The 57,671-nt window shown below is 36.6% G+C and carries 48 protein-coding genes and 2 pseudogenes (1 of these 50 running past the window's edge); 28 read left to right on the top strand and 22 right to left on the bottom strand.

What is annotated here, in order from left to right; translation table 11 throughout:
* Positions 1–251 carry the 3' portion of a DUF1801 domain-containing protein gene (locus KO524_RS15590; protein ID WP_219294515.1) on the top strand. 130 nt of this gene lie to the left of the window's left edge, so 251 of the gene's 381 nt are visible here — the last part of the coding sequence; the start codon falls outside the window, past its left edge; it ends in the stop codon at positions 249–251.
* Positions 252–424: 173 nt separating this feature from the next.
* Here KO524_RS15590 and KO524_RS12510 read toward each other — a convergent pair whose 3' ends face one another.
* Both KO524_RS12510 and KO524_RS12505 read right to left on the bottom strand, forming a co-directional pair.
* Entirely contained in the window at positions 425–625 is a 201-nt protein-coding gene (locus KO524_RS12510; protein ID WP_219294514.1) for a hypothetical protein, read from the bottom strand.
* 323 nt (positions 626–948) lie between these two features.
* Entirely contained in the window at positions 949–2,475 is a 1,527-nt protein-coding gene (locus tag KO524_RS12505) for a hypothetical protein (protein ID WP_219294513.1), read from the bottom strand.
* A 174-nt stretch (positions 2,476–2,649) separates the two neighbouring features.
* Here KO524_RS12505 and KO524_RS12500 point away from each other — a divergent pair, with 174 nt between their 5' ends.
* From KO524_RS12500 to KO524_RS12490, 3 genes are all read left to right on the top strand, one after another.
* The gene (locus KO524_RS12500; protein ID WP_219294512.1) at positions 2,650–3,036 is read left to right on the top strand and encodes a helix-turn-helix domain-containing protein; all 387 of its coding nucleotides are present in this window, start codon (positions 2,650–2,652) and stop codon (positions 3,034–3,036) included.
* 51 nt (positions 3,037–3,087) lie between these two features.
* Entirely contained in the window at positions 3,088–3,666 is a 579-nt protein-coding gene (locus KO524_RS12495) for a hypothetical protein (protein WP_219294511.1), read from the top strand.
* A gap of 169 nt (positions 3,667–3,835) precedes the next feature.
* Positions 3,836–4,939, top strand: a complete 1,104-nt coding sequence (locus KO524_RS12490) for a Fic family protein (protein ID WP_219294510.1) — start codon at positions 3,836–3,838, stop codon at positions 4,937–4,939.
* 37 nt (positions 4,940–4,976) lie between these two features.
* On the opposite strand, the gene KO524_RS12485 is transcribed toward KO524_RS12490, so the two are convergent.
* The 3 genes from KO524_RS12485 to KO524_RS12475 all read right to left on the bottom strand — a co-directional run bounded on the left by KO524_RS12485 (position 4,977) and on the right by KO524_RS12475 (position 8,655).
* On the bottom strand, positions 4,977–6,236 hold the full coding sequence (locus KO524_RS12485; RefSeq protein WP_219294509.1) for an MFS transporter: 1,260 nt from the start codon (positions 6,234–6,236) through the stop codon (positions 4,977–4,979).
* Positions 6,237–6,470: 234 nt separating this feature from the next.
* Complete coding sequence (locus KO524_RS12480) at positions 6,471–8,207, bottom strand: thiamine pyrophosphate-dependent enzyme (protein WP_219294508.1); 1,737 nt, start codon at positions 8,205–8,207, stop codon at positions 6,471–6,473.
* A gap of 49 nt (positions 8,208–8,256) precedes the next feature.
* The gene (locus tag KO524_RS12475; RefSeq protein WP_219294507.1) at positions 8,257–8,655 is read right to left on the bottom strand and encodes an OsmC family protein; all 399 of its coding nucleotides are present in this window, start codon (positions 8,653–8,655) and stop codon (positions 8,257–8,259) included.
* A 473-nt stretch (positions 8,656–9,128) separates the two neighbouring features.
* On the opposite strand from KO524_RS12475, the gene KO524_RS12470 reads away from it, so the two are divergent.
* The 3 genes from KO524_RS12470 (at position 9,129) to KO524_RS12460 (ending at position 11,305) form a co-directional block, all read left to right on the top strand.
* Complete coding sequence (locus KO524_RS12470; RefSeq protein WP_219294506.1) at positions 9,129–9,731, top strand: GrpB family protein; 603 nt, start codon at positions 9,129–9,131, stop codon at positions 9,729–9,731.
* 148 nt (positions 9,732–9,879) lie between these two features.
* Positions 9,880–10,722: a GNAT family N-acetyltransferase gene (locus tag KO524_RS12465; RefSeq protein ID WP_219294505.1), complete on the top strand. Its 843-nt coding sequence runs from the start codon at positions 9,880–9,882 to the stop codon at positions 10,720–10,722.
* Positions 10,723–10,900: 178 nt separating this feature from the next.
* Positions 10,901–11,305 carry a CatB-related O-acetyltransferase gene (locus KO524_RS12460; RefSeq protein ID WP_255555256.1) on the top strand — a complete coding sequence of 135 codons (405 nt, stop codon included), beginning with the start codon at positions 10,901–10,903 and terminating at the stop codon, positions 11,303–11,305.
* 14 nt (positions 11,306–11,319) lie between these two features.
* Here the strand turns inward: KO524_RS12460 and KO524_RS12455 are convergent, their stop codons facing one another.
* The 4 genes from KO524_RS12455 to KO524_RS12440 form a co-directional block, all read right to left on the bottom strand.
* Entirely contained in the window at positions 11,320–11,871 is a 552-nt protein-coding gene (locus KO524_RS12455; RefSeq protein WP_255555255.1) for a chromate transporter, read from the bottom strand.
* A gap of 4 nt (positions 11,872–11,875) precedes the next feature.
* Complete coding sequence (locus KO524_RS12450; protein ID WP_219294504.1) at positions 11,876–12,409, bottom strand: chromate transporter; 534 nt, start codon at positions 12,407–12,409, stop codon at positions 11,876–11,878.
* A 248-nt stretch (positions 12,410–12,657) separates the two neighbouring features.
* Positions 12,658–13,341, bottom strand: coding sequence for a DUF421 domain-containing protein (locus KO524_RS12445; protein WP_219294503.1), 684 nt, complete (start codon positions 13,339–13,341; stop codon positions 12,658–12,660).
* A 417-nt stretch (positions 13,342–13,758) separates the two neighbouring features.
* Complete coding sequence (locus tag KO524_RS12440; RefSeq protein ID WP_219294502.1) at positions 13,759–15,525, bottom strand: AraC family transcriptional regulator; 1,767 nt, start codon at positions 15,523–15,525, stop codon at positions 13,759–13,761.
* 198 nt (positions 15,526–15,723) lie between these two features.
* Here KO524_RS12440 and KO524_RS12435 point away from each other — a divergent pair, with 198 nt between their 5' ends.
* Both KO524_RS12435 and KO524_RS12430 read left to right on the top strand, forming a co-directional pair.
* On the top strand, positions 15,724–16,344 hold the full coding sequence (locus tag KO524_RS12435) for a hypothetical protein (RefSeq protein WP_219294501.1): 621 nt from the start codon (positions 15,724–15,726) through the stop codon (positions 16,342–16,344).
* Between the two features lie 404 nt (positions 16,345–16,748).
* A complete protein-coding gene (locus KO524_RS12430; protein ID WP_219294500.1) occupies positions 16,749–21,752 on the top strand; it encodes a PKD domain-containing protein in 5,004 nt (1,667 codons plus the stop codon).
* A gap of 307 nt (positions 21,753–22,059) precedes the next feature.
* On the opposite strand, the gene KO524_RS12425 is transcribed toward KO524_RS12430, so the two are convergent.
* Together KO524_RS12425 and KO524_RS12420 are read right to left on the bottom strand one after the other, a co-directional pair.
* Positions 22,060–22,632 carry a thioredoxin family protein gene (locus KO524_RS12425; RefSeq protein WP_219294499.1) on the bottom strand — a complete coding sequence of 191 codons (573 nt, stop codon included), beginning with the start codon at positions 22,630–22,632 and terminating at the stop codon, positions 22,060–22,062.
* 202 nt (positions 22,633–22,834) lie between these two features.
* On the bottom strand, positions 22,835–24,376 hold the full coding sequence (locus KO524_RS12420) for a hypothetical protein (protein ID WP_219294498.1): 1,542 nt from the start codon (positions 24,374–24,376) through the stop codon (positions 22,835–22,837).
* Between the two features lie 575 nt (positions 24,377–24,951).
* Between KO524_RS12420 and rlmF the strand changes: the two genes are divergently transcribed.
* Together rlmF and KO524_RS12410 are read left to right on the top strand one after the other, a co-directional pair.
* Positions 24,952–25,860 carry a 23S rRNA (adenine(1618)-N(6))-methyltransferase RlmF gene (gene rlmF / locus KO524_RS12415; RefSeq protein WP_219294497.1) on the top strand — a complete coding sequence of 303 codons (909 nt, stop codon included), beginning with the start codon at positions 24,952–24,954 and terminating at the stop codon, positions 25,858–25,860.
* A 56-nt stretch (positions 25,861–25,916) separates the two neighbouring features.
* Complete coding sequence (locus KO524_RS12410; protein WP_219294496.1) at positions 25,917–26,372, top strand: GNAT family N-acetyltransferase; 456 nt, start codon at positions 25,917–25,919, stop codon at positions 26,370–26,372.
* A gap of 45 nt (positions 26,373–26,417) precedes the next feature.
* Here KO524_RS12410 and KO524_RS12405 read toward each other — a convergent pair whose 3' ends face one another.
* The 6 genes and pseudogenes from KO524_RS12405 to KO524_RS12385 form a co-directional block, all read right to left on the bottom strand.
* Complete coding sequence (locus KO524_RS12405; RefSeq protein WP_219294495.1) at positions 26,418–27,122, bottom strand: DUF1003 domain-containing protein; 705 nt, start codon at positions 27,120–27,122, stop codon at positions 26,418–26,420.
* 171 nt (positions 27,123–27,293) lie between these two features.
* Positions 27,294–27,950, bottom strand: a complete 657-nt coding sequence (locus tag KO524_RS12400; protein WP_219294494.1) for a hypothetical protein — start codon at positions 27,948–27,950, stop codon at positions 27,294–27,296.
* 264 nt (positions 27,951–28,214) lie between these two features.
* Entirely contained in the window at positions 28,215–28,649 is a 435-nt protein-coding gene (locus KO524_RS12395) for an META domain-containing protein (RefSeq protein WP_219294493.1), read from the bottom strand.
* Between the two features lie 231 nt (positions 28,650–28,880).
* Entirely contained in the window at positions 28,881–29,756 is an 876-nt protein-coding gene (locus KO524_RS12390) for a pirin family protein (protein ID WP_255555259.1), read from the bottom strand.
* Between the two features lie 45 nt (positions 29,757–29,801).
* Positions 29,802–30,050: pseudogene (locus KO524_RS15470) on the bottom strand (GNAT family N-acetyltransferase); the annotation flags it as partial.
* A gap of 199 nt (positions 30,051–30,249) precedes the next feature.
* Positions 30,250–30,846: a Crp/Fnr family transcriptional regulator gene (locus tag KO524_RS12385; protein WP_219294491.1), complete on the bottom strand. Its 597-nt coding sequence runs from the start codon at positions 30,844–30,846 to the stop codon at positions 30,250–30,252.
* A gap of 404 nt (positions 30,847–31,250) precedes the next feature.
* Between KO524_RS12385 and KO524_RS12380 the strand changes: the two genes are divergently transcribed.
* The 12 genes from KO524_RS12380 to KO524_RS12325 all read left to right on the top strand — a co-directional run bounded on the left by KO524_RS12380 (position 31,251) and on the right by KO524_RS12325 (position 40,631).
* Positions 31,251–31,676 carry a DUF1801 domain-containing protein gene (locus tag KO524_RS12380; protein ID WP_219294490.1) on the top strand — a complete coding sequence of 142 codons (426 nt, stop codon included), beginning with the start codon at positions 31,251–31,253 and terminating at the stop codon, positions 31,674–31,676.
* Positions 31,677–31,745: 69 nt separating this feature from the next.
* Entirely contained in the window at positions 31,746–32,201 is a 456-nt protein-coding gene (locus KO524_RS12375) for a DUF1569 domain-containing protein (RefSeq protein WP_255555254.1), read from the top strand.
* Between the two features lie 18 nt (positions 32,202–32,219).
* Complete coding sequence (locus tag KO524_RS12370; RefSeq protein ID WP_219294489.1) at positions 32,220–32,711, top strand: DUF4199 domain-containing protein; 492 nt, start codon at positions 32,220–32,222, stop codon at positions 32,709–32,711.
* Between the two features lie 32 nt (positions 32,712–32,743).
* Positions 32,744–33,601: an SRPBCC domain-containing protein gene (locus tag KO524_RS12365; RefSeq protein WP_219294488.1), complete on the top strand. Its 858-nt coding sequence runs from the start codon at positions 32,744–32,746 to the stop codon at positions 33,599–33,601.
* A 26-nt stretch (positions 33,602–33,627) separates the two neighbouring features.
* Complete coding sequence (locus KO524_RS12360; RefSeq protein ID WP_219294487.1) at positions 33,628–34,059, top strand: VOC family protein; 432 nt, start codon at positions 33,628–33,630, stop codon at positions 34,057–34,059.
* Positions 34,060–34,324: 265 nt separating this feature from the next.
* The gene (locus KO524_RS12355; RefSeq protein ID WP_219294486.1) at positions 34,325–35,833 is read left to right on the top strand and encodes a hypothetical protein; all 1,509 of its coding nucleotides are present in this window, start codon (positions 34,325–34,327) and stop codon (positions 35,831–35,833) included.
* 69 nt (positions 35,834–35,902) lie between these two features.
* On the top strand, positions 35,903–37,699 hold the full coding sequence (locus KO524_RS12350; RefSeq protein ID WP_219294485.1) for a cytochrome-c peroxidase: 1,797 nt from the start codon (positions 35,903–35,905) through the stop codon (positions 37,697–37,699).
* Positions 37,700–37,913: 214 nt separating this feature from the next.
* Positions 37,914–38,270, top strand: coding sequence for a hypothetical protein (locus KO524_RS12345; RefSeq protein ID WP_219294484.1), 357 nt, complete (start codon positions 37,914–37,916; stop codon positions 38,268–38,270).
* Between the two features lie 149 nt (positions 38,271–38,419).
* A complete protein-coding gene (locus KO524_RS12340; protein WP_219294483.1) occupies positions 38,420–38,785 on the top strand; it encodes a heavy-metal-associated domain-containing protein in 366 nt (121 codons plus the stop codon).
* A gap of 23 nt (positions 38,786–38,808) precedes the next feature.
* Positions 38,809–39,291: a TlpA disulfide reductase family protein gene (locus KO524_RS12335; protein WP_219294482.1), complete on the top strand. Its 483-nt coding sequence runs from the start codon at positions 38,809–38,811 to the stop codon at positions 39,289–39,291.
* Positions 39,292–39,293: 2 nt separating this feature from the next.
* Positions 39,294–39,821 (top strand): heavy-metal-associated domain-containing protein, encoded by a 528-nt coding sequence (locus KO524_RS12330; RefSeq protein WP_219294481.1) that lies wholly within the window; start codon positions 39,294–39,296, stop codon positions 39,819–39,821.
* Between the two features lie 3 nt (positions 39,822–39,824).
* Entirely contained in the window at positions 39,825–40,631 is an 807-nt protein-coding gene (locus KO524_RS12325) for a hypothetical protein (protein WP_219294480.1), read from the top strand.
* Between the two features lie 195 nt (positions 40,632–40,826).
* Here the strand turns inward: KO524_RS12325 and KO524_RS12320 are convergent, their stop codons facing one another.
* Complete coding sequence (locus tag KO524_RS12320) at positions 40,827–42,545, bottom strand: tetratricopeptide repeat protein (protein ID WP_219294479.1); 1,719 nt, start codon at positions 42,543–42,545, stop codon at positions 40,827–40,829.
* 411 nt (positions 42,546–42,956) lie between these two features.
* On the opposite strand from KO524_RS12320, the gene KO524_RS12315 reads away from it, so the two are divergent.
* Positions 42,957–48,773, top strand: a complete 5,817-nt coding sequence (locus KO524_RS12315) for an MBG domain-containing protein (protein ID WP_219294478.1) — start codon at positions 42,957–42,959, stop codon at positions 48,771–48,773.
* Position 48,774: 1 nt separating this feature from the next.
* Complete coding sequence (locus tag KO524_RS12310) at positions 48,775–49,614, top strand: outer membrane beta-barrel protein (protein ID WP_219294477.1); 840 nt, start codon at positions 48,775–48,777, stop codon at positions 49,612–49,614.
* Positions 49,615–49,768: 154 nt separating this feature from the next.
* Here KO524_RS12310 and KO524_RS12305 read toward each other — a convergent pair whose 3' ends face one another.
* On the bottom strand, positions 49,769–50,014 hold the full coding sequence (locus KO524_RS12305) for a zf-TFIIB domain-containing protein (RefSeq protein ID WP_219294476.1): 246 nt from the start codon (positions 50,012–50,014) through the stop codon (positions 49,769–49,771).
* Between the two features lie 873 nt (positions 50,015–50,887).
* Here KO524_RS12305 and KO524_RS12300 point away from each other — a divergent pair.
* Both KO524_RS12300 and KO524_RS12295 read left to right on the top strand, forming a co-directional pair.
* On the top strand, positions 50,888–51,064 hold the full coding sequence (locus KO524_RS12300) for a histone H1 (RefSeq protein WP_219294475.1): 177 nt from the start codon (positions 50,888–50,890) through the stop codon (positions 51,062–51,064).
* A gap of 494 nt (positions 51,065–51,558) precedes the next feature.
* Positions 51,559–53,703, top strand: coding sequence for a catalase (locus tag KO524_RS12295; protein ID WP_219294474.1), 2,145 nt, complete (start codon positions 51,559–51,561; stop codon positions 53,701–53,703).
* 97 nt (positions 53,704–53,800) lie between these two features.
* Here KO524_RS12295 and cobC read toward each other — a convergent pair whose 3' ends face one another.
* From cobC to cobT, 3 genes are read right to left on the bottom strand one after another with little or no spacing between them, the layout of a single operon-like run.
* Positions 53,801–54,367 carry an alpha-ribazole phosphatase gene (cobC, locus tag KO524_RS12290; protein ID WP_219294473.1) on the bottom strand — a complete coding sequence of 189 codons (567 nt, stop codon included), beginning with the start codon at positions 54,365–54,367 and terminating at the stop codon, positions 53,801–53,803.
* Positions 54,352–55,140, bottom strand: a complete 789-nt coding sequence (locus KO524_RS12285) for an adenosylcobinamide-GDP ribazoletransferase (protein WP_219294472.1) — start codon at positions 55,138–55,140, stop codon at positions 54,352–54,354. Before KO524_RS12285 ends, cobC begins: the two co-directional genes overlap by 16 nt.
* On the bottom strand, positions 55,137–56,144 hold the full coding sequence (gene cobT, locus KO524_RS12280) for a nicotinate-nucleotide--dimethylbenzimidazole phosphoribosyltransferase (protein WP_219294471.1): 1,008 nt from the start codon (positions 56,142–56,144) through the stop codon (positions 55,137–55,139). Before cobT ends, KO524_RS12285 begins: the two co-directional genes overlap by 4 nt.
* 849 nt (positions 56,145–56,993) lie before the next feature.
* Here cobT and KO524_RS12275 point away from each other — a divergent pair.
* A pseudogene (locus KO524_RS12275) lies at positions 56,994–57,671 on the top strand (hypothetical protein); the annotation flags it as partial.

Raw genomic sequence — 57,671 nt, 5'->3', positions numbered from 1 at the left:
TTCTATACCATAAAAAAACGATTTGTTGTTTGTGGGTTGATAAGGAAACAAGGAAACCCTGTATTTTTTTTATTTCAGGACAGCAATTAAGTCACCCTCAATTAGAAAGAGGTGCTACTATACGATTCAGAACATTGATAATTGATCCCTATAACAATATCCCGACGGATCTCATTAACACTATAGTTAGCGAAGCAGTAAATTTAGTGAGAGTACGTTCGCGAAAATCGAGAAAACGCAAAAATCAGTAAGCCGTAACAGCTACATTCTAGCAAGCATCTAGGTTTGTAGTTTTATCCTTAAAAACTTGAAGTTTATACTAATAACAGTTATACTTTCCGTTTAGTCGCTAAATTCTAAGTAAACCATAGTATTTTTATTTTTAAGTTCACAAGCCAATTCACTCAATCATTTGGAATAAAACTTAATTTTTGCGCATTTTATTCCATACAAACACACTGCTAAAATAAAGTGCTGAAAGGATTGAAAAGGCAATTATCGCCATTCCAATAAACTCTGTAAAGCGCATCAGCATACTCGATTCTCTTAGATCGGCATCCATTAAAAAACCAATAGTGGTTAGTACAAAAGCCACACTAAGTAAATTCAAAAAACGTTTTTTCATCGGTATAAAGTGATAGTAATGTTGTTGTGTTTATTATAAAATTTCGCCTTGTTTTGCCTGTTTAAAAAAATGTTCAGGCCTAATTCTAAACAATCCTAAGGCATAACGCAAAATCTCATTGCTTATTTTGACAGGTCTTTATTTTTTAATGAGGTTGCATACGAAATGTGCTAATACTAAAATCCCGCACTATAAACCAGGACTAACTTTAGAAGGTTTAGTCGCAGATTGGGTGATGTTTTACAGTTTTTTCTTTAGTTTTCACTAAAAACCACTGCATAGCAAAAGTGGAATTTAGCTGCGGTCAAATTTTGTATATATGATTATTGCTGAATTAAAGAAAACAGTTCCGACATTTTTTTTGTGGTGGAAACGTCCAGAATCAATTGGGTTTTCGGTGTTTGGTAAGTTCCTTCTAAATTGTCGAGTAAGTTTAAAGGAAAAGATTTCAGTTGGGTATCCACAGCATAAAACTCGGGCGATATGTATAAACACAAATTCCATAGCGTATGTAAATGGGAGGTAGTGGGTTTGTAATACGATTTAGCGTATAGGTAGAGCTGTAGCGATCTGGACAAATAATGATGTAAAATTTTGGTCGAAAAACTCTGTTGAGCAACCGGACTTTGCAGTTGTTTTCTCAATTTCTTTTTATAAAACGCATGGAGTTGTTTTATTTCTTGCCATAAATCGTCGTAAAACGGTTCGTAGTTGGAATACCAATGCAAAGGTGGATGCCAATCCGATTGATAGATGCGATTTTTACAGCGGAGTACATTTTTTAAAAAACCTTGGTACTCGTAGGCGTATCGCTGTATCCATATTCGGCTGTGTTGAATTATAGTAAAAGACGAACTGCTGTTCGAATTGGAAAACAATCCTTGAAAATAGTGTTGTTTTTCAGGAGTGTCAACGGTAGTAATCGCCAATAAATAGTAGTGTGTTGTGGGATTTTGATTTGTAATTTGTAGGTTTTGGCCAAACAGATAAACCTCTTCTACTTCGGGCAATTGGCATAATTGATTGAGATGGCGAGTAGCGTTTTTACAGTTCCAAATAGGATGTTGTGGAATTTTGGATTTTGGTAACTTTTGTTGGTGTGCTTTAGCCCAAACCGCATGCATTTGCGCATGTACCAATCGTTTAAAACGCTTTTGAATGCAAAGCAAGGCATTGTGCCAATCCATGTTAAAACCACCGTCGTTTTCATTTAAAACATCTTTTATTAAATAATATTCAGCAGCATTTTCTTTGACAAACAGACGCTTTACTTCAGGAATGTGTTTTTCCAAACGCAACAGCCGTTTCGATAGGGTTTGTTTGGAATGGGTTATTCCAAAAACCAGCAATTCCAGATAATCGCAATCGTTTTGAAACGATTTGATATAAAAGCCCCAGCTTCCTATAGCTTGTTGTGCAACAAATTCGTTGCCGTAAGTAGCCAGTAACTTTTGTTTTTGCGTATAACTGTCTTTAAAACGGTCAAAATCCATTTCGTTGCACCAAGACGAAAATACTACCTTATCCGAGCAGTAAATCCAATGAGCCTCTGTTAGATATAACTTTGAAAAATAGTTTCCGTTATCGCGTTGAAAATCAAGGTCTTTGGTGTCAAGAACTATCATATCAAGTTGATTTTGGTGTTCAAGTGTCTTTAAACTTTTGTCGGTAAAAAACCGCTTTAGCTGCTTTTTATTGGTGGTGTACAGCCACAGTACTTTGGCACTGCGGTGTAGGCTAAAACCATACCAGATGTTTGTGAGTAAACCGAGTTTTATCAAGTGCTCCAGATTATCAAGTAGTTGGGTTGTGAAATTTTGTTGGGAAATGATGTTGATAGCATTTTTCATGAGTTTTTATTTTTATTATTTCCAAATTTTTAAAAAACTAGAGTGGTACCAAACCTATAATCAAGGTTTTGTATCATTTTAATAAGGTATTTTACCATTTTTAATAAAAATTTCAATTTGATTTGAAATCATTTTTTTTATATTTGTTACAGTAGCATTTTAAACAGTGACATTATGGAAAAACCTACTAAAAAACACATCGGTAAAAATATCAGCCGAATCCGCGAAATGAAAGGTATGAAACAAACTACTTTAGCCGAATTATTGGGCATCAGCCAACAACAAGTATCTATGTTAGAAAACAGCGAAGAAGTAGAAGATTCCAAATTAGTAGCCGTTGCCGAAGTATTAGAAGTACCGGTACAAGCCTTAAAAGAATATTCAGACGAAAAGGTTTTAAATATTATTACAAGTACTTTTAATGATAGTGCTACACTTAATAATATGGGAAACTATCACCCGACATTCAACCCTCTAGACAAAGTCGTGGAACTCTACGAACGTTTACTTGCTGCCGAAAAAGAAAAAATGGCGATGCTGGAGAAGATGATGGGGAAGTAAGCTTTGTTTTTTAAACAAATTAGAGCATTTGCTTTTAGTATGTAAGCGAAGATGAATACACCAACTCACATAAAATTTGACAAAAACCAATTAGATAAAATCGGTAATACGGCTGTATATTTATGTAATCGGATAAAAAACCTTTCCAAAGCGAGACTGTTGGGGCTGTTTTATATTTTGGATGAGCGTTCTATTTGCAAAAGCGGTATTCCCTTTTTAGATTTAACTTATACAGTAGGGCAATCAGGGCTTAATTCGACAGCCTTGTTCGTAGACTTAGCCTCGAATTCTTTTTTTTATTTAGGAGATTATATCGAAGAAAAGCACAGTGAGGAAATGGATTACATCATGCCACTTCAAGAGTTTTATGACGACGAGTTTACCGAAAACGATATCGCTTTACTGGATCAGATGATTGTGGAACTCGGAGATAAAAGCCAGCAAGAATTAGAGGAACACTTCGCCAATAAAATTGCGCTGTGGTATCATACCGCTAAAGATAATAGAGTTTTCGTAAATTTAAAATTGCAACCAAATAGCCCTACAGGTTTCGTGATTGACATGAGTTTATTAATCGCTGATGCCCCGCGAAAACTGCTTATATACAATGGTCTAAGATATTACAACTAAAGGTAGATAATAGATTGCATTTGATTCGCGTTTCTCAGCTTTGTATCTTTAAGAGGAAAGCAATATGCCAATTAGAAACTAAATTGAGTAAAAAAAATGAGCCGATTAAATCACTTAATCGGCTCATTTTTTATGTATATTTGATTTGTTTAAGAAATTTAACCGGCTTATGCAATACAATTGGCAACATAAAGAATGGGCGAAATTTGATTATAATGCAGCTGTTATAGATCAGATAATCTTGGAGTTTGCCTTAGAAATTGGCGAAATTAAAGGGATGATTGAAAACTTATCAGAAGATATTCGTCAGGAAACCATACTTCAATTTATGATTGATGAGGCCCTTAAAACTTCTGAAATTGAGGGGGAATATTACAGCCGTCAAGATATCATATCGTCGATTAAGAACCGAATCGATGTCACATCGGCTTTAAGTATCAAAGATAAAAATGCCCGAGGAATTGGGGAATTGATGGTATTGGTACACAACGATTATCAAGCAGTGCTGTCCGAACAGCTTATCAAAGATTGGCACCAGACCTTGTTTGGCAATTCGAAGCGCATTCAGTCGGGACACTATAGGCAAGGAGAGGAACCTATGGTCATTGTTAGTGGTCGTTATGGCAAGGAACAAATCCATTTCGAGGCACCTCCTTCCAATAGATTGGCTGAAGAGATGAGACAATTTGTAGAGTGGTACCAGCAATTTGATGTAACTGTATTGGATATAAAAGGTATTTTAATTAAAACAGCCATTACACATTTGTATTTTGAATCCATACATCCTTTTGAAGACGGTAACGGTAGAATAGGTAGAGCCTTAGCTGAAAAATGTTTGGGAGAATCTTTTCAACGTCCTTTGATTATGAGTTTGTCGAGTATGATTGAAAAAGATAAAAAAAAATATTATAACGCCTTAAAAACAGCTCAAAAGTCATTGGAGATTACGGATTGGATATGGTATTTTTCACAAACCATTTTAGAGTCTCAAAAGTTAACGAAGAAAATAATAGCCTTTACGATTAAAAAAGCACATTTTTTGGATCAAAAGAAGTTGCAGCTAAACGAACGGCAATATAAAGTAGTACTAAAGATATTTGATCAAGGTATAGCGGGTTTTGATGGCGGTATGACAGCCAGAAAGTATATATCCATTACTAAGATTTCAAAAGCTACTGCAACCAGAGATTTAATAGATTTAGTAGAAAAACAAATTTTCACTGCTATTGGAGCCGGACGATCCGTACGTTATGAATTGAATTTTAGCTCTTGATTTTTACCTTACAATCGGTTATTTCACCAATAGCAAATCACCGATTATTAACCACTGCTTTCTGTGTACTTTTCATCCCCGTTTCCTTCAACAAAAAACTAATTCCTATAGCTATGGCTATACCGACAATCCAAAAGAATCCGGCTTGTTGAAAGTGCAGAATTTTATCGCTTGTATCTTCTAAACTTCGTCCAAAAAGTCGACTAAACACGGGACTCACCAAGGTGGTCACTCCAAAAGTAATAAAGTTGATAGCACCGGTTGCGCTGCCTTTGACGAAATCGGGATTGGCTTCTTTGATAATGGAATACGGAATCATGGCAGCACCGGAACCGATACCCATCATAAACATACTGACTTTGGCGGGTATCAGATCGGGGAAGTACAGTAGCAATATTAAACTCGCAATCATGATAAGCGCACCGAGGCGCAGTATCGGTTTTCTACGTCCGATTTTATCGGTAAAATAACCCAATATTGGACAACCGAACACCCATCCCAACGCGACCATGGCACTGGCAACGGTGGCGGTATGAAAATCGAAGGCGAGGTCTTTTTGAAAAAAGGCCACAGCCCAAGTCATGGCAAATATGGTGGTTGGTGCAAAGAGCAGTCCCGATATGATACCGCAGTACCACGATTGCGGATTGCTAAATACAATTTTATAAGGTTCGAGCAAGCTCGGTCTTTTTTCGTTATTAGCGATTTCTTTGGCGTCATTGGTGGGAATCACAAACCACAATCCCACCGCAACGAGAATGGTAAACAGTCCGGACCACAACCAAAACGTATGGATTTCCATGCCGTTTTCCATCCAAGGCCCTACGATAAACTGTCCTGCTGAACCGCCGAGCATTCCAAAACACTGCGTAAAACCGATGGCTGTAGCCAGGGATTTGGCAGAAAAACCCTTACTAGCGAGATACACACAACCGGGAAAGGCAAAAGCACAGCCCGCACCTTGTAGTAATCGACCTGCAGTACCTGCAAACTGACTCGATATCAAAAACAGCAAACACCCAAGCCCCAAGATAAAAGCTCCCGCAAACAGCGAGTATTTTGCTCCAAAGCGGTCTAAGGCCATACCGGCTATTAAACTGCAAATCGAATAAGTATAATAATACGTTCCGATAATGTTAACCAAACCGATCGAACTGACGTGAAAATTGGATGAGAGCTCCGGTATCATCACCGCGGGTGCTGAACGGATTACATAATCCAAAAAATAAAACAATAATCCGAAAACCCACGCAATCACGTAGTATTTGGTATGCGACTTAGTAAGAGTATGATCCATCAGTGGAGGGATTAAGTTAAAATTGATTCAAAGTAAATGACAAAAGCGGATTCGGTTAAATCTTATAATAGCGTATTAGACAGAGTGATTAAAATTTCTAAATAAGTTATATACAATGCGATTAAAACTCATCAAAACTATTAGACAAAGTGAGAAATATTTCTAAAGAAGTATTAGACAAAGTGTTTAAAACTCATAAAAAACATTAGACAAAGTGACTAAAAGATAAAAAGATTAAAAACCTTCTTTGAGGTGTTTGTAGTTGGTTTTTATCGTATCCAGAACCTCGTCCATTTTACCGCCGAGCATCAGTCGTGTCATGGATTTGGCCATACCGGTTACCTGTGCCCATTCCATTTTTGGAGGCATGGCTAAGGCGTTCGGATTGGTAAATACATTGAGTAAGATGGGGCCGTCGTGCAAAAAGGCTTTTTTAACGGCATCGAGTACGTCTTCGGGTTTGTGTACATTGATACCGGGGAATCCCATTGCTAGGGCTACCATACCAAAATCGGGATTGACCATATCGGTTTCATTATCGGGTAGTCCATTGACTTCCATTTCGAGTTTAACCATGCCCAGTGCGCGGTTGTTGAATACGATAATTTTGATGGGTAGGTTATATTGTTTTATCGTAGCTAGATCGCCGAGTAACATCGAAAGTCCACCGTCTCCACACATGGCGATGATTTGTTGTTCTGGGTGGGCGAGTGCTGCTCCAATTGCCATGGGCATGGCATTAGCCATAGAACCGTGGTTAAAGGATCCGAGCATTTTTCGCTGTCCGGTACCGGTAATGAATCGCGCACCCCATACGCAGGTCATTCCTGTATCTACGGTGAAAATCGCGTCTTGATCGGCGAGTCTATCGATTATATGCGCGAGGTATTCGGGTTGAATAGCATCTTCAGATCCGTTGTCGTTGATATAAATGTTTTTGTGTTCTTTGACTTTATCGTAAAATTCCAATTGGGCTTTGAGAAAGCTGTCGTCGGTTTTTTCTGCCAACAGCGGTAAGAGGGCGTCTATGGTATGAGCTACATCCCCACAAAGTCCCAAATGCAATTGGGCACGTCTGCCGAGGCGTTCGGTGCTGGTATCGATTTGAACGATTTTGTTGTTGGTAGGCATAAATTTATCATACGGAAAATCCGTACCTAAAAGAATCACCAAATCCGACTCGTGCATGCTGTGGTAGGCCGAAGGTTGTCCGAGTAGTCCCGTCATCCCAATTTCGTAGGGATTGTTGGGTTGTATACTCATTTTACCGCGAAACGAATAACCGACAGGAGCTTTGAGGTGTTGTGCGAGTCGCACCACCTGATCGTGCGCTTTTTCCGATCCGATACCGCAAAACAAAGTGATTTTAGAACTGCTTTCAATGGCGTTAACCAATTGTTGTAACTCGAAGTCTGATGGTCGAATCACGGGATTACAGTTAAAATACTGCGTAGATGTCGTGCTTTCAACAGCTTTCAACTGCGACACATCACCGGGTAAGCCAATCACAGCTACGCCCTTTTTACCCAAGGCGTGTTGGATCGCGGTTTGTATAATACGGGGTGCCTGCTCGGCGGTCATGATCATTTGATTGTAGTAACTGCAATCGTCAAACAATTTGATGGTATTGGTTTCTTGAAAATAGTCCATACCCATTTCATCGGTATTGATGGTAGAGGCAATGGCGAGCATCGGCACGTGGGAGCGATGTGCGTCATATAAACCGTTGATCAAATGCACATGTCCGGGACCGCAACTACCGGCGCAAACGGCAAAACCATCGAGTTCTGCTTCGGCTGCCGCGGCATAGGCCCCCACTTCTTCGTGTCGCACGTGTATCCACTTGATTTTTCCACTTCGGCGGATGGCATCGTTAAAGTGGTTTAAACTATCACCAGTCACGGCATACACCCGTTTTACTCCGGCTTCTATCAACATATCAACTAATTGTTCTGCGACTATTTTACTCATAATGGGGGCTGTTTTAGAAAATTCGTAATGAAGTGGAAGTTTTTGTTTTTTATGATTGATCCACGATCAGGGTGTGGAATTCGATCTGATGAGTTAGGATTTTGTGCACTGGACAGGAGTTGGCTACAAAGAGCAAACGCTTTTTTTGAGCCTCGTCTAAATTGCCGATTAACTCGATTTTACGGGTAAAAAGCGTTGACTCGTCGGCTTCTGACAATTCCACGTTCATGCGTACTTCTTGCAGATCCCAACCTTTGCGATCGGCATACATCCGTATCGTTGCCGAGGTACAAGCACTTAAAGCGGCAGTTAATAATTCCTTGGGTGAAAAACCGCTGTCTTTTCCGCCTTTATCTAGAGGTTCATCGGCGTGGATGATGTTGCCCGTTGGGGTTTTGATTTCAATCTGGTACAAATCCTTTTTAATACTTGAGTTTACTTGAGCCATTTTAAATCCTTTTTGAGTTAATACAAAACGAGGGTGTTGGAGTACAATGGGGAGGATATATTGTTTTCTATAACTAACGAGGCACAGCTCGGTTGATGCTGTTTTTAAAAACGATTAAAACTATTTTATAGACCTATTTCAGGTTAACTATTATATTCCGTTATTATCAAGGGTATTACCCTTATAAATTTAATAAAAAAAGAGATAGTTTTTACTTTTTTAAGAGAAATATATTTATTGAATCGATTTTTTTTCGATAAATCGTATCAGCCTAGTCAGGCTCACGAGTTAGATGATTTTGGTTATAATAAAGTTTATACCGATTTGCTGAAATAGGGAACTTTTGAAAATTTGATTCCGGTTTTCTACGGCACTTTTCAATCTTTTTTAGTATTTTCGAAAAGCCAATTACTTTTGTTCTTACCGTGCATTTTTAGCCGTTTAAATGGCTTGTTGTGCTTAAATAAACACCGATGATTTTACCATTTGAAAAATATACTGTTGATTGGAAAAAGCAGTTTGAAACCATTGAGATCGAACTGCTTGATGCCTTATCTGAATTAGCTGTATCGGTAGAACATATCGGTAGTACTGCTGTAGTAGGTTTGTCGGCTAAGCCGGTAATTGATGTATTGGTGGGGGTAGCTGTTGAATCGGATTTAGACAAAGTGGCGGGTTTACTATCGGCAGGAAATTACGTATACTATGAAAAGTATAACGTGCTAATGCCGTATCGGCGGTTTTTTCTATTGCTGAATCAAAGTCCGGAACAATTGGGAATACCGAAGCGTTTCACCCAGTCCGATGAAATTCCCGAAACGGTACACGACCATCAGTACCGTAGAGCGCATATACATGTGATTCCGATAAACTCCGAACATTGGCTGCGACACATTGCCTTTCGCGATTATTTAAGTGCCCATCAGCAGGTGAAAGCCCAATATCAAACTTTAAAAGAGCATTTAGTTGAAAGAGAATGGAAGGACGGTAATGATTACAATACGTACAAAGATGCCTTTTTAAAGGAGCACGAACAAAAGGCAGTGACTTGGTATCGAAAGTTGCACAATCTATAATAATCAGTAATTAAAACAAAATGCTCTTGGTTCATAATCGTGTAAGCAGTGCTTGCAAGGGAATGCGAAGAGCTGATAATTAAGCAGTGGCTGTTGTTACTGCTAGCACTACATTAAAATAATAATTTGGAGAACATTAAGTAAAAACATGGAACTAATCACTTTAGAAAATACAGATTTACAAAGCATTCTTAATATCTTAAACGAAGTATTTGCCGATTATGTTATACCCTTACAGTTAACAGTCGCGCAATTGGAGCAAAAAATAGCTGCGGAAAACATTCAATTGAATTTGTCTATTGGCGTGGTTTCGGCAGGTAAATTAGTGGGGCTTATGTTGCATGCTATTAACCATATGGATGGTAAGGTTTGCGTCTATAATGCGGGAACAGGTGTCGTTCCGGAGTTTAGAGGCAAAGGTATTGTAGCGAATATGTATCGTTTTTTATTGCCAAAACTACAGGAACTCGGTGTAAAAGCCATGTTGTTGGAGGTGATATTAGGTAATGATTCGGCGATTCGGGCTTATGAAAAAATGGGTTATCGTGTCAATCGTACTTTAGACTCTTTTAAAGGTGTTGTTGCGGTTGTAGCAGAAAATAAAAACCTTGAAGTTCGCGATTTGGTTAACTTGGATTGGGATTGTTTAAAAACGTTTTGGACTGCTTCCCCAGCGTGGCAAGCCAGTGAGCAGGCTTTGGATAACAGCCGAGAGCGTTTGAGCGTTTTAGGAGCTTATGAAGGCGGAGCATTGGTGGGTTATGTGGCTTTTTATGCGAGTATAGCTCGAATCCAGCAGCTAGCTGTGGCACCGAATCAGCGTCGTAAAGGTGTGGCTACAAAATTGATTGAAGCAATGAAAACGGCAGTAGGTGGTCCAGAAATAGCAATCAACAATGTGGATCACGAGGCAATAGATGTAATTGCTTTTTTACAAAGTATGGGATTGAGTTATCGCTTGTCGCAATTCGAAATGATTAAGAACTTATAAAAGCTTTTGGTATGATTAACCCATATACGTAGTTTGTAAGGCGAACAAATTTATATTTGGAGGAATCCCATACAAAATATTACGGAGTGTTACTTGCAGACAATGTTCCACATTTCTTAAGTAAATTGGTCACTTTTTTTCAACAGAGTGAGCAGTTGAAAGATTATAGTGAATCCAGTTGGTTGACTTATTATTTTATAAAGTTGATGATTGGTTTAGCTTATATCCTTTTGTGGAGGTCATAACTGATGCCTATATTGGCAAAGAGGATACGGTTATTGGCGATGGCGCCTGGATTGGTATGCGAGCGATGATTATGCCCGGGATTACAATTGGCGAGGGAGCTATTATTGCTTCGGGAGCTGTAGTAACTAAGAATGTGGCGCCTTATACTATTGTAGCTGGCAATCCGGCTCAGTTGGTTAAAACTCGATTCGCGCAGCAAATAATAGACGACTTATTGGCATTACAGCTATACGAATGGCCTACTGATAAATTCACCAAACTCCAAGCATTTATATGTGCTGCCGATATTGATATTTTAGTAGAGCAAGCATTAAAATACGATCTCGAGCACGAATAAAAAGGGTGTTGAAATCAATAAATAAGCAGTCCGATTACAGCGGCCAATCCGAGTATTAAAATCGGGTGTAAGCGGTATTTGATTGCCAGAAGAAGCGTTCCAGCGAAAATAAGCGGACTTATTAGGTCGGTAAAATTCTCTTCATTCATCAGGGAGATGGCAGCTATTGCAATTAGAGCCACACTTAATGGGCGTATACCTTGTAGCGCTGCGGCGAAGTAAAAATTGGTCTTAAAGCGAACAAAATAGTAAGAGATGAAAAGAATCATGATAAACGACGGCAAACAAAGCGATAATGTAGCGATTATAGAACCGAGTACGCAAAAGTAGGGATTGTATCCCAGGTTTTCGAGTGCTTTATATCCGGTATAAGTGGCGCTATTGATACCGATAGGGCCGGGGGTGGTTTGAGATATCGCTACCAGATCGACAAATTCTTTGTTGGTCATCCATTGGTTTTGAACCACCACTTCATCTTGTATAAGCGATAACATCGCATAACCACCGCCAAAACCAAAGCTACCAATTTTTAGAAAAGTCCAAAACAATTTTACAAATACCATCATATACTTAGTACGTTCGTGCTTTAATGATGTTATAGGTAATGCCTCCAGTAGCGCCTAGGATAATAACCCATATCGGCGAGAAACCAAATTGCCACATCAGCAATAGGGCTGCTAAAGGAATCCCTATTGTAAATCTGTTTAATTTATTGGCTTTAAAGGCTGCATAACAAGGGGCAACAATCAAAGCGACCGCTGCGGGGCGAATGGCTTTAAAGGCTTTGGCTACCCAGATGTTATCTGCGAAACGATTGAAAAATACAGCAATCAGTACAATGATTAAAAAAGGGGCTATAACTGTACCCAAAGCAGCGACTATCCCCCCTTTGATGCCCGACATCTTATAACCCACCATAGCGGCTAAATTGGTAGCGAACACCCCGGGAAGCGATTCGGTTATCGGCAAAATCTCGTAAAACTCATCGGTAGTTAACCAACCTTTCGCGATGATTTCGCGTTCAATTAATGGAATCACGGCATAACCGCCGCCTATAGTGAAAAGTCCGATTTTGGTGAAAGTGAAAAAGAATTTTAAAAGCATTTTTTTGCCGTTTTACCGCCTTGAAGGTATATATCTTGGTGATAATTAAAGAACTTGAAAGATACGTTTAATTCAATTTTTATCCAAGGGAGTGGGTTGTTTACTTATGGTAAAAAGCAGTTTTTTTTAGTTTTTTAAAGCAATTTACAGTAGGAATATATACCAATTTGATAAATCAGAAGAAATATAACGAGTTCTGTTAAAAATCTAATTTAGAGTAGTCTTTTAAAAGGAATTCAATGGGTTCGCTAAGCTTGATGACTGCGGTTACTGGCAGCGATCCATTGAGATTTTTGACATCTCGGGCAAGTAGGAGAGGTCTGCTTTTGAAAAGCGATGGTCTCTCCACAAAACAGGCAAGAATATCGGGTTCCTATTTCAAAATGGGTTACAATTTTCTCGATATAATGAGGGAGGATGGGAAGTCCATATTGCAATTCAGCCTTGTCGAAGAAATACACACTTACTTCACCTGATGTTTCCAATATGGCATATTCTACTTGTCCTAAGTGAAAAACACCTCGAAGACGTAATTCCATAAAAAACTCATCTTTACTCAGGGTTTCCTTTTTAAAATCATTAATTGCAAAAGTTCCTTTTTTGATGATGTATACGGGACGACCTTCAAAGAAATTTTCTAAAAGCGGATATTTAAAAATCAACAGCGTAAAAATTTTATAACAGATTACGATAACCGAGAACGCGATAAGGGCATTGACAATACCAATTTCCATATACAACATCGGATCGCCTGCTGCGGATCCCAATCCGAGAATCACGACCAATTCAAAGACAGATAATTGCTTGACACCTCTCTTTCCGAGTATTCGCAGAAAAATGAGAATAATAAAAAACATAACTACGGTACGCAGAGCAACAAGCATTAAAATGTTGTTTTCTAATTCTCCGAATAAAAAATTACTGGCTTCCATATGTAGACCTTAGGGGTGAATTAAATATACGTTTTTTTTCTAGTGGATAACACTGCACAGTTCGACCATTTATAAAAAATATTTTGAGTACAATTTTAATGGTTTATTTAAAAAAGGAGTACTCCAACTGCTCCAATATGCTTTTGGTGTACTCCTTTGTTGAGGTAGCCTATCGATCTATTTGCTTATAAGCTGTGAAGAGCTATTAAATACTAAAGCTTCCAATACTCGTTAAATAACGCCAATTGATTGGACATCGATCGGCTCCAATAGTTGGCGTTGTGAGCAATAATACCCATCGATATGTTTAAAAAATTCGTCCATTATATGAAATCGCTTTAAGTACTATATTGTAAATAAAATACAAATTAATTTGCGCCCAGTCTAGTCCGTAATTGAAGTTGTAATACGTACTAATCAGGTTTGTTTATTGAGCTGTTGTTGTATATAATGATGTGGCGACATTCCAGTAATTTTGCTGAACGCATTGGAAAAACTACGACTGTTAGAAAAACCCAAAGAATCAGATATAAACTGAACCTTAAATTTGCACCATTGCGGATCTTCACCCAATAGCGTTAGAAAATAATTGATACGCAGTGTATTTAAGTATTCTACAAATGACTTGCCTTTGTACATATTGATGCATTGCGATAAATAACTGCGATTGGTATTCCACTGTTGTGCTAAGTCATTCAAATTCAAATCCTTTTTTAGAAAATGTTTCTTTTTCTCAAAAGAATCTAAATGATTTAATATGTTTTTAATGACTTTGTCGTTAATATCAAACGGCGGATTTTTTAAATTGCTATTTCCACGAGTTAGCCAAGGTTGTTTATTCCATGCAGGAGATGCCTTAATGTTTTCAGTAATGAGGTAGTTTTTTTTAAATTCGCTGTCGCTGTTGCGTTTTTTATCTTGTGCGTTTAATTGAAATTCCCTTCTTTTTGCTTCCTTTTTTCGTTTGTTATAAAACCATATAAATATTGGGAAAGCAACGAGCATTGCGCTACCCAGTATACTGAGGTATTGAATCAGATTACTGTGTCTATTTAAATCATTTTCTAAGCGTTCCTTTTCCCTTTGTAAGTTCTTGATGTCGAGTTTTGTGTGTAAAGCTTGCATCAAAAAGTTGTACTCATTTTGAAGATTTAAGGTCACATTTAAGAGTTTATTGGTATATAATAATTCATTTTCGGAGTCTTTTTGTTCTTTATAATAATTAATAAGGTATAAGTAGGCATCTTTAATTTCTAAATTACAATATTGATGTTTCGTATATATAAAATCTACTTTTTTAAAATAGAAAAGGGCTTGTGATTTTTCATTTAATTTCCAATAATTTAAACCGAGATAATAATAAATTACGGCCTCGTTGGCAAAATCATCGTTTTTTACAATAGAGGATAAGGCTTCGTTGAGTAACCGAATACTGGTTTTATACTGGTTTTGTTGGTAGTTATTTAAGCCTAAGATGTATTTTAAATAGGGCTCTTTATACAATACATCATCGGGTTTTAAAAGTGGTATTTTTGGAATACCCGCTTCAATTAGGGTGCGACTTTCATTATATTGCTTTAAATAGTATAATGAAAAGGCCTCTCTATAAAGCGCATTAAAATATCCTTGTAGATGGTTGTATCCCTTACTGTGTTCAAAGTATAATCTCGCTTCGTGGTAGTAATCATAGGCCTTGTTGTATTCTTGCATATAAAAGTACACTTGCCCCACACCATATAAACTCTTGTGGTAGGCATAAGGCTCCTTGTCTTTATTGATTAAACTCAAAGCCAAAAGTTCAAATTCTAGCGATTCAATATATTTTTTCTCAAAGTAAAAGCAGTTCGCTTTTGTTTGAAGGGCTCGTATATAGAAAATAGGAGGCAGTTGCTTAGATATTTGTAAGAGGCTGTCAGTATAAGTATGCATTTTAGTACCCGTGTGCTGGGAATAAACAAATCTATAGTAACCTTCGAAGAGTTGCTCTTTATTGTGTTCGCTTTTCGCTTTTTCTATATAAGTATTTAATAGTTTTTCGTAATTCGCATCGGAAGATAAGGTGTTTCTTAACGAATCATTTAACTGTTCGTAGGTGATCTCAGGTGGATTTTTTGTGCTAACGAATTGAGGTTTTACCTCTTGAATTGTTAAAAATACAAATAAAACAAAATATAATCGGGTCATATTAGAACGATTTTTGGTGAAAATTGTATCAGTAAATTATTTTTTTATTTGTTTAATATGTTGTTATTCAGTTGTTTGTTTTGCTACTGGAATGTAAATTGATCAAATAGCATACCTACTTTTTGCCGTGCAGAAACAGAAATGTTAGTTTTGGATAAACTTAACAAAAAACAATTAATTAATCAATTTAAATAGATTATGAAATTTTACTATCTTTTACCACTAGCCGCTATTTCTATTACCTCTTGCCATGCTGATTTTGAAGAAAGGGATTCATTAAACGTTCTAACGAGCAAATCATCAATGGAAGTTCCCGTTCCAAAAACTACTTATATACATTTAATAGCACCCCAATTGGTGAAATCTTATAAAGAATATATTGATTTAAATCCGGTTACTACTTTGTCACAAAAGCTAGCTGCTTTGGATATGGTATCTAATCAGAACAGCTCTTTTACTGCTATTAAACCGATGAATTACCAGCTTATTTCGGATTTTAAAGCCAATCAACTAACGGGAAATGTCGATCAGCTTTATATCGATTTAAATGTGTCGAATTCCGTAAAGTATTACTTGGATAATCTCTTGCTGCCAACTACAAATTTATCGGCTATGCTTACGAGTATCGATTTGGATAAGAATCTTACAGCTGATGAAATCAAGCTGTTAAGTACTATAGTAGCTGTTTTTCAAACGGAGTTGATTGGAAATGACGACGATTCTTGGAGGAGAACCATGATTGTAGGTTTGGTGATGGGGCTTAAGGAAAGTAATGCGCAGGCTACTTTTAATATAAGTTGGATAAAAATACATATGTAAAAACCACTCTCTATAAATGAAGGGGTATCAAGCATTGCATATGAACTTCATGGGAATTTTTTATGTAAATACCTAACGCAATTTGCAGCATATGGTATTTCTAATAGCTACGGCTAACAGTACTATGGTCCAGTAAGCTTTAATTTGATTTCGATTAATGGATGGCTATCGGGGCGCTTTTCAAGACCAAATACTTACTTTTTAATACACTAGTGTAGCGGTGTAGTTCAAAGGCTCATTAGAAAATTTTTAAAATTTAACGTATGTGTAAAGAGCACTCCTTATGGGGCTCTTTTGCATTCGAATACTTATACAACATCGATGGGTAGCATGGCTACTTTTCACGTTCAAAGGTGTTGTGTTTAATACCAAACCAAAAACTTTTATTAATCTAAATTTTTATTATGACAAAAAAATTTACACTTCCACCCATTATTCGGGCAATAGGCATACTGCTTTTATTGCTCATGTGGTCTTTAAAAATGGAGGCTCAAGTCGCAAACAGTCCTGTTTTAACATGGGATCAACAGGTCGGTTGTATTGAATACGACGATGAAATCAAAGATCGTGAAAAGGAAAAACTCATCAATTTATTAGAAAATGTAGAAGAGGGTAGTTGCATCCGATTTTGTGAGGGTAGTAGGGTAAATTATACTTTACAGGCTACCAATGTAAGCCTGGTACAATGGCAGGTTACGGGAGGAGCACTTGTTAGTAGTTCCAACACCCAGGCTCAAGTACTGTGGGGAGCTAGCGGTAGTGGTAGTATTACACTTACCGTTACCTATACGGACAATACGGTTCAAGTTCGCACAATTTGTATAGAAAAAATAATTAGCCCTAGGGCTGAATTTCAAATTAATGGACCAGAACCCGATCAAAGAGAGTTTTGTACTAATACAGCCATTTCTTTTGATAACTTATCTACTCAGAATAACGGTAGTGCGATAGTGCATTATTTTTGGGATTTTGGAGATGGAGCAACCTCAAATTTATTTGAACCTAGTCATACATATACTCAAGAGGGGGCTTATAAGGTCTATTTAAGGGTTACAAATAGTTGTAATTGCAGTTCGGATTACGCTTTCGAGGTTTATGTCAAAGATGTAAAACCGGTGGAGATTACTTGTACCAATGTTACTTGTGAAGGAAACAGAGAAACTTATAGCGTAAACGATGAATGCGGTGGAAAATGGAAAGTGGAAGGCGGTACGATTGTAGCAGACAACGGTATCTCTATAGAAGTTGTTTGGGATAATATCGATCCAAGTGATGGTTTCGGATATGTGAGTTATATTTCAGATTGTTCGTGCCCTTTTTGGACTACGGTAAAAATTCCAGTAGTTACTCGTAAGGCAAAAATAAAAGGACCAGACATTATTTGTCAGGGCAAACAAGCTCGCTTTACTTTACCCCAATGGCCAACTACAGATTTTAGTTGGTCGATTCAACCAGCGGGAACAAACACTACTTTGGTATTGACAGATCAGCGAAACGAAATTGTAGTGGATGCTTTAGAACCGGGCGATTATATTTTGGTTGTGGAATACTACAATACCCTATTATATGAAGAAGGATGTCGTGGAGAGTCATCGCACCGATTTAAAGTAGTTGAAAATGTGTCTGTTATTTCAGATAATATATTTACGGTTTGTCAGGGAACTTATAAGAGTTTTAGCAGTAGTAATGGAAATTCGGTAAAATGGCAAATCACTCTAAATAACAGTGTTGTACACGCTACCGTTGGGTCGTGGACAGATTATACGTTTAATAGTCCAGGTACTTATGTAGTTACGGCCAATAATAACGGTTGTATTAGTGATCCTGTGTTGATTGAAGTTATTAAAACGCCAATTATTACAGGTGTTATTAGCGGACCTAATAAGGTTTGTTTAAATGTACCCTATACGTATGCTATTAGTGAAAATGAAGCGGGAGCTTTATACGTATGGAGCGCAATAGGAGGTAGTGTGGTTGGTAACAATCAAGGTACCCAAGTTGACTTTGTATTTACGAGCCCTAATGCAACTGTGAGTGTAGTAAAACAGTATGTTAAAAATGGGGTGACTTGCAGTTCACAGCCCATTTCGTATAATGTTACTCAAGTTCAAATGAATCCTATTATTGTTAATAACAGTGGATTAGCGATGTTTTGTACGAGTAAATCGTATGAGTTTTCTGCTAATTTAAATGGAATCGATGCAGATTTGTTGGAGTGGGAAATTAGTCCTTCAAACTTTGGAAGCATTATCAATGGTATTAATGGCAATACAGTAACTGTAGGATTAAACGAAGCAAGTGGCGGAGTTAATACGGGAACCTTAACTTTAATCACCACCAAATGCGGTATTAAAACATCGGTTTCTCACAGTATATCTTTAGTAGCCAGTATTTCGTTAAGCATAGGTGCGGTGTCCGATATTTGTCCAGCAGACCTTACTTTTAGCGTACCTGTAACCTCTAGTGCACCAGTTTCAGCAGGTGGGCAATTGGTTTTTGAATACAACGGTACGGCCGCGTTTACAACAGCTTACACAGGCACGGGAACGTATACTGTTCCTCAAAACTTTGTAACGAGTTCAGCAAGTTCAATCGGGGCAACCTTAACCGTTAAATTGGTTAATGCATTTGGATGTACTACTACGATATTGGCAAATAAACCAGTAATAGTTTTACCTTTAACCACTGTGGAGTTATTTAAAACGAGTAACAGTCCAACTGTTATATGTATGGCAACTCCATTTGCGATTAATTTCCAATCAACGGTTTCTACTGGTGTAACTTCTTCTCTGACATTTAGTTGGTTCTACAGCAATAGTGCCACGCCATTTGCTACACAAGTAGGCAATCCTAATTTCACATTAAATAATTGGAATTTCCAAGGAGCAGGTGATTATTATGTTCAGGTAACGGATATAAATTCTTGTGTGATTAAATCGAATAAGATTCGCATTTTTGAAGATTGTAGCCCGGGAGTACCTGGAGGTCCTGGTTCTGGTTGTGTGCTGCCATTTAATCCATTCCCAGATTTGAATTATTTATGGACAGGTTGTACGACGGTTTCGGTTACTCCTCAGTTTTATAATATTCCTCCTTATAATATTGTAAATGTGTCTTGGGAGGCAATTACACCTGGCGCAGTAGTTTCTCCTTTGAGTACAAATAATTTGGGGGTTTTTGAGATTCCTAAAGTAGGTAGTTATGATTTGAGAATCAGAGTGCGCTATGATGGTTGTCCAGATACTTTCACTAAAGTAATCAACGTTCGTAAGCACTATGAACCAATTTTGCGCTATACGGTAACTTGTAATGGAAACAATACCTATAGTATTAATTTATTAAACAACAGTAAGTTGTTTGATATCAATTCCAATTTGGTGAATATTACGTATTTAAACAGTGCAAATAATATTATTGGTACAGGTCAAAGTGTTAATGTTACTGGACTTACAGCGGGTACGCATACCTTTAAGCTGCGCTTGTCTACCGGACAAACTACGGCAAACGGAACGCCAATTCCGGTTTGTGAGACAACACAGCAGATTGTAATCGATGCTCCTCCAGCACTTAATTTTACATTACCCGACGGTTTTGATTATTGTACGGAATATCCAGTAACTTTAAGATTGCCAAACAACCAATACAACTCGAATTATCGTTATGTATGGCTCTTTAATGGGACTTCGTATATAGCTAGTGGAGTAGATACAAAAATCAATTTTGCTTTACCTTCTGGCTTCGTAAATTCGTTCCCTGTTAAATTAAGAATAATTAATCAATTTGACTGTGTGTTCGAATCTAACCCACAAATGGTGACTGTAAGAAAGGCGAATTTCACTGGTGGAGGAGTATTTCCAAATCCTGCTGATTTCTGTGAAAGCAATGTAGTTCCGTTGACCTATGTAGGCGGAAATATGCCAAGTTCTATCATTTGGATGCGCGACAATGTTCAAGTAGGTACAAATTTATCTTATACACCTACTCAAAGTGGTAGTTACTGGCCGGTATTGATCGATGCAAACGGTTGTCGATCATTTGCGATGTCTCAATTCCCGGTGAGTTACAAACTGCGTAAAGTTCCGTTTGCAAGTATTAATGGCAACACTAGCGTTTGTTATGGAGGTAGTACTACTTTAACGGGTATTGTTACAGATCCTACTGTAGAACATCGTTGGACGGGGCCAAACGTACCTGGATCTTTTACCAACTGGGTAGCTGGAGGTACTAATTTGAGTTTTACCCTAAGTGGTTTATCGCCGGGGACTCATAATTATACTTTTGAAACCAGATACGCCTATGATACGAGTTGTGTAAATAGTTTTGTAACTTCGGTACAGGCACATCCACAAATAGCTACTCCTAATGTTAGTTATTCGTTGGTAAGTTGTCAGCCTTATACACTAAGATTAACGGCAAGTGGCCCTAATAATGGGGTGTATAATTGGAGTAATGGTGCAACAGGCAAATCCATTGAAGTAACTGTAGGTGGGGCTTATGCCGTAACCTATACCGCTCCAACTGGTTGTAGTGTTACTGGATTCGTACAGGCACCTCATAATCCAGAGCGTTCTTTATGGATTGTTCCAACGGGTTGTTATGATTTCTGTTTAACCTCTAAGCGATTCTTATTAGGTCCGTTGGGTATCTATAGTGGATACAACTGGATGATAAACGGAGGAGCTGTACAAAGCGGTTCGAATACATCAATTCCAAATCAACCAATTGTAATGGCAGGTACTTATCAATTACAGGTTTCGCAGTTGGGATGTATCTTTAAGAGTAATACGTTACATGTGGCACCTGATTTGGATAATTGTCCTACTAGACCTTGTAGAATTGAAGCTTCATTCGAATATGCAGGTATGGAGCAACTGGGTATGTATTTGTACTATGTAAACCTATACAATCCTAATAGTTATAATGTAAATGTCAACATCAGTAGTTTTAATAATTATGGTGTTTTTGTGCCAGGAACATTTAACTTGACTCCAGGATGGAATTCTTTTGGACCGGTAATTTTTCAAGCAAACAGTACGTTTGTGCCTGGGGCGCCAGACTTTATAATGGTTCAAATGCAAGGATGTATGGATTTGTATGAAATTAAATTGCCAAGCAAATATCGCAGAGCAGCCGCAGTTAATGAAGAGGCTATTCAGGCAACTATGGTGTTGTCTCCAAATCCAGCACAAGATGTTACTGTGGCTAGTTTTGACCTCGGAGATCAGTATCGAAATGCACAAAGCATCGTGATATATGATGTAACGGGAATGCAAAGAGCGAAACAGAAAGTTAGTGGTAACAAAGGAGAAGTTACCTTAAACGTACACCAATTGGCTGCGGGTACTTACATCGTAAGTCTGGAGGCAGATGGTAAACGTATAATTCAACAAAAATTGATTAAAAAATAAGCTTTAATCAAATAAACGGTGCTGAAAAATTGATTTCAGTGCCGTTTTATTTCGCTTTAGCAACTTTGTGCGAAAAGGTGTTATAAAAGGCACTATTTCGATGCGTACTTTAGTTGTGAAATTCCATCAATTACTAATTACTACAGCCGTAAGCACTTGTGTTTGCGGCTGTCTTTTTATAATATACTAGACGTATTTATCGATGTAAAAGTTAGTATAGCAAAGTAGTCTGTAAAGTATATAAAATAAGAGTGCTTATACGTATATAAGCACTCTTATTTTTAAGGATATAGTTTTAAATGAGGCGTTATTTTTTAGAGATGTTACTTAAAAACAGCTGTCTTACTTTTTCAACATCATAACTTTTACCGGCTTCCAAATCACCTGAAGCAAAGATATTTGTTACCACGCCCTCACCATTTATTACAAAAAAGAATGGATATCCCAATCCTTTAGAATCAGGAGCATATTTGTCAAAAACCGCTTTGTTTTTATTCTTAGTAGAATAGTTTAGGTGATAATAAAGATAATTTTTATCGACTAAGTTTTTTAATTCTTGATTGTTTTGAACAAAATCATTAAATCGCAAACACCAAATACACCAATTACCACCAGCTTGTACAAATACGTTTTTGCCCTGAATTTTAGCCTCTGCTATCAATTCGTTCAATCTGGCTTGGGCATCTTCTTGTTCGTTATACGGTTTGGACAATGTTTCTTTTTCTGCTTCTACGGCTTTTTTAGCAGCAACGGTATCTACTTGTATGATAGTATCTGCCTCTACAGTTGTAGTTGGTTCAACCGACGGCACTTCTTTTTTGCAGTTTGACAGTAAGAGAACTGAAACGAGTAGTGCAGAAGATATAAGGATTTTTCGCATATTAAAAGGGAGTTATAGGTTTATGGTATTACTGAACTAGATTCTTAAGAATAAAGGAATCTTAATTACAGCTTTACAGGACAAAATTAATGATTTTATGATTACAACATCTAAAAGTAAGATTATAAAATATAGGTTGTTGCTATAAAAAAAAGACGTCTTTAAAGACGTCTTTTTTATAAATATAGAATCGGGAAATTACTTATTTTTTGTTTTTGAAGTTTTTTGCTCCGTTATAAATTTTTCCTTTTCCGTAGTCTTTTTTAGTTGCTTTTGCTACTTTAGTTTTTGTAGCGGGTCTGTTTTCATTATTTACAAAAGTCAAAGCACCTGTATAGTTTGCCGTAATGGTGTTGTCTCTATCGTCAACAGCAACTACTTTAATAGTATAATTATTACCTTCTTTGGCTACGGTAACCGTACCTGTTCTAGTTGGAGCCGAATTGATATAATCGTCATTTTTCATTTCGTAATACCAAGTACCAAAATCCAATCCAACTTCTGTTCCTCCACCTGTACTTGCATTTCCAGCTTTTTCTTCACCAATAGGATATACACCTACAGGGATATCTGCAGTAGCACCAACAGCGGTGTATAAAGCTACTCTTAAATATTCACCAGAACCCTCTGTAGCCCAGTAATATTCTGGGTAAGTCGTTAAATTTTCATTTAACAAATACAATTCCCATCTGTTGTTTTCTTTGCCTTGAACAGGTGATTTACCCTTGTATTCTAGAAAACCTTGATCTAGATTTCCTACCGTTTTGTCAGATTTTAAAGTAGAAATGGTGTATTCGTCCCCTTGTTTTACTTTTCCAGTATATTTTCCAATATGTCTTGATCCATCTTGTAATTCAATATTGAAGCGAATTTCTTGACCTTTGGCATTGTCCATGGTTTTAATAGTACCATCCAAGATAAATGACTCTTTTGCAATTCCCTTAGAACTGTCGTTATGTAAGAATTTAGCGAAAGTATAACCTGGATTTCCATTGTCAATTTCTTCTTTAGTACCTACGTGGAAGGTACCCAATTCGTTTTTAGAAGAAGCCTTAAATGTTTTGTTTGGGATTTTTATTCCCTCCCATTGTCTTGGAGCCATTACATCAAAAAACGAAAGCGAGATATGGTATCCATCTCCTTCCAATTCTCCGTATTTATTAGCTTGTCCTTGAGTGAAGAACGTCATGTATTCCCCAATATTTGGATAGTCATATTGATCATCACCCCAATACCAACCGTTTTGGATTTCGTATTCGATTTCATATATAGGTTCGATGTCGATCAGTCCAACATAATTGATTTGATGAGAAGTGTTTTGTTCGTCAATTAGAAGACCTTTAATGGTATAAGTATCGGCATTTTTGCTTACTTCTACATCTCCAGAAACAATTTTTAATTGAGTATCAGCCTTTTTTAAATAACTGTCTGCTTGGATGGAATACAAGGCAGCTGTTGAGCCAACCGTATATTTAGTTCCTTTTAAAGTGGCATCCAATAAATCTTTATCCGCTATCGCATCGGAAATAAAGTTTAATTGAAAGTCGGTATCATTAGATTTTAATAAAATGCTGAATTTACCTTGATTGGTTTCTGTACCTAAATAAGTTCCTTTAGAACTTACGATGGTGGTTTCCGGAATGGTTTCGTCTACAGCTGGTTTACTGTTGTCGTCGCTGCTGCAAGACGACAAAACTCCGTTTGTAAGCACAATAAGGCTTAATAAACAAATAAACTTTTTCATAAAAAGGGTTTTTAAATATGCCAATAGTAGCATGTGATTAACGTTTAAATTTTTTTAATCGTAATAAATAAAAGTGAAGGTAATTTATCGGTTGTCGTTAGTAGTGATAGATTTTAGTTTCTCGTCATTTTAATCTACGAAGGCTTTATGATTTAGTAACGTTTAGGAAATATAAATATATAAAATTTTTATAAAACTAGCTTAATGTAGGTTTTTTTATAGTGTTAAAGTTGTGATTGAGATTTTTAGAACAATTGAGAATATTACATGTTAAATAATATTGTTTTTATCATAATTACTGTTTTGTATAGTTCATATTGAGATAAAATAATATTTCGTAGATTTTTATAGGTACAGTGGGAGATTAGAAAACACCCTGCTTACTTGATGTTTTCTTCCTAATACGTGTGAAATCGGAGTTAAAAAAATATTTGCTCTAATTTTAGGACACTTTTAGCTCTTGGTTTTTCGATACTAAGGTCATTAAGGTAACTGAAGTTGAAAACTGCTACAAATCCCTACTTAAAAACCATTAGTTTCGTTCAAAAGCTCTAGTTTTGTAAAAAATAAAGGAGATGAAAGATAGCAGTCCAAACAAAAAGAAATTACACCCTAGAAATAAACACAATAAATTATATGATTTTGACCGTTTAAAAGCGGTTGTTCCAGAATTAATACCGTTTATAATCAAAAATCCTTCTGGAGTAGATACTATAGATTTTTCAAAACCCGAGGCAGTGGTGTTGCTCAACAAGGCGTTGTTGATGAGCGACTATAAATTGACGTATTGGGAATTACCTAAAGACAACTTATGTCCGCCTATACCAGGAAGAGCGGATTACATTCACTATGTTGCCGATTTATTGGCTACCTATAATGCGGGGGTGGTACCAACGGGAAATAGCGTTAAAATATTGGATTTAGGAGTAGGTGCCAATGCCATTTATCCGATTATTGGTGTTGCAGAATACGGTTGGCGTTTTGTAGCTTCGGACATCAATAAAGAATCTTTAGCATCTGCCGAAAATATAGTAAGCAACAATCCGCATCTAAAATCTACCGTTAGTGTACGTTTGCAACCGAATGCGCGAAATATATTGGAAAACATAATCGGAGAACAAGAACAGTTTACGGCCGTAATATGCAATCCTCCTTTCTTTAAATCTCAGGAAGATGCAGCCAAGCAAAGTGCTCGAAAAATCAAAAACCTCGGCAAGAAATCTGTCGTAGCTCCAACGCCCAATTTTGGAGGACAAAGTAACGAGCTTTGGTGTGAAGGTGGTGAATTGACTTTTATAACAAACTATATCTACGAGAGCAGACGTTTTGGTGCTCAAGTAAAATGGTTTACCACTTTGGTTTCCGATCAAAATCACTTAAAATCGATACAACGATTATTGCATAAAGTGGGTGCTACAGAAATGCAAATTATAGAAATGGAGCAAGGAAATAAAATCAGTAGAATTGTGGCTTGGAAATTTTAAATAGTGTTTATATGGTTATTGTTTTATAACTTTATATAATAAAACCTAGGTGCTTTATGACACAAGTGAATTTTGAAATCGAAAAATATCAGGAGGTATATAAAACTCAAATTTTAAGGGTTTGGGAAAAGGCTGTCTTGGCTACGCACGACTTCTTACAACCACAGGACTTTCAAGAGATAAAAATCTTTTTAGAACAATTTGATTTTAATTCTTTGGAAGTGTATTGTTTGATGCAAGGACAGGTCGTTATAGGTTTTATAGCCGTTGATGGTAAAAAAGTTGAGATGCTGTTTATCGATTCAGATTACTTTGGTATTGGATTAGGTAAAAGCCTGTTGGACTTTGCTATTACTGTATTGGAAGCAGATCGAGTAGATGTAAATGAACAGAATACCGATGCTGTTGGATTCTATAAAAAAATGGGATTTATAGTATATGAAAGAACGGATAAAGACGATCAAGGTCGTGCATATCCGTTGTTGCGTATGAAATTATCCACCTCCTCATAAAGAAATGTTTTCTCCCAGCGGCAAATGTCCTATAAAATAAATCTTTTATTTGCCGCTTTTTAATCCCTTAAGCTCCTTCATCAAATCCTCTAAGTAGTCGGTTTGTATTTCTTGTATTTCTAGTAATTTTTTGTTTTGATGTACTAGAATATGATCCATTTTCTCACTGAGAAGTTTGATTTCCAGTTCTGCTTTGAGGTTGATTTTATAGTCGTGTTCTCCTCGAATTCGATCCTTTTGTTCTTGTCTATTTTGACTCATCATGATGATTGGCGCTTGAATAGCAGCCAAACACGATAGTATTAAATTGAGTAGTATAAACGGAAAGGGGTCGAAGGGTTTAGTAGCTAAAAACCAAATATTTACTAACATCCATACGAGAATAAATAAAAAGAATGTAATGATAAAAGTCCAACTCCCGCCAAAAGCAGCTACATGATCGGCGAGTTTTTGTCCAAGGGTCAGTTCGGCTTCTATCTCTTCTTGAATGTTTTCAGACAATATGGAGTTATTTTGAATGGCCGACATCACGTCAATATCAATCGCAGCCAATTCTCCCTTCTCTTGAGTAATTAAAGAAGTTAAGTAAAGACGTCTGTATCGATTAAGCTCGGTTAAGGTAATGAAATCGTGTTTTTCCAAATGGGGAAAATCTTTTTTGAGTAAATTAAAAATACCCTCTCTGATTTCTCTGATTTGTATTTCTTCGCCTGCTGGAATCTCCTTTTTGTTGATGTGGCTAATTTCCATTTTTGTTTTTATTTAGAAGGGTGGGATATTGTTTTCCGTCTTTTTGGTCTCTATTCGTTATAAAGACAACTTAGCGGTTCTTTAAGCTGTGTGATTTTATTTTAGTGCGCTATAGTTGATTGAAATCTAAGTGGTAATGCCAAATTAAAATCGAATATGTTGAAGGGTTTATTAAGTCGGTATCGACTGTTTTTTATTCAAATTAGCGACACCTTTATCCATAGAATGTTGGAGTATGGTATTGATTTTTTGCAAATCAACCTCTTTGTCTTTTTCTGGATATAATTCTGTTTTTAGCAAGGCTATGATGGCGAAATATTCTCTGGTTAAACTATTGTAATACTGTTTTATGGCAGCGGTGTCCCCATTTGAATTGTGTTGTAAATGATTGTTTGCTTCGAGTAAACGCCCCATGTGCTCGAGTATTTGGTCAAATACCACTGCCGATGTATGCATTTGTAAATACCCAAATTCAAAAAGCAAATCTTGTAGGTTGATATCGTTGTATTCTTGCGTTTTTTTGGTGTCTAAGTGAATGCGAAACTCTTGATTTTGTAAAATGTGGTTAAACTTATTTAGAAAATCAAAATAAACCTCTTGTTTTTTTTCAAAAACCAGCAGGTGTATTTCTCTTTTCTCCTCGCTTTTGGTCTGGCCTTGTAATAGCAATACGGTGATGATTGCTGTGATTACAACACCGAGCAAGGCCCCAAATACTTGAGTGGGAAGGGTACCCAATTCAAAAATTTCAAAAAATACCGCACTACCGATAAACATTAGGGTAAAAACCAAGGTTCCCAACCGTACCCAATCAATTTTCTTAATCATGTTTAATTATTTACATTTATATTCCAGTTAAGGGAAATAGGAAATTACGCAATACAGAAATGGCAGTTTAAAAGCTTATAAAGCATACAATTAACGAATTTTAAACAACAATAGCAAAGGCTAAAGTGGCGTAAATTTGAAATCTTATAAGATTTGTACATTATTCTCAGTAAGCGTGATTTTCTAGCTAAAAATCAATAAAAAAGGTTACCGCACTATGGGGGTAACCTTAAAGTTTTTTATGCAATAATTAAGTTGTAGTTCTTATTTGTCTACTTTTTTAAACCTCATCATTGGGATGTCTTTCATTTTTAAGTTTAATTTACCATCCTGATCGATAGAATAGGAATCTATCTGTATAATGGTTTTTAAAAATGTTTGTTCCCCGCCACCTTCACAATGCATCATGGTACTAATTCCATGTTCTCCAAAAGTAAGGGATTGATCTTTTAAGGTGTAAGAAGTGCTGTAACCGTTACAACCTGAATTCCCAGAAATTCTATTTGAGTCTTTATCAAACTTAATTACTGGTTTTTTGTTGGGAAATAATCCCTCAAATGCAATACGTGGACCAGAAATATATTCTAGTTCCCAAGTTGCGTCATAAAGATCGGCTGATTTTTTAGTGTTTTTCATAGACGAGCAAGATGTAATGAATAATGCTAAAACTGAAACGAATAATAATAAGTGGTTTTTCATAAAAAAATGATTTAAGCCACTAATTTATAATTTTTTTAGTAAAATACATAGAAATTAGCCTTTTATTTTATTAATCGGACTGTAGTATTATTAGTGAGTTATTAAAGGGTTTAATACTAAAGTATTCATTTCGATAGAGATAACGAATGCAAATAGCCACTAAACTACTTATTTTGTAGCAAAGTGGCTATATTATAGTTAAAACCAAACAGCTTATAAAGCCGTTTTTATTTATTCTAGGAAACCGAATTTACCCATATTGACATCGTTAAAAGCTTGAATAATCTCTTCCTGTGTATTCATAACAAAGGGTCCATGAGATACGATGGGTTCATCAATAGGCTCTCCGCTTAAGATTAAAACGATAGCGTCTTCAGAGGCTTCTATAGTAAATTCTTCACCCTCGTTAGCAAACAAAAGAAAGTGATCCTGCATTACATTTTCCGAATCATTTACTCGGATACTGCCTTCGATGACTAAGAGCGCTGTGTTGTAATGCGCTGGAAAGCTAAATGTCGCTGAGGCAGCTTTTTTCAGTTTCGCATTAATTAAATGCACGCTAGTAAAAGTAGAAGCCGCTCCGACGGTTCCTTCGTATTCTCCTGCAATAACCTCAATAATACCACCGTTATTCGGTAACTGGTGTTTGGTGATTTCGCTATTTAAGATGCCTTGGTATTTTGGTTGGGACATCTTATCCTTTGCGGGTAGATTGACCCAAAGTTGTACCATCTGAAAATCACCACCTTCTTTACTAAATTGTTGTTCGTGGTATTCTTTATGTAATATACCCGATGCTGCGGTCATCCATTGTACGTCTCCTTCTCCTATAATACCGCTATTTCCTGAACTGTCGTGGTGTGCGACTTTTCCTTTATAGGCAATTGTCACTGTTTCAAAACCTCTATGCGGATGTACACCAACTCCTCTTAATTCATCGGTAGGTGGGAAATAATATTTAGAATTATAGTCCATCATGATAAAGGGGCTCATACGCTCCATACTCATGCCTCGTCCATAAGGAATAAAGTTGTGCACCCTAAATCCATCTCCAACCATATGCGCTGGAGCTGGTGCTAATACAGCTTCTATTTTTTTAGTTTTCATAATCGTTTTTTTGTTGTGAAATAAAGAATTGCTTTGATATTCCGGATGTTTGTTTATGTACGCATTGATGTAAGGACAGTAGGGCTTAACCTTAAGTTGATGTTCTTGTGCATAATCCAATACGTATTTGGCTATATAGGAGGCAATGCCTTTTCCTGCCAATTCATCGGGCACTTCGGTATGGGTATAAGCAATCCCGCCTTCAAACAATTCGTATTGTTCAAATGCCACTTTTCCATCTAAGTGAATTTCAAAGCGTTTGTCTGTTTTGTTGTGTATTACAGTATATTCCATGTTGTTGTTTTTTAGTATAGTAAAATTAGTCACTATACAAGCCAAAACACTTGATGTATGGTAAGAAATACAGGTTTAGAAACTGTGGACATCGTATAAACTATATACGATAGTCACAAAAAGAACACGAAAATGATCTTGGGTTACTTAAATGCTCTTTCAAGGAAACACTTGAGATTCCACGGAATTAAGGATTGACTTAGCTCTTAAAATTTTTTAGTGCTAATTGTTTTCTAACTCTACTCAGGCTTTCAGGAGTAATACCGAGGTAAGAGGCAATCATATGCAAAGGCAAACGCAAAGTGAGTAAACGATGAGATTCAATAAAGTCTAAGTATTTTTCTTCAGCAGTAGCACTGAGCAAATAATTGATTCTCTTCTGCATCTGTCGAATGTTTTTCTGTAAAGCTAGGGTGTTAAAACGGCTGTAGTTTTTCGATAGTTCCTCCAATTTTGACAGGAAAGCTTTTTCGATATACACCACTTCAGTGTCTTCGATGGCATCGATAAATAATTGTGAGGGTTCGTCAAAATAAAAACTGCTTCGATCAGCTATCCACCAATTCTCGGAAGCAAATTGAATGATGTGTTCTTTTCCCATTTCGTCAACAGTATACGAACGCAGTAATCCTTTACATACAAAAAAAGATCGGTGGCATACCTGCTCTTGTTCGAGTAAAACACTTCCTTTTTTTACTTGGAGTGAATAGGTCAGGTGTTCTAATTCTTTATACTGCTCCTCCGTTACATCGGTATTGGTCAATATATATGTTTTTAAATTTCCAAGCTGAGTCATTTAATGTCCTTTTATCGTGCGGGTAATACAAATATACTCAATTTAAAATTTTAATATAATCAAACTAAAGCCGTGCTTATTGTACTATCTTTAGCCTTGGTGATTTTTAATTATTAAATTATGAGTTGTAGCTGTCTATAGGTGCGTTATATTTGTTTTTTGCTAGGGCTGTACCAGGGTGCTTTCGAAAATAACGACTAAACACAAGGTGGTGAAAAGAGCTGCTTACAGCTAGGGCATATATTAAACCATAATAGCAGTTAAAAACTGCAGCTATAGAATAAAACAAAAAGTACCGAACGTAAAACGCGAAAAGATAAAATGGCTGGTTTGAATAAAATCAAACCGCGGATCTATCAGGCTTATAAGATAGATTGATCAATACAAATTAACCGCTTATAAAAATGGCAAAAAATAAAACGAATGCGACCGATGTTGATGTAATGGATTTTATAAATTCTTATGTGGATAGCGAACAAAAGAGGCAAGATAGTTATGCCTTAATCCAATTAATGCAAGACATCACGGGTCAACCCGCAAAGATGTGGGGGCCGACTATTATTGGTTTTGGTCACTACCATTATAAATATGCAAGTGGACATGAGGGCGATGCACCGCTCACCGGTTTCTCTCCTCGTAAAGCGGCGATTTCGCTTTATGTATTTACGGGTATGGACGAGCATCAATACCTCTTAAAGGATTTGGGCAAATACAAAATGGGAAAAGCCTGTATTTATATTAAGAAATTAACCGATATTGATGTTCGAATTTTAGAGAATTTGATTCGTGAAACCATAAGTTTTTTAAATAATACATATAAAAAGGAATAAATTATCCGTTTTTTTTAAATTATTGAATAATAATATAACTTTGAAATAACTAAGATTGATTACAGTAAAATGATAAAAAACATATTTGATAAAGAGGTTTCAGACGCGGTTATTAAGCGGATTAACGAATTGGATAAACAGTCTCAAGGTTTATGGGGAAAGATGAGTGTTGGGCAAATGTTAGCGCATTGCAACGTCACTTATGAATTTATTTACGGTAACATACATCCAAGACCCCATGCTTTTAAAAGGATGATATTGACCTGGATAGTAAAAGATGCTGTAGTTAATGAAAAACCTTATAAAAAAAACATTCCAACGGGACCTGAATTTAAGATAAAAGAAAGTAAGGACTTCGCTTTTGAAAAAGGACGATTAATTGATTATATCAATAAAACTCAGCATTTGGGTCAGGCCTATTTCGATAAAAAAGAGTCGCATTCTTTTGGAGCTCTATCCGGTTCGGAATGGAACAATATGTTTTACAAACATTTAGATCATCATTTAACACAATTCGGTGTTTAACTATTTAGAAATAACCTTATGAATTCGATTAGAATTGAAATAAAATGGGCGGTCTTATTTACTTTAATGGGCTTGCTATGGATGGTGTTGGAGAAACTGATTGGTTTGCACAGTACCTATATCGACTACCACCTTTATGTAACCAATTTATTTGCCATTCCAGCGATTTACATGATGGTATTGGCTTTAAAAGATAAAAAGAAAAATTTTTATAACGGGCAAATGAGTTATAGTCAAGGTTTTGTTTGCGGGTTAATAATGACTGTTTTTATTGCTATGCTGAGTCCTTTGGCACAGTGGATTACCACATTTGTAATTACACCAGAGTATTTTCCGAACGTGATTAAACGCTCAGTGGAATTGGGGTATTATAAGACTATTTCAGCTGCCGAGGCTCAATTCAATTATTCAAATTATGCAACTCAAGGCGCTATAGGTGCACTGATTATGGGAATACTAACCACGGCAATCGCCATGGTGTTTATTAGAACCAAAAAGGCAAAAGTTTAAAAAACATTGATATTTTAAAAAGTTTAAAAAACATGATTACATCAGAAATTAATATAAAGTCAAATGTTGAGTCAGTTTGGAAGGCTTTAACCGATAAAATTCAAATGGGTGAATGGTATTTTGACATACCGGATTTTGAATTAGAGGTTGGGAAAATCTTTAATTTTTATGAACCGGGAACTGCAAAATTATTTCATCATCAATGCGTTATAAAGAGTATTGAACCCAATAAAAAGTTTTCCCATACATGGACACATCCTAGTCATAGTAAAGGAGAGAGTTTGTTGACTTGGTTGTTGGAAGAAAAAGACGGTATCACCAAAGTGGTATTACAACACGAGGGTTTGGAAAATTTTGCTGATGCAGGTCCAGAATTTGCTCCAGAGAATTATCAAATGGGTTGGGATGGCTATATAGCGATGTTAAAAAATTATGTTTACGGCATTCGTAAACACACTTATCAAATTGAAATAAGCGCCTCAAAAAAAAGGGTATGGAAAACCTTATTTGGCGAAAAGACCTACGGCTTGTGGACGGCTGCTTTTTGTGAGGGAGCTTATTATAAAGGCACTTTAGATGTGGGAAGTCGCATACACTTTCTATCGGTAGGTGGCTCGGGTATGTATGCCGATGTGGTGTTTTCTAAACCCAATAAGAGCATTTATTTCCAACATTTGGGTGAATTAACTGATTTTATAGAACAACCGATAAACGAAAAGACCGAACGTTGGTCTGGTGCATTTGAAAATTATATTTTAGTAAAATCAGCGGGAAAAACACTATTGACCGTTGAGGTTGATCTAAGCCCGGATTATGTGGACTTTTTTGACAACGCATTTCCGCTGGGACTTAAAAAAGTGAAAGAATTATCGGAAATTCCATCATTGTAATCTATTAATTAAATCGAGTAAATATTATGGCAACAACAAATACGTATTTAAATTTTAAGGGCAATTGTGAAGAGGCTTTTCTTTTCTATAAAGCTGTTTTTGGTGGTGAATTTAATTATATCGGACGTTTTGGCGATATGCCAGCCAGCGATGATTATCAAGTAGCAGACTCAGATAAGGATAAAATCATGCATGTTTCACTGCCTATCGGTACTTCAATATTGATGGGAAGTGATACAGGGGGAGCATGGGCGCCAGCCTTTGTTCAAGGAAATAATTTCTCCGTTTCTGTATCGGCGGAAAGCAAGGCGGAGGCTGATGCAATTTTTAAAGCCTTAGCCGATGGCGGTAAGATAACGATGCCTCTCGAAAATACATTTTGGGGAGATTATTTCGGTATGCTAACCGATAAGTTTAACATCAATTGGATGATGAGTTTCGACGGTAAAAATAAATAGCGGTTTGTGTTTTGTCAATTCGCATATTGCTGAATTTGCGCACAAACTTTTTCGCAGTTGGTAAACGCAGGATTTTCCCCTGCGTTTTTTATTAATATATGTTGGTTAAGCGTTCTGCTTAATTTTGGATTCCCAAATCACGCATAACCAATCTAAACAAGATCGGTTTCTTAATATTTCCCCATAGTTTGTAAAGATTTTGTAACAGTGAGTTAAAGTTGTTGTGATTTAAGACGCCTAAGTTTGTTAAAAATAAATTACACAAATGAAAATGAACTACAAATTATCTTTATGGGTTATGGGGCTCATAGTTTCGACTACAGCAATCAGTTGTAATGACGATACCAATTCGTTAAAACCAGTAGAACCGGGTGTAGTGGTGCCGCAACCGGGCAAAAACCCTGTGGTATTACAAAATCATTCGATGACGCCAGCATTTGTATTTGCGATGCCAGGTTTTTCTAATCTCGAAATTTTTTCTTTGATTTCCAGTGAAGATAAATTAAAAGATTCTCCTGATTTTGTTTTTGGAGGGCAACCAGATGGAGCTGGTTTTATGAAAGATCCGAGTGGTGAAGGTTTTATGATGATTACCAATCACGAAATCATGCAATCGGTATCCCGAGTATATTTTGATAAGTCATTTAAACCCGTTCGTGGAGAGTATATAGTTGATGGTATTGGAGGAATCACTAGATTGTGTTCAGCTACTTTAGCCAAACCGGAGATTCACGGTTTTGGACCTGTTTTTTTAACTGCCGGTGAATCGGGAGAAGAAAGTATGGTACACGCTATAGATCCGCTTGGATCTGCGGGTTTAAAATCCAATACAGATCGCGTTTTACCTGCTTTGGGTAAAGCGAGTATGGAGAATGCCGTTCCATTACCCGTTGATGTTTCCAATGGAAAAACCTTGATATTAATTGGAGAAGATCAAGGATATGCATCCAATCATCAAAGCGCAGGCCAATTGTTGATGTATGTTGGAAGTAGAGGTGATTTACAAAATGGAAAGTTATATGCGTTAAAACGCAAATCTGGTGGATATACTGAAATGGATATTACCAAAGGAAATCAATATGACGTAGAGTTTGTGGAGATTCCGGATGCTAAAAACCTGACAGGCGCTCAAATCAATCAAAAAAACATGGAATTGGGAGTGATTCGCTTCTCTCGTGTTGAGGATGTGGACTATAGAAAGGGCGCTAACAAAGGAAATGAAATTTATTTTACAGCGACAGGTCAGGCTAGTGGAGGTAATCCAGTTAGTGGATATACCATGTGGGGACGCGTCTATAAACTGGTATTGGACAAATCTAATATGTTGACGGGTAAACTGTCTTTAGCGGCAGAAGGCGATAGTAATCCTGGAAACAACCTAATCAATCCGGATAATCTATGTGTTACTGAAAACTATGTTTATATTCAAGAAGATGGGGATTCCTACTATGCTGATGCGAAACACGATTCCTATATCTGGCAATACAAAATAGCCGACGGTACTTATAAACCGTGGTTAAACATGAAACACAATAGAGGCGATGCGGCGTGGAATGAAAAATACAACCAATCGGGTAATCTAAATAAATTCGGTTCTTGGGAGTTTGGAGCTATGGAAGATGTGTCCGATTTGATTGGAATTCCAAATACATTCTCAGTAAACATCCACTCACACACTTGGCAAAAAGACGCGTTTTCCAATGCAGATAAAGCAGGAGTAAATACCAACAAAGAAGGTGGACAAGTAGTATTGATTCGCAATGTAGAGAAATAGTGTAATAAATAATTTTTAATGACCTCTATTGGTTTAGTTTCTATACCTCTAGAGGTCTTTTTATAAAAGATGAAGAGTTTTAAATATATCATATTCAGTATTTTTTTCTTGTTGTTGACCGGTTGCAAAAAAGACTCGACGATTTATCAAGATGTTTCGTTTAATACCTACTTGATTAAAAAAGTAGATACTTTAGATTTAAAAATTGATAGACTGATCGAAAGTGTGCGTGAGAATAAAGACAGTACCGTCGTTAGACAAGCCTTTATAGATAGTCGTTTGGCCTATAAAGAAGTGGAGTGGGCCATCGCTTATTTCTTGCCACATACGAACAAATCACTAAATGGTCCGGCATTAGATCAATTGGATTTGGATGAAAATAAATTTATTCCAGCCGAAGGATTTCAGGTAGTTGAGGAGTTGTTATTTCCCATTTATCAATCAGCAGAGCAGCAAAAGCTTATTTTGGAATCTAAGAAGGTAAAAAACTTTGCATATAGTGCTCGAAAAAACTTTGAAGTCATTTCCATTGATGAAACGCTTGTTTTGGAAGCTTTAAAGATGGAGGTGTTTCAAATCACCGCTTTGGGTATAACGGGTTTTGATACACCGGAAAGTCAATTTCAATTTATTGAAGCAGCAGCTAGTTTAAGAGGGGTCAAAGAAGTTATAGCATTATCGAGTAAATGGCGAGATGCGAATAGTTATAGTAAGTTACAAGAGTTATTGGATAAAAGCATGGTTATTTGTAACGGTAATCCGTCCAAAGAAAGTTTTAATTATTTAGACTTTATAACCGACAATCTCGAGCCTATAGCACAGGGTATCGTCTCTTTACAACAGGAATTGAAAATTCCTTTTCACGAGGGAAATCAAGTTGTTCCCGGCCGTGTAGCCTCCCTTTTTGCCAAGGACTTGATTAATTTAAACGCTTTTTTACCCGATTCGACTTATTACTTAAGTCCCGCTAAAATAGCTTTGGGCAAAGAACTGTTTTTTGATAAAAACTTATCGAAGAACAGTCATCGAAGTTGTGCAGATTGTCATCATGCCGACAAAGCTTTTACAGATGGTTTAAAAACGGCATTGGACTTAGAGGGAAAACCGTTAAAGAGAAACACACCTTCTTTAAACTATGCTGCCTATTACCACGGACAGTTTTGGGATATGAGAAGTGTCACTTTGGAGAGTCAGTCCTCTGATGTGATCACCAACAAGGACGAAATGCATGGAAATTTGGAGGAAATTGCCATCTTCTTAAATCAATCCGACAAGTACAAAAAGGCCTTTAATACGGTTTACAGGAATAATAAACCCATTGAGTCTTGGCAATTAGAAAATGCATTGGCATCCTATGTGCGTTCTTTAGCGGTTTTTGAATCGCGCTTTGACAGTTATATGCGGGGGGATAAGTCGGCTTTAAATGATCAAGAAAAGCGCGGTTTTAATTTGTTTGTAGGTAAAGCCAAATGCGCTACTTGTCATTTTATGCCTGTTTTTAATGGAACCTTACCGCCGTTCTTTACCAATTCAGAACAAGAAGTGCTGGGGGTACCCAAGGACAAAGCCGGTACCGTACTTGACGATGACTTAGGGAGGTATGTGTTTAATACGGATTTAAAACAATTAAAACATGCGTTTAAAACACCGACAATTCGGAACATAGAAAAAAGTGCTCCCTATATGCATAATGGTGTATACGAAACCTTAGAAGAAGTGATGGATTTTTATAATAAAGGCGGAGGAATAGGATTGGGATTAGATGTAGAGAGTCAAACATTGCCAGACGCTCCTTTGGAATTAACAGACCAAGAAATAAAGGATATCATCCTTTTTATGAAGACATTAAACGACACCTCACCTTAAAAAAAGGCTTTGAGCTGTTTTTGGTTAATATTGTAAATACCGCAGTAGTATATTCGCTAGAATAGACTGCTGCGGTATTTTAGTAAATGATAAACGCTAAAAAAGGCGGTTCACAACGAAGAAAAAGCGAAATACTTGAATGAATAACCCAAAAAGAAAGTTTTTACAAGAAATTTAACAAGGCTAGATTCATTTTTAAAGTATATTTGCTGAGATGACAAAAAAGATATTCATATTGCTAATCGTTGTTTTAGGGCTTATAACAGGTCCTACGCAATCGTATGCGGCTGGAATGGATTCCGTTATGTCATGTTGTACCAAAGAATCGGGAACCAAAGACTGTTGTAAAGACGAAGGAACGAAACATCAAGAACACCAGTGCGACAGCAGTTGTGCGGGAACATCTTGTGGATGTCCAACAGTGTACACCAGCTCTACACCGATTTTTTTAACTCAAACAATCCATGCCGCTCTTTTTGATTTATCCGAAAAAGCGCAGAAATTTTATTTTTCTGAAATCTTTATTTCTTCCGATTTCCGATCTATCTGGCTACCACCTAAAATAGCCTAAATTTCTTTATTGACAGCCCATGGTCTGTCTAATCTCAAGTCTGTAGGACTTATCATTCAAAAATTTATACCCCTTTATCTGCAGTTAGAGCTATTATAGCTTGCAATACTGTTGTGTTTTAGGGTTTCGTAATTCAAAAAAGCAAAAAAATGAATTCAATAAAAAAACTATTGATGGTGATAACGCTATTGCTATCAGTCACTATCGCCAAAGCGCAAATCAAAAATCAAACTAAAGAAACCGTTACTATTAATGGCAATTGCAGTATGTGTAAAAAAACCATTGAGACAGCTGCCTATGCAAAAAATATAGCGCAATTAACGTGGAATGAAAATACTCAAATCGCTACAATAATATACGATAAGGACAAGACAAGTACCAACGAAATCCTAAAGCGTGTAGCCAAAGTGGGTTATGACAATGAAAAATTTATTGCAGCAGATGCAGTTTATAATAAGTTACACGGCTGTTGTCAATACGATCGTAAAATAAAAGACAGTAAAGCAACCAAATAACATTTAATTAAAACGCATAGTATATGTTTAAAATCAGAAATATAGGAGCGATTTTATTGGTGTTTTTTTCCATTTCACTAGTAAATGCACAAATCAAAATAGGAGATGTATTGCCTAATATAACCCTTCAAGACACTAAAAATAACGCCGTTAAATTAAATTCTTTTAAAGGTAAAACGGTGCTGGTTGATTTTTGGGCATCTTGGTGTGGTCCCTGCAGATTGGCCAACAGAAAGTTGGTAAAAATGCATGATAAGTACAAAGCAAAGAATTTTGAAATAGTCGGTATATCCATTGATACGGACAAATCCAAATGGATAAAAGCCATCGAAAAAGACAAAATTCAATATGTTCAATTGATCGATCCAAAAGGATTCGATGCTAAATCAGCAGTGACTTTTGGCGTCGAAGCCTTGCCTGCAACTTTCCTTTTTGATGCAACGGGTAAATTGATTGCCATCAACCCAACAGAATCACAAATAATAACTCAAATCAACAAAAAATAAAAATGAAAAATATATATAAAAAATTTATTGCCCTAAGTCTTTTGGTAACTTTTACCAGTGTAAGCTCTTATGCTCAAATTTCTAAAGTGGACATCATTGCTACTGGATTAACCTGTTCCATGTGTTCCAATGCCATTAACAAACAATTAAAATCTCTTGTTGAGGTTGACAGTGTAGGAACGGATTTAAACACCAATACTTTTACGGTCTATTTTAAAGATAGCAAGACGGTAGAACCTAAAGTATTGAAAAATGCTGTTGAAAAAGCGGGCTTTTTTGTGGGATCGATGGTCTTAACAGCAAAGTTTGATGTACCGCAAATAGGAGATAATATTTCGGCAAAAATGAACGATGCTACTTATATTTTTATAGATTCCAAAACAGCTGCAGTTGAGGGAGAAAGCGAATATAGAGTTTTAGACAAAGGATTTGTAACACAAAAGGAGTATAAAAAGCTAATCAAATCCTATTCGAAATTCCCGAGCTATAAAGAGGAAAGCGAAAGCGATTATCATTTAAAAGCGATTTAAGCGATGAAATATTTATCCTTGGTAGGTTTTGCATTGTTTGCTATAAGTAGTCAAGCACAAGAGTTGTTTGTAATGACAGAACCCGCTAGTAATGCTCCGGCGGGTTCTATAGGGGTTAGAGTTGGTCAATCGCTGATGAAAAACCAATTTAGCGACAGTAATATGTATAATATGTCGCCAGAAGTGACTTGGGGTGTCAATAAAAACTTCATGCTACGCGCTTCGGCCTTTATGTCTAATGAGAACAATGGATTGGGCTTAAAAGGTGGTGGCGCTTATGCGAAATACCGTTTCTTTTCGGTTGATGATATGCAAAGCCATTTTCGAATGGCAGCTTTTGGTCGTTACAGTTATAATAATTCGATGATAAATCAGGAAGCTATTGATTTAAATGCAGGAAATTCGGGTTACGAAGTTGGTTTTGTGGCTACGCAGTTGATAAAAAAAGTTGCATTAAGCGGTTCAGTTAGTTATTCCAAAGCATTAAGTAATGATGGTTTTGATTTTCCAGACCATTTTGGGAGCGACGCGGTCAATTATACTTTTTCAGTGGGGCGTTTGATGCATCCTAAAAAGTATACGAGTTTTAAACAAACGAATATCAATGCGATGTTGGAATTGGTAGGTCAAACGATTACGGATAACGGAAAATCCTATATGGACATCGTTCCGTCTATACAGTTTATCATAAACAGTCAAGCTCGAATCGATTTGGCTTATAAAAAAGAGTTGTATAGCTCCATGCATCGGGCAAATTCAAACGGTGTTTTTTTAAAATTGGAATACACCTTTTTCAATGTAACCCAATAATTCATTTTTTTTATACTTAATTATTTTACTGTTCGGAGAAAATCCTATAAGATTTTCTTTGAACAGTTTTTTTTTGATTTATGTATGGTCTCTACGTGGCGTACTTAGAAAACATCTCGCAATGATTTGACCGCTAAAATCGGCGAGGTTTTTATTTTTTAAAAGCCCAAGCACCTATTGTTTTTGGGATAAAAATTATTGATCATTAAAAATCTCGGAGTAATTTTCTTCGAATCGTTTTTTCAAGCGCTGTTTAGATTTTTTTACCGCTTCAATGGTAACACCGAGAATCTGTGCTGTTTCCAAATTTTTCAATCCCATTTTTTGCAGTAAAATGATTCTTAAATTGGCTTCTGTTAATCCAGGGAAGTTTTCCATCAGGTAATTGTAGTAATCAGTTTGTTCGGCTATAAAAAGCTTCTTAAATTCCATCCAATTTTTTTTAGTCATCAAATGAGAATCTAAAAGTTTCTGTAGGTTGTTTTCTTTGATCTTAGCGTTAGATTTAGAAAGGTTTTTAAGCTTTTTAAATTCCTTTTCTAATTTGGATAGTTGCTCATTTTTTTCTGATAAATAAACCTGATAAGAGCTCAAGTTGGCTTGAGTTTCATGAAGTTTGTTGTCAGATTGGATTTTTTCCAATTGCAACAATAAGATATTTCTATCGAAAGCGACACCTTGAACTTTGAGTTTTCTGCGGTAGTTTAAAAGCAATAGTATGGCTATAATCAATAGTAAAATACTGATGCTGATCCAGGTTTTTTTTGCTGAAGAGGCTTTCTCTACATTGTGTTTTTCAGTTTCTAGTTGTGACTTAATTTTTTCTTTTTGTACTTGTATATTTAATTGATTGACAACGGATTGCCCATCGGTAGCTGCGATTATATCCCTTAAGGAGTCTATTGATCTACGAATTTGTAACTCTGCAGCCACGTCCTTCTTTAATACTGCCCAAGCCAGTAATAATTGATTGATCTCAAATTCCGTACTGGCTAAATAAGGTTTAGCAATAGCATAATTCTTAGCTGACTGTAAGTGTAAATAGGTACTATCTAATTGATCTTCTTCTAGATATATTTTTCCCAATTGAACTTGGGCATACATGGTGTTTCTATCGCTATTATTTTTCTTAGAAATAGCGATGTCCTCTATATATAATGTTTTTGCTTGTGTATAATCGTTTCGCGCCACACAAATTTTAGCTAGTTCGCCTAAGGTTTTGGCATAGAGTATTTCTTGTCCGTTTTTCAGTGCCAGTTTTCGGGCTCTTAGATAGGACTCTTCAGCCTTAACCAATTGGTTTTGTTTGAAGTAATTCATACCTAAATTATTGAGTATTTCTATATACTGCTTGGAGTTGCAGTTAGCGTGTTTTAGTGCTTCAGTGAGATAGTGTTCTGCTTTTTGGTAATCTTCGATATTTCCAAAGAAGAAGGCGTTTTTCTTTAAAACTTCTGATGGTTCGATAAGGTTTTTTGTTGCAGCTTGATCTATGGCCTTGGAGGTATTTAAGAAAAAGGGTAGGGCCTTAGAAAGTTGTCCATTCCGATAATAATAAAATCCAAAATGGGTTTGTACCCAAATGATTAGGTCGTGCTCATTGAGAATTGTTGCGGCTTGATATGCTCTGTTATATAGAATTTCGCTTATGTTGTTTTTTTGATCAAGGGTTGTAGAATATTTCTCTGCAAGTAAAACTTGGTGAATAATTTTTAATAGCTGAGGGTTTTCAGACAGTTGCCTAGCACTAAAATAAGGAAAAGCTATTTCCAAACATTCTAAATCGCAGTTGCGGTAGGCTTCAATATGCTTATTAAGAGACACACGCGAGATTCGTGCTTCTATTGGATAAGTGAAGAATAAATAAAAAACAGGAATTAAAAGTATCCGTAAAAAACTAGATAATGCTTGCATTTAGTCGACGATTAAATCAAAAAGTTGTTGATTTTGTCGTCGCAAGGTAATACAAACAACATGTTTGTAAAACTGTTTTATCATAAATCTTGACAGGTAAAAAGAAATTAAATGACCTAAATTATAATATTTTAGTCTTTTTATGATGACTATTTGTAGTTATTGGTATTAAGTATAGTGTTTTTTTAACAAAATTTAAATTTTAGTTTTATGTATGATGAATTTTATTAAAGACTATTTGGATTATTAACACTTTAAAAGCGGTTTGTGAAGGCACATGAAAGCTGCAATTGTCCACCTAAATGTCTACCCCTTAATTTAATTTATTTCTGTGTTATGCCAATATATTTGCGCCATTGTAAAAAATAATTAATGAGTTTAAAGAAATACTTCGTAAAATTTTAGATTACTATGGCAAAAAAACACTTTATCATTTGGATATTACTATGTAGCTTCAGCACTGCTATTGCGCAAAATTTCGTGCCGATTAAAATCGTCTCTGGTTTTAATGCAGACGTTATTGCTAATGGAATTGGTCCGGTATCACGCTCCACAACCCATAGATTTGACATCGATGGCTTCACTCTGATGAGTCGCGATTTTGTTGCGGAACCAGGTAATACTGCTTTGACATTTGGTTTACCTATAGATGGGCGAATCATCGCAAGTTATGATCCCAGTCTTATCTTTCAATTAAATCCGTATTCACAAAACAATTCACTGCGTTTGGAAGGTTCGGTACGTAGTGGTGATTTGGTTTTTCAAACACCGGAAAACGCCACTCGAATCGTGTTATTGACAGCGGCAGGAAATGCCATAGGTTCAAGGGCTAGATTTTCAGGTGAGATCCGTTTTACAGATAATACCATACAACTCTTTAACGATTTGTATGTAGAAGATTGGTATTCGTGGGGGGGATCGGCTCCTACAGTTACTTATGGAATGGGCCGCGTTAGTTTTCTGGATAATTTAGTAGAAGAATCAAGAGATTTTCCTCGTTTATTTGGTGTACATATTGATCTGTCGGTCAGTAACTATTACAAGAAAATAAGTAGTATTCACGTATTCAAAACAAGCACTACTACGGAGGTTTTGAATATAATGGCGGTTACCGTTAAAAAGACACCAGACTGTTTTCAGCCAACTAATATCAAAATCGATAATATCAGTACCAATCAAGCAACGATAAGTTGGGATGCCGCGATAGTAGCTCCCAATTTGGGATACGAATATGAGATTCGTACCTCGGGTGTTGCTGGTAGTGGTAATTCGGGATTAGTAGCTTCGGGGGCTGTTTCTAATAGCAGCATTCTACAAGACATTGCCAATCTAATTTCGAGTACGGAATATTTTGTTTATGTACGTTCAAAATGTACGGCAACCTCATTCTCTAATTGGAGCTTGAATAAGCGGTTTGAAACCAGGTGTTTAACGCCTACCGTAGTAGCAACCGGGGATGTGTCCTGTCAGCCAGTTGCTCTTAATCTCACTGCTACGACCACTGATGGCGAAATCAGATGGTATGACAGTCCGACTTCTAATACCGTTTTGCATAGAGGTGAGAATTATACGACACCTGTTCTTTCTGAATCAAAATACTATTATGTCGAGGGAGCCTCGTCAAATTTCGTCAGTGATCGCAGCGGAAAAGATTCTTTACATAGCACTGCTAATAATTTTAATGCTTATCATCATCGGGGTGTTACTTTCGATTTAAATAATGATGTGTTTTTAAAAAGCACCGATGTTTTTGTTGGAGCTTCTGGAACACTTGATGTGGCTATTTATGATTCTTCCGGAACCGAGCTGTTTTCAACCGGGAGTTTAGCAATAAGTGCATTAGGTATAGGTATTCCAGTAACCATTCCGTTAAACGTTCATTTAAAGGCAGGTCAAGGTTATCGATTGGTGATAAAGTCCTTTTATGGAATTACCTTATATAGAGATTCGAATGTTTCTTTTCCGTATAGCGACAGTTCCGAAATCCTGACTGTCACCTCAAGTTGGTCCAATGGGAGCCCCAATCCTAACTATTATTATTATTTTTACAACCTCACCTTTGAAAGAGGCTGCAAATCGCCTCGACAAGCGGTGCTTGCAACCGTTTATAATACGCTCGCACCTACGACATCATTGCTTATACAGACTTTTTGTTTCGATGCGGGAACTCAATTGAAAGATCTCAGTGTTGACGGATCAAATATCAAATGGTATACTGAAGCAACAGGAGGTAATCCATGGAGTGAGACGGCTATGGTTGCTGATGGTACAACCTATTATGCTTCTCAAACGCTGAATGGATGTGAAAGTATGGATAGACTTGCTATTACGACTATATTAGAAAGAGTCAATGTTTTTTCTGTCAATCAAAACATTGATTATAATTATAAAGATGTTGCTGCGGCTTTAGCGGCCACTCCTGCACCAGGAAATAAGATTTTTTGGTATTTATCCCCTGCAGCAGTTGACGGAGATGAAACGGCACCCGTTCCAGATACGAATACAGTGGGGGTTCAAAAATATTGGGTACGTGAAATATCAGCGTTGGGTTGTATTAGTGATGCTGTAGAAATAACCGTTACAGTAAATCCTGTAGAATTGACGCTTACTGCCGACTCCGATCTACGCAAGGTTTTTGGAGCTTCAGATCCCGTGTTAACTTATACCGCGACGGGTTTTGTAGGACTTGATGATAATAGTTTGTTTACCGGAGTGTTGGATAGAATATCTGGCGAAGTTGTGGGAAGTTATGCGATAACCCAAGGAACTCTAAATGCAGGACCAAACTATACGATTCGTTTCATTTCCAATCTCTTTACCATTGAAAAAGCACCGCTGACTGCTATAGTGTTCGACGGCAAAACAGTGACTTACGACGGGACAACGAAATCTTTAGTCTTGACCGGTTTACCAACGGGAGCAACAGTGAGCTATACCAATAACGATCAAATCGATGCGGGTACTTATACGGTTACCGCTACCATTAACGGCGGTACCAATTATGTAGATATTGTTCTAACAGCTGTTTTAACTATTGAAAAGGCCGTGGTCAGTGGAATTACATTCGATAGTCAGACCGTGGTTTATGATGGTGCGGTAAAATCTTTAGTCTTGACCGGTTTACCAACGGGAGCAACGGTGAGCTATACCAATAACGATCAAATCGACGCGGGTACTCATACGGTTACCGCTACCATTAACGGTGGTACCAATTATGAAGATGCTACGCTAACAGCTGTTTTAACTATTGAAAAAGCCGTGTTAAGTGGAATTACATTCGATAGCCAGACTGCGATTTATGATGGTGGGGTAAAATCTTTAGTCTTGACCGGTTTACCAACGGGGGCAACCGTGACCTATACCAACAACAATCAGATCGACGCGGGTACTTATACGGTTACCGCTACCATTAATGGTGGTACCAATTATGAAGATACTACACTAACAGCTGTTTTAACTATTGAAAAGGCCGTGGTAAGTGGAATTACATTCGATAGCCAGACCGTGATTTATGATGGTGCAGTAAAATCTTTAGTCTTGACCGGTTTGCCAACGGCAGCAACCGTGACCTATACCAATAACGATCAGATCGACGCGGGTACTTATACGGTTACCGCGACCATTATTGGTGGTACCAATTATGAAGATGCTACACTAACAGCTGTTTTAACTATTGAAAAGGCTGCGGTAAGTGGTATTACATTCGATAGCCAGACCGTGATTTATGATGGTGCAGTAAAATCTTTAGTCTTGACCGGTTTACCAACGGGAGCAACGGTGAGCTATACCAACAACGATCAGATCGACGCGGGTACATATACGATTACCGCTACCATTAATGGTGGTACCAATTATGAAGATGCTACGCTATCAGCGGTGTTAACTATTGAAAAGGCTGTGTTAAGCGGTATAGTGTTTAATGACCAAACGACGATTTACGACGGTACAACGAAATCTTTAGTCTTGACCGGTTTACCAACGGGAGCAACCGTGACCTATACCAACAACGATCAAATCGACGCGGGTGCTTATACGGTTACCGCTATAATTAATGGAGGGACCAATTACGAAAATGTTACTCAAACAGCTGTTTTAACTATTGAAAAGGCGGATATTCCTCCAACGGTGTTTGACAATGCGGTTTTTATTTATGACGGTTTTCAAAAATCGATATTTATAGAAAATACTTTACCAATAGGTGTGACAGTGACTTACACGAATAACGATCAAATCGACGCGGGTACTTATACTGTTACCGCTGACCTCAATGGTGGTACCAACTACCATAATAACACCTTAACAGCGTCACTAACTATTGAAAAGGCGGATATTCCTACAACGGTGTTTAACAATGCAGTTTTTGTTTATGACGGTTTTCCAAAATCGATATTTATAGAAAATGCTTTACCGATAGGGGTGACCGTCAGTTACACGAATAACGGCCAAATAGTAGCGGGTACCTATACGGTTACAGCTAACATCAATGGAGGTGCAAACTATCATAATGCTACTAAAAGTGCTAGTATGACTATTCAAAAGGCTCCGATAACGGGTATCAGTTTCTCTAGTGTGACAATTCCTTATGACGGCACGGCAAAATCGATTTATATCTCGGGTACTTTACCTCCAACAGCTGTAGTCACTTATCAAAACAACAGTCAAATCAATTTGGGAACTTATCCAATTGTTGCTCGCATTGTTGGAGGTAATAATTACGAAGATTTGGTTCTAAATGCAACCTTGACTATTGAAAAGGGGGTGCTGTCAAATGTTTATTTGCCGAGCGCTACTTATACTTATGACGGGCAACAAAAATCACTTCAAATTGGAGGAGGCGCTTTACCACAAGGTGTTACGGTGAGTTATGTAAATAACGGACATACGGATGCGGGGATATATACAGTTAGAGCGGAAATTAATGGAGGAGCGAACTATCAGGATCGGGTACTGCAATCTTTGCTAACCATCAAAAAGGCACCAATTGAAAATATTACATTTAGCAGTGCTACGTTTACCTACGATACAACGATTAAGGTTTTAGCTGTGAGCGGTACTATAGGTGCGGGTATGACCGTGAGTTATAAAAATAACGCTCATAGTAATGCGGGGGTTTATACGGTTATCGCTAATATTGATGGTGGTCAGAATTACAATAAGCTTCAATTAACGGCGCAATTAATTATTGAGAAAGCGAGTCAATTTATCGACTTTAAAGAGTTGGATGTGGTTACTTTGGAAGATAGTGTTGCTTTTCAATTAGCTGCCATTGCTGATTCTGGTTTAGCTGTTTCGTATAGCTATACTTTTACAACAGAAACCGCCGCGGCTACTGTTAGCGAATCGGGATGGGTGATACCAAAGCAGCCTGGAATCATACTTGTTACAGCGCATCAGGCTGGTGATCACAATTATCTACAAGCGCCTTCAGTAACTAGAGAATTGCGAATTGCTAGTCGTGATGCCAACATTCACGAGCTGTGGATCGGTTCACAACATTATATAGCTCCACCCGAGCAAATTTATTATACTATGGATTGCGATGATTTGAAAGCTAAAATCAAAGTGGTCATTCAAGCTCAAGCTGGTGCGACTATGGATCCGGGTCAAGAATTTGTGATAGATATAATAAAACCGGGTATCCATACTCAAACGATTCGTATTACTTCTGAGAATGGTGCGGTAACTAAGGAATATCAAATAATTATTGAAAAACCCTTTCCTTTTCACACTATTGTACAACAAAAATACAATCATGTATTATTGGTAAATAACAATCCAAAGACCAATGGTGGTTTTAAATTTGTCAAGTTTGAATGGTATAAAAACGACCAATTAATCGGTGAAGAGCAGGTGTATTCTTCAGGAGATAAAGCGGTAGACGTATTGGATACTAAAGCACTATATAGAGCTGTACTAACCTCAAGTACCGGACAAGTATTAACTGTTTGCCCATCCTATGTTGAACTTAAAAACAACGTGGTGTTTAGACTGCATCCCAATCCGGTTGAAGTGGGTGCTCGAATCGTATTGACGATTAGTGATGCCGAATTTATCACTATAGGGGCTCCGTTAAGAATTTACGATGTGAGAGGCCGATTATTACAGCAGGGGGTAATTGAGGGGTATAATACAGAAGTTCAACTGTCCAGTTCCATTCAAAGCGGTGTTTATTTGGCCGTATTTAAAGTTAAGGGACAAGATAAGGTTATTAAATTTGTAGTGAAATAAGATGAGAAATAGAAATATAATAAGTAGTAGTTTATTGGTGTGTATACTGATGGCAACGCTAAATGTTCAAGCGCAACAAAATGAAATCGGTGTTGCTGTATACGGAGGATTAGGAACTTTAAAGTTTGACGGATCCAATGTTTTAGACGGCGGAAATGGCGGTCTATCTGTGGATTATCTTCTGCGTTTGGACGAAAATTGGGGTGTACAAGTTGGTGTAAATTGGGGATACTATCAAATTAAAATCGACAAGAACAATTTTAAAGGATCTTATTTAACACGGGATAATGAAGCAGAGAACTTTGAATTTCGTTATAACATCAATCGTTTTACAGAAACCTTGAAGGGCAGTAACTTTGCTATTCCCCTTAGTCTGCGTTACGAAACCAGCTTTAGAAGTAAGACCAATTATTATTTGCAAGGAGGATTTAAGTATAGCTTTTATTCTAAAGTTTCTTCGGATATAACAGCCAATCAATTGCGCACTAGTGGTTATTTTGCTTACTCGGATGCCGAATTATTTACACCGAATTTTATGGGATTCGGAGAATTTGACCAACTCAAAGAAGATAAAAAGTTGAAATTAAAACAAGGTGTATCTATGCTAGGCGAATTTGGAATTATTCAAACTTTAGCCAATGATCAAGCTTTGTACTTTGGAATTTACATCGATTATGATTTGGCAAATCCTCAAAAAAATCCAAGCCGTATAGTGAACTATAATGCTGAGGGATTGCAGCGATTAAATCTCCAGAGTATAATTGAACAGGAGCAGCAAGAGAAACATCGTTTACGTATGTTTGCTGTTGGTTTAAAGTTGCGTTATGCTTTTGGTCTTTAAATAGAGAAGTATATCTTCTGTCGCGATTCAAAACCTAAGATTATAGCGTGATAAGCCTTTAAAGAAAAGTGTTAAAAGTAGAGGTCGACCAAATTTTGTTTTGGAACGACCTCTACTCATTAAGATATAAAAAATTTAGAAATATTCCAAGCGATTAAAAATCAAAAATATCGCTTAAGAATGATTTTTTCTTGGATTGGTACTGCTCTTTATAATGCTCTTTGTTAGGACGGTTAAAATTACTGTTGTTACTGCTGCTATCTTGAGCGACGGAACGCTCGATAATTTTATCCAATTCTCCGCGGTCCAACCAAATTCCTCTACAACTTGGGCAATAGTCAATTTCGATTCCGTTTTTTTCGCTCATCAGCAAAGTTTCATTACATGTGGGGCATTTCATAGTCTTTATATTGGGGATTAATAAAGCTCGAATTTAGATAAATGATTTTTATAAACAGGGGATGAACCGTATTATTTTTCACTTAAATACTTGATTTAGCATATCTTTAAGAGCTGTTGATTACGCTATTATCAGTTTGTTAGAAAAAAGGATAAAATAGGAGATTTTAATTCGTTTTCATATTTTACACAGCGGTTTAAAGCGAAATTAATAATCCTTTTATATACTGTTTTGTGGAATAATTGCAGGAAAATGTGGTAACACTTCGTCGGCCAATTCATCGATGACAGCGCTTATGGGTCTTTTGCTAAAATGTATGCCAATTGCAGCGTGATTGACTCCTGCCGCTTGCCTAAGGATTGCTGACTGCCACCGGCAAGCAGTAGCGGTATTTTCCCTGTTGTGGGTTTGGGAATGACGTCCATTCCTTCAAATTGCATAAGCGTTGATTGGACTGAGGGACTACTGTTTTTTTTATACAGCCGTATTCAAATAAGAGGTATTCGCTCGTTTGTGTTTGCTTAAACAATAATTTACATGATTATAGAAGCATTTACGGCTTTTGAAAAGGCTAATATTATTTGAATTAAAGCGCAGATTGGCTGTATAGCCCATTGAAAAGAGTGGCTTCAGTTGCTAAATAACATTTTATTTTTATTGCGTTATTTTTTATATATGAGTATAATTATAAGTGTTTGTGTAGCTATTGTGATTTAAGTTTTATAATACTTTATATAAAACAGTATATTGTTGTTTTTTTGGCAATTTTAACAGAGACTTTACAGAAAAAATAAGGTAAAATTTGACCGTAAATTAGTTGCATCTCGTCGTTAAACTTCTATTTTTGTAATCTTAATTTAATATAATATTATCATGCAAGATTTAATCCAAAAGATCACTGCCGAAATCGAGACGTTTAAAGCCGAATCTGAATCATTAATTGAGAAAGGTGTGAAAGCAGCTGGAGCAAGAGCGCGTAAATCAACTTTAGAATTGGAAAAACTTTTAAAAGAGTTTAGAAAAGTTTCTATCGAAGAATCAAAAAAATAATATTTTTTAAGTAACAAGTCTCACCTAATCCATTTAGGTGAGGTTTGTTTTCTACTGTCATTACCTTCTTCTTAAAAAAATGATTCATAGATTTACATCTAAATATTCATTACAGTTTTGTTTGATTCCAAAAACAAACTATTTTCACTAAATTCATTTTTCCAACATTTAATTTTCTTCAGCAAAGGGCAATTGGCGTTGATTCTGATGCTATCTACTTGGCGGTTTTAGAAATCATGATGGATAAAATCTCAATAGGTGTTTTTGAAATCTCCATCAATTTGTAAGGCCGTATTGAGCACTTGTTATGTTTTTTTTATAGGTATTTTTTTCTTTTTAGTTGCTATTTTAGCATCTAATTCCATAAGTAATACAGTAGTTTTATATGAATTATTAATTAAATTATCACATATTTATTATAGTGTTTTTAATTTAGTTGTTAATTGTCTTTTATTTTTTTGTAATTTAATGGAATCTAACCAAATTCAAGAAATATGAAAACAAAGGGAAAATTAGCGACAGCTGCTGATACTAAGAAGGAGCAGCTAAGTCAATTTGAAGTCAATGCTACCGATCGCGTATTGACTACAAATGATGGTGTCGCGATCAACGACAACAACAATTCTCTAAAAATAGGTGAGCGCGGACCGAGTTTGACGGAGGATTTTATTTTTAGGGAAAAATTGGCTCATTTTGATCGAGAGCGCATACCGGAACGTGTGGTACATGCGCGGGGAACTGGAGCTCATGGAGTATTTGAATGTTATGAAGACCTATCGGAATACAGTTGTGCTAGTTTTCTATCGGCAAAAGGCAAAAAGACGCCTTTGTTTTTGCGTTTTTCTACTGTTGCGGGTTTTAGAGGATCAACCGATTTGGCTCGAGATGCTCGTGGATTTTCAGTTAAGTTTTACACAGATGAAGGAAATTTTGATTTAATAGGCAACAATATTCCCGTTTTTTTTATACAGGATGCTATGAATTTTCCCGATTTAATTCATGCTGTTAAACCCGAACCTCACAATGAAATTCCGCAAGCTGCATCGGCTCACGATACCTTTTGGGACTTTGTATCGTTAATGCCTGAGGCTGCACATATGGTCATGTGGGTAATGTCTGATCGCGGCATTCCACGTAGTTTACGTATGATGGAAGGATTTGGCGTTCATACTTTTAAATTAATCAACAAAGATGGGGTAGCACATTTTGTAAAATTTCATTGGAAACCTTTATTGGGAGTACATAGTGTTACGTGGAACGAGGCTCAAAAGATATCTGGATACAATTCGGATTTTCACCGCCAGGATTTATATGATGCAATTGATAGCGGTAATTTTCCAGAATGGGAACTGGGGGTTCAAATCGTTTCAACAGCAGATGAACATAAATTTTCTTTTGATTTATTGGATCCTACAAAACTAATACCCGAAGAATTGGTTCCGGTTAAACGCATTGGTAAAATGACCTTAAATCGAAATCCTGAAAATTTCTTTGCAGAAACAGAACAAGCGGCTTTTCATCCTGGGCGAGTGGTCAGGGGTATTGATTTCTCAAATGATCCGTTGTTGCAAGGGCGTTTGTTTTCATATTCCGATACACAGATTTATCGCTTGGGAGGAGCAAACCATCAAGAATTGCCGATTAATAGGCCCGTAAATTCGGTTTATAACAACCAACGCGATGGTGCTATGCGCACCACAATCTCCAAAGGGGAAACAGCATATTTTCCAAACAGTATAAACAACGGTTGTCCTTATCAGGCAATGTTAAAGGGGGAAAAAGCATTTACTTCGCATGAGGAACAAGTTGACGGTAAAAAAATACGTGCAAGAAGTAATAGTTTTGCGGATCATTTTACGCAAGCAACGCTATTTTTTAACAGCCAATCACCCGTTGAAAAGCAACATATAATTAACGCCTTTAGTTTCGAATTGAGTAAAGTTAATCGTGTTGATATTCGAAAGAGATATCTGGGCATACTCTCGCAAATTGACACAAACTTAACGGAGCAAGTCGCGGGGAATTTAGGACTAGATGTCCCTAGTAAATTGGATGATTTAACGGTGCATTTTGCGCAACAAAATCACCCCAATTATCCTTTAAAAGCTCCTAAACCAGAAGTGTTAAAATCGGTAGCTTTAAGCATGGAAACCAACAGCGATAAAGCGACTATTGCAACTCGAAAGGTAGCTTTTTTAGTCGCCGATGGCGTTTCTAAAGCCTCGATAGATGCATTAAAAAAGGAGCTGGAAAAAGGTGGGGCACAAGCCTGTATTATTTCTAATAAGGTAGGCGAATTGCTATTTATGGAAGGTGGTACTGAAAATGTACAGCACAGTTACTTAACAGAAGCATCTGTTTTATATGATGCTATATATATACCATCTGGCAAACACTTGGAGGTACTGGCCGAAGAAGCTGATTTTTTTCAATTTCTTAACGAAGCTTACCGCCATTGTAAGGTTATATGTTTTGCTAAAGGAACGGAGAAATTAATCGAACATACGTATTTTAGTAATAAAAAAGCTGATGCAGGATTATTGATTAATACTTCAGGGGATTTTGCAAAAACATTTGTCCAAGCGCTAAAAGCACATCGTATTTGGGATCGTGAAACCGCTAGAAAAGTGCCGTCTTAATTTTAAAATAAAAAAATGTCAAGCACACTTGCTTGACATTTTTTTCTGCTTTAAAACTCATGTTTTTTCGAGCCTTTCTAACTTTATTACTATATAGTTAGAATGAGGTTTTAATAATTTGATCGAGTGATTTGGTCGATCCAAGCTTAAAAATTAAACCGTGACCGTAATCAACGGGAAGTTTAAAAATATTTTCCAAGGGAATATCCAACAAATACGCCCAAATGCAGCGGATAACGCCTGCGTGGGTAACCAATGCAACTCTTCGGTGTGTTTGATTGCGCAACTGTTCAACAAAGGCACACACGCGCTGAAAAAGCAAAATTAAACTCTCTCCATCAGGTGTTTGGGTCGTGACAAAATTTTCCATCCAATAATCCAGTTGTTCCGAAGCTATATTGTCCCAAGTTTTATTTTCCCATAGTCCAAAATCCATTTCCATCAAACGGCGGTCATAAATCACCTCGTTGCTAGTAAGTTGCGCTGCTAATAGGGTACAGCGTTGTAACGGACTACTAAAAACCTTGTCAAAATCGGAGGGGAATTTGTGTTTTACTTCGGCTATATGCTGCAAATAATCGCGATGCAATAGAACGTCGGACTGACCGTAACACACGCCCGAATCAACTTGTACTCGGGTATGCCTAATTACATAAATTTCCATACAATCAAATAAGTTAATAGAATAATCACTTCTGCGAGCTGCTCTACAGCTCCCAAACAGTCGCCAGTATAGCCATCAATCCATTTTTTAAAGTAGCGTTGACTGAAGAAAAACAACCCGGCTAGAGGAAAGAGTAGGAATAGAAAAACCCCATTATAAGTAAGGAGTATTAAAAGAGGCAGTAAGCCAAAAACATAAACACCAATTATTTCTTTAGCTGAATAAGCTTTTACAATAGGTTTGGATTTACTGCTTTCGTCATCTCGAGAATATGAGGAAATAAACGTAATGTTTATAGCGGTAAAGCGGGCAAGTGTATGATAATTAATAAATAATAGTAACAAAAACAAAAGCCCTTTGCCTTGTAATTCTATTAGTAAATCACGTAAAGCAAAAAATTTAAATCCAAAAAGGAATATTAAAGCCACAGCTCCGTAAGTACCGAGGCGACTGTCTTTCATAATGTCTAATATGCTGGATTTTGTCCAGCCTCCACCAAAACCGTCAAAACCGTCTGCAAGTCCGTCTTCATGAAAAGAACCCGTCAGTAATACTCCTGCTGCAATCGACATCAATACAGCTATTTCAACACTAAAAACCAAATGACTTATACAATATACCAAAAAAGACAAAGTGCCTACTATCCAACCAATTATAGGAAAATAACGAGTAGATTTATTCAGTAATTCAGGAGAGTAGGCGACCCATTTTGGGCAGGGGATCCTCGTGTAAAACATCAGTGCTGTAAAGAATATTTTTATTTCTGTTTTCATTGAATATTTTTGGTTGATACACCCGCACTTTCAAAACTGGCCATCTCATTTAAAAATTTTACAGCACTCTCAATTAAAGGATAGGCTATGGCACATCCTGTACCTTCTCCTAATCGCATTTTGAGATTTATCAACGGTTCTGCCTCTAAATAGTTTAGCAAGTGTTTATGGCCGGCTTCATCGGATAGATGGCAAAAAATAGCGTGAGATTTTATTTCAGGAATCATTTTAGAGGCAACGAGATAGGCCGCAGTAGAAATAAAACCATCAACCATAATCAACATATTCTTTTTATAGGCAGCAAGCATAGCACCACATATCTGCGCAATTTCAAAACCTCCATAGGTTTGAAGTATTTCCGTAGCATCGGAAATGGAACCGTGAAAAAGCTGACACTTTTTTAAGGTTTCAATCTTTTTTGCCAGCCGTTCATCGCTAACTACAGTACCTTTCCCCGTACATATTTCTAGCGGTAAATTACAGATAGAACTCATGATTAATGCCGCAGCAGAGGTGTTTCCAATTCCCATTTCGCCGAAACCAATAATGTTACATCCGGTGCTGTTAAGTTGAGTCACTATATCATCGGCTAATTTAAAACACTTTTCCATTTCACAAGTACTCATCGCTTTTTCAAAGAGAAAATTTTTTGTGCCGTTCCCAATTTTCGCATCGATCAAATCTTTATGCGCTTCAAAATTAAACTTTACACCAGCGTCAACAATTTTAATGTCAATTTGATGCTGGTTTGAAAACACATTAATAGCAGCGCCTTTGTTTAAAAAATTCATTACCATCTGAAAAGTCACTTCCTGTGGGTATGCGCTGACGCCTTCTACGGCTATTCCGTGATCTCCTGCAAATACAACGATGCTAGGATTTTTTAAGCAAGGAGTTAAGCTATTCTGGACAGTTCCTATTTGTAAGGCGACGCTTTCAAGTAAACCCAATGAACCTAATGGTTTTGTTTTTAAATCAATCTTGTGCTGTAATTCTTTTATCATAAAATGGGTTTTTAATGCTTTTCTGACTGTATCTCGGTACTAAATAAAGGTAATAAAGGGTATTGGAAGTTTATTTAAAAACAGCGAGTAAAATTACTAAAAATCAGGCTGATTATAAGTGCCTTTTTTATAATTGAAGTCGGAAATATGCCCTTTTAACATAGGTAAATCTAATAAATAGGAATTTATAATTCGCAAAATGTGCTAAGTTTTATAAAACTGTCCTTAAGTTTTCTTTTTAAAATTTTTAGAATAAAAGGAGCTGATTTTTACAATCTATCTTTGCAAAGGAAATAAGAATAGTGTATGATTGGTTTTCTTTAAAATAAACACTCTATTTCTGTTTTTTGTTGATTTAACTTTATGTTTTTTTGAAAAAAAGTTAAATATTTTGTTCGTTTTTTGATTTATAGGTGTTTGTGTGCTTTTTATTATTAATGGTGTCTATTATTGATTAGTTATTTCATTAGTTAATTTAATGATTTTTATTTAATATTTTTCATTTATAGATAATATTAATATTGTGGATTTTAGGAGATAAAAACAGGGCACTAAAAACAATAAACATCATAGTTGTACTAGTAAGTCAACTCTGAAATTTAAAATCAAGAGGTTTTTTATACAGCTGTTTTTGTAATGATGACAGCCAAATAGAAAAGAAGTTTGGACATGTTTTTTACATGTGTTATTGATGGTTATGCAAGAGATTGTATCGAAGAAAATTATTGTAAAATTTTCGTCTGTAAATAGAATCATTATTTGTGTTAAAGATGGTTTGTTTTTTACCATTTTTTAAAATGCTGAGACTGCTTCTGTCAGACAAAAAATTAAATTAAAATCAAATTAAAGATGAAAAGAAAATTACTTCCATTAGCGGCCCTTTTTATAAGTGGTATTTCTTACGCGCAGGTTGGTGTAGGTACTTTAACGCCTAGTAAGTCGTCACAAATAGATATTGTGGCTACAGACAAAGGTATTTTAATTCCTAGAGTTGAATTACAAAACCCAACTGATGCAACCACAATTACACATGGGAATGTTGAAAGTTTATTGGTGTACAATAAAAAATCAAACTCAAATATGACACCAGGCTATTATTACTGGTATGATAATAAATGGGTGAGATTATTAAGTAATGCCGATACTTCGAATATAAATAACACTACAAACGTAGAGCTAAGTGTAGTGGGTGCAGATTTAGTACTTAAAGATAGTGATGGAAATATCGTTTCTGTTCCTTTGGCAGATATTAATGCTGCAGATATTATTACTACCTTAATAAGTAACAGTAATGCTACTTATGTCTATACTTCTGAAGATGGCACTCAAACTACAATTGATGTACCGGCTGATGTAATCAATAATTTCGAAGAGATTTTAAATGATAATACAGTACTCCAACAATTAATTACACATTTGACCAATACTTATGTAGGAGGTAACGTTTATTACGACGGAACTCAATTCACTTATATTGATCAAGCGGGTAATACCCACATCATCAATTTCGAAGACATCGTTCAAGCC

This window comes from Flavobacterium sp. NKUCC04_CG (assembly GCF_019345525.1).
GTDB lineage: Bacteria > Bacteroidota > Bacteroidia > Flavobacteriales > Flavobacteriaceae > Flavobacterium.
The sequence above is the reverse complement of the archived record's forward strand: the minus strand, read 5'-3'. Positions and strand labels throughout refer to the sequence as shown.

Excerpts from the sequence above, each read along its gene's own strand:
- cobC (WP_219294473.1), bottom strand. The coding sequence starts at position 54,367 with ATGGAAATTTATGTAATTAGGCATACCCGAGTACAAGTTGATTCGGGC.
- KO524_RS12325 (WP_219294480.1), top strand. The coding sequence starts at position 39,825 with ATGAAATATTTATCCTTGGTAGGTTTTGCATTGTTTGCTATAAGTAGT.
- KO524_RS12470 (WP_219294506.1), top strand. The coding sequence starts at position 9,129 with ATGATTTTACCATTTGAAAAATATACTGTTGATTGGAAAAAGCAGTTT.
- KO524_RS12500 (WP_219294512.1), top strand. The coding sequence starts at position 2,650 with ATGGAAAAACCTACTAAAAAACACATCGGTAAAAATATCAGCCGAATC.
- KO524_RS12365 (WP_219294488.1), top strand. The coding sequence starts at position 32,744 with ATGATTACATCAGAAATTAATATAAAGTCAAATGTTGAGTCAGTTTGG.
- KO524_RS12475 (WP_219294507.1), bottom strand. The coding sequence starts at position 8,655 with ATGGCTCAAGTAAACTCAAGTATTAAAAAGGATTTGTACCAGATTGAA.
- KO524_RS12450 (WP_219294504.1), bottom strand. The coding sequence starts at position 12,409 with ATGCTTTTAAAATTCTTTTTCACTTTCACCAAAATCGGACTTTTCACT.
- KO524_RS12440 (WP_219294502.1), bottom strand. The coding sequence starts at position 15,525 with ATGACCCGATTATATTTTGTTTTATTTGTATTTTTAACAATTCAAGAG.
- KO524_RS12370 (WP_219294489.1), top strand. The coding sequence starts at position 32,220 with ATGAATTCGATTAGAATTGAAATAAAATGGGCGGTCTTATTTACTTTA.
- KO524_RS12435 (WP_219294501.1), top strand. The coding sequence starts at position 15,724 with ATGAAATTTTACTATCTTTTACCACTAGCCGCTATTTCTATTACCTCT.
- KO524_RS12410 (WP_219294496.1), top strand. The coding sequence starts at position 25,917 with ATGACACAAGTGAATTTTGAAATCGAAAAATATCAGGAGGTATATAAA.
- KO524_RS12510 (WP_219294514.1), bottom strand. The coding sequence starts at position 625 with ATGAAAAAACGTTTTTTGAATTTACTTAGTGTGGCTTTTGTACTAACC.
- KO524_RS12395 (WP_219294493.1), bottom strand. The coding sequence starts at position 28,649 with ATGAAAAACCACTTATTATTATTCGTTTCAGTTTTAGCATTATTCATT.
- KO524_RS12425 (WP_219294499.1), bottom strand. The coding sequence starts at position 22,632 with ATGCGAAAAATCCTTATATCTTCTGCACTACTCGTTTCAGTTCTCTTA.
- KO524_RS12405 (WP_219294495.1), bottom strand. The coding sequence starts at position 27,122 with ATGGAAATTAGCCACATCAACAAAAAGGAGATTCCAGCAGGCGAAGAA.
- rlmF (WP_219294497.1), top strand. The coding sequence starts at position 24,952 with ATGAAAGATAGCAGTCCAAACAAAAAGAAATTACACCCTAGAAATAAA.
- KO524_RS12320 (WP_219294479.1), bottom strand. The coding sequence starts at position 42,545 with ATGCAAGCATTATCTAGTTTTTTACGGATACTTTTAATTCCTGTTTTT.
- KO524_RS12400 (WP_219294494.1), bottom strand. The coding sequence starts at position 27,950 with ATGATTAAGAAAATTGATTGGGTACGGTTGGGAACCTTGGTTTTTACC.
- KO524_RS12495 (WP_219294511.1), top strand. The coding sequence starts at position 3,088 with ATGAATACACCAACTCACATAAAATTTGACAAAAACCAATTAGATAAA.
- KO524_RS12445 (WP_219294503.1), bottom strand. The coding sequence starts at position 13,341 with ATGGAAGCCAGTAATTTTTTATTCGGAGAATTAGAAAACAACATTTTA.
- KO524_RS12390 (WP_255555259.1), bottom strand. The coding sequence starts at position 29,756 with ATGAAAACTAAAAAAATAGAAGCTGTATTAGCACCAGCTCCAGCGCAT.
- KO524_RS12490 (WP_219294510.1), top strand. The coding sequence starts at position 3,836 with ATGCAATACAATTGGCAACATAAAGAATGGGCGAAATTTGATTATAAT.
- KO524_RS12340 (WP_219294483.1), top strand. The coding sequence starts at position 38,420 with ATGAATTCAATAAAAAAACTATTGATGGTGATAACGCTATTGCTATCA.
- KO524_RS12310 (WP_219294477.1), top strand. The coding sequence starts at position 48,775 with ATGAGAAATAGAAATATAATAAGTAGTAGTTTATTGGTGTGTATACTG.
- KO524_RS12295 (WP_219294474.1), top strand. The coding sequence starts at position 51,559 with ATGAAAACAAAGGGAAAATTAGCGACAGCTGCTGATACTAAGAAGGAG.
- KO524_RS12345 (WP_219294484.1), top strand. The coding sequence starts at position 37,914 with ATGACAAAAAAGATATTCATATTGCTAATCGTTGTTTTAGGGCTTATA.
- KO524_RS12455 (WP_255555255.1), bottom strand. The coding sequence starts at position 11,871 with ATGATGGTATTTGTAAAATTGTTTTGGACTTTTCTAAAAATTGGTAGC.
- KO524_RS12335 (WP_219294482.1), top strand. The coding sequence starts at position 38,809 with ATGTTTAAAATCAGAAATATAGGAGCGATTTTATTGGTGTTTTTTTCC.
- cobT (WP_219294471.1), bottom strand. The coding sequence starts at position 56,144 with ATGATAAAAGAATTACAGCACAAGATTGATTTAAAAACAAAACCATTA.
- KO524_RS12420 (WP_219294498.1), bottom strand. The coding sequence starts at position 24,376 with ATGAAAAAGTTTATTTGTTTATTAAGCCTTATTGTGCTTACAAACGGA.
- KO524_RS12305 (WP_219294476.1), bottom strand. The coding sequence starts at position 50,014 with ATGAAATGCCCCACATGTAATGAAACTTTGCTGATGAGCGAAAAAAAC.
- KO524_RS12375 (WP_255555254.1), top strand. The coding sequence starts at position 31,746 with ATGATAAAAAACATATTTGATAAAGAGGTTTCAGACGCGGTTATTAAG.
- KO524_RS12465 (WP_219294505.1), top strand. The coding sequence starts at position 9,880 with ATGGAACTAATCACTTTAGAAAATACAGATTTACAAAGCATTCTTAAT.
- KO524_RS12285 (WP_219294472.1), bottom strand. The coding sequence starts at position 55,140 with ATGAAAACAGAAATAAAAATATTCTTTACAGCACTGATGTTTTACACG.
- KO524_RS12430 (WP_219294500.1), top strand. The coding sequence starts at position 16,749 with ATGACAAAAAAATTTACACTTCCACCCATTATTCGGGCAATAGGCATA.
- KO524_RS12380 (WP_219294490.1), top strand. The coding sequence starts at position 31,251 with ATGGCAAAAAATAAAACGAATGCGACCGATGTTGATGTAATGGATTTT.
- KO524_RS12485 (WP_219294509.1), bottom strand. The coding sequence starts at position 6,236 with ATGGATCATACTCTTACTAAGTCGCATACCAAATACTACGTGATTGCG.
- KO524_RS12505 (WP_219294513.1), bottom strand. The coding sequence starts at position 2,475 with ATGAAAAATGCTATCAACATCATTTCCCAACAAAATTTCACAACCCAA.
- KO524_RS12300 (WP_219294475.1), top strand. The coding sequence starts at position 50,888 with ATGCAAGATTTAATCCAAAAGATCACTGCCGAAATCGAGACGTTTAAA.
- KO524_RS12480 (WP_219294508.1), bottom strand. The coding sequence starts at position 8,207 with ATGAGTAAAATAGTCGCAGAACAATTAGTTGATATGTTGATAGAAGCC.
- KO524_RS12350 (WP_219294485.1), top strand. The coding sequence starts at position 35,903 with ATGAAGAGTTTTAAATATATCATATTCAGTATTTTTTTCTTGTTGTTG.
- KO524_RS12360 (WP_219294487.1), top strand. The coding sequence starts at position 33,628 with ATGGCAACAACAAATACGTATTTAAATTTTAAGGGCAATTGTGAAGAG.
- KO524_RS12355 (WP_219294486.1), top strand. The coding sequence starts at position 34,325 with ATGAAAATGAACTACAAATTATCTTTATGGGTTATGGGGCTCATAGTT.
- KO524_RS12315 (WP_219294478.1), top strand. The coding sequence starts at position 42,957 with ATGGCAAAAAAACACTTTATCATTTGGATATTACTATGTAGCTTCAGC.
- KO524_RS12330 (WP_219294481.1), top strand. The coding sequence starts at position 39,294 with ATGAAAAATATATATAAAAAATTTATTGCCCTAAGTCTTTTGGTAACT.
- KO524_RS12385 (WP_219294491.1), bottom strand. The coding sequence starts at position 30,846 with ATGACTCAGCTTGGAAATTTAAAAACATATATATTGACCAATACCGAT.